Origin of the sequence: Alkaliflexus imshenetskii DSM 15055, from assembly GCF_000517065.1 — a bacterium.
Classification (GTDB): domain Bacteria; phylum Bacteroidota; class Bacteroidia; order Bacteroidales; family Marinilabiliaceae; genus Alkaliflexus; species Alkaliflexus imshenetskii.
Window position 1 is genome coordinate 394,067 of record NZ_KI912105.1, and the last position, 57,671, is coordinate 451,737.

The 57,671-nt window shown below is 44.2% G+C and carries 43 protein-coding genes (2 of these 43 running past the window's edge); 24 read left to right on the plus strand and 19 right to left on the minus strand.

Annotation, left to right across the window (positions count from 1 at the left end; translation table 11 throughout):
* Positions 1 to 22: the 3' end of a biotin/lipoyl-containing protein gene (locus ALKIM_RS20335; protein WP_026473159.1), read on the plus strand. Its footprint begins 353 nt before the window's first position; 22 of the gene's 375 nt are visible here — the last part of the coding sequence; its start codon lies off the left edge, out of view; it ends in the stop codon at positions 20 to 22.
* A gap of 18 nt (positions 23 to 40) precedes the next feature.
* Positions 41 to 1,588 (plus strand): oxaloacetate decarboxylase subunit alpha, encoded by a 1,548-nt coding sequence (locus ALKIM_RS0101795; protein ID WP_026473160.1) that lies wholly within the window; start codon positions 41 to 43, stop codon positions 1,586 to 1,588.
* Positions 1,589 to 1,826: 238 nt separating this feature from the next.
* Here the strand turns inward: ALKIM_RS0101795 and ALKIM_RS0101800 are convergent, their stop codons facing one another.
* Positions 1,827 to 2,435 (minus strand): trimeric intracellular cation channel family protein, encoded by a 609-nt coding sequence (locus tag ALKIM_RS0101800; protein ID WP_026473161.1) that lies wholly within the window; start codon positions 2,433 to 2,435, stop codon positions 1,827 to 1,829.
* A 220-nt stretch (positions 2,436 to 2,655) separates the two neighbouring features.
* On the opposite strand from ALKIM_RS0101800, the gene ALKIM_RS0101805 reads away from it, so the two are divergent.
* Positions 2,656 to 4,689: a right-handed parallel beta-helix repeat-containing protein gene (locus tag ALKIM_RS0101805; protein WP_026473162.1), complete on the plus strand. Its 2,034-nt coding sequence runs from the start codon at positions 2,656 to 2,658 to the stop codon at positions 4,687 to 4,689.
* A gap of 412 nt (positions 4,690 to 5,101) precedes the next feature.
* Positions 5,102 to 5,809, plus strand: coding sequence for a hypothetical protein (locus ALKIM_RS0101810; protein WP_026473163.1), 708 nt, complete (start codon positions 5,102 to 5,104; stop codon positions 5,807 to 5,809).
* A gap of 67 nt (positions 5,810 to 5,876) precedes the next feature.
* On the opposite strand, the gene ALKIM_RS0101815 is transcribed toward ALKIM_RS0101810, so the two are convergent.
* Together ALKIM_RS0101815 and dinB are read right to left on the minus strand one after the other, a co-directional pair.
* Positions 5,877 to 8,816 carry a DNA polymerase III subunit alpha gene (locus ALKIM_RS0101815; RefSeq protein WP_026473164.1) on the minus strand — a complete coding sequence of 980 codons (2,940 nt, stop codon included), beginning with the start codon at positions 8,814 to 8,816 and terminating at the stop codon, positions 5,877 to 5,879.
* Positions 8,817 to 8,999: 183 nt separating this feature from the next.
* On the minus strand, positions 9,000 to 10,175 hold the full coding sequence (dinB, locus tag ALKIM_RS0101820; RefSeq protein WP_026473165.1) for a DNA polymerase IV: 1,176 nt from the start codon (positions 10,173 to 10,175) through the stop codon (positions 9,000 to 9,002).
* 241 nt (positions 10,176 to 10,416) lie between these two features.
* On the opposite strand from dinB, the gene ALKIM_RS0101830 reads away from it, so the two are divergent.
* From ALKIM_RS0101830 to trhA, 6 genes are all read left to right on the plus strand, one after another.
* A complete protein-coding gene (locus tag ALKIM_RS0101830) occupies positions 10,417 to 12,477 on the plus strand; it encodes a tetratricopeptide repeat-containing sensor histidine kinase (RefSeq protein ID WP_026473166.1) in 2,061 nt (686 codons plus the stop codon).
* A 24-nt stretch (positions 12,478 to 12,501) separates the two neighbouring features.
* Positions 12,502 to 13,287 (plus strand): LytR/AlgR family response regulator transcription factor, encoded by a 786-nt coding sequence (locus ALKIM_RS0101835; protein ID WP_026473167.1) that lies wholly within the window; start codon positions 12,502 to 12,504, stop codon positions 13,285 to 13,287.
* A 197-nt stretch (positions 13,288 to 13,484) separates the two neighbouring features.
* The gene (locus tag ALKIM_RS19035; RefSeq protein ID WP_052345233.1) at positions 13,485 to 16,064 is read left to right on the plus strand and encodes a thiol protease/hemagglutinin PrtT; all 2,580 of its coding nucleotides are present in this window, start codon (positions 13,485 to 13,487) and stop codon (positions 16,062 to 16,064) included.
* A gap of 189 nt (positions 16,065 to 16,253) precedes the next feature.
* Positions 16,254 to 16,664: a hypothetical protein gene (locus ALKIM_RS0101845; protein WP_157363717.1), complete on the plus strand. Its 411-nt coding sequence runs from the start codon at positions 16,254 to 16,256 to the stop codon at positions 16,662 to 16,664.
* 237 nt (positions 16,665 to 16,901) lie between these two features.
* On the plus strand, positions 16,902 to 17,285 hold the full coding sequence (locus ALKIM_RS0101850) for a SulP family inorganic anion transporter (RefSeq protein ID WP_026473169.1): 384 nt from the start codon (positions 16,902 to 16,904) through the stop codon (positions 17,283 to 17,285).
* Positions 17,286 to 17,307: 22 nt separating this feature from the next.
* Positions 17,308 to 17,952: a PAQR family membrane homeostasis protein TrhA gene (gene trhA / locus ALKIM_RS0101855; protein WP_026473170.1), complete on the plus strand. Its 645-nt coding sequence runs from the start codon at positions 17,308 to 17,310 to the stop codon at positions 17,950 to 17,952.
* Here the strand turns inward: trhA and ALKIM_RS0101860 are convergent.
* The 4 genes from ALKIM_RS0101860 to ALKIM_RS0101875 all read right to left on the minus strand — a co-directional run bounded on the left by ALKIM_RS0101860 (position 17,949) and on the right by ALKIM_RS0101875 (position 22,385).
* Positions 17,949 to 19,208: an alginate export family protein gene (locus tag ALKIM_RS0101860; RefSeq protein WP_026473171.1), complete on the minus strand. Its 1,260-nt coding sequence runs from the start codon at positions 19,206 to 19,208 to the stop codon at positions 17,949 to 17,951. The genes trhA and ALKIM_RS0101860 overlap by 4 nt on opposite strands.
* Before the next feature lie 224 nt (positions 19,209 to 19,432).
* Complete coding sequence (locus ALKIM_RS0101865) at positions 19,433 to 20,410, minus strand: TlpA disulfide reductase family protein (protein WP_026473172.1); 978 nt, start codon at positions 20,408 to 20,410, stop codon at positions 19,433 to 19,435.
* Positions 20,411 to 20,561: 151 nt separating this feature from the next.
* Positions 20,562 to 21,863, minus strand: a complete 1,302-nt coding sequence (locus ALKIM_RS0101870; RefSeq protein WP_026473173.1) for an O-acetylhomoserine aminocarboxypropyltransferase/cysteine synthase family protein — start codon at positions 21,861 to 21,863, stop codon at positions 20,562 to 20,564.
* A gap of 69 nt (positions 21,864 to 21,932) precedes the next feature.
* Complete coding sequence (locus ALKIM_RS0101875; RefSeq protein ID WP_026473174.1) at positions 21,933 to 22,385, minus strand: OsmC family protein; 453 nt, start codon at positions 22,383 to 22,385, stop codon at positions 21,933 to 21,935.
* A gap of 653 nt (positions 22,386 to 23,038) precedes the next feature.
* On the opposite strand from ALKIM_RS0101875, the gene ALKIM_RS0101885 reads away from it, so the two are divergent.
* Complete coding sequence (locus ALKIM_RS0101885) at positions 23,039 to 24,085, plus strand: GNAT family N-acetyltransferase (RefSeq protein WP_084555768.1); 1,047 nt, start codon at positions 23,039 to 23,041, stop codon at positions 24,083 to 24,085.
* Between the two features lie 201 nt (positions 24,086 to 24,286).
* Here ALKIM_RS0101885 and ALKIM_RS0101890 read toward each other — a convergent pair whose 3' ends face one another.
* Positions 24,287 to 24,949, minus strand: a complete 663-nt coding sequence (locus tag ALKIM_RS0101890) for a response regulator transcription factor (RefSeq protein ID WP_026473176.1) — start codon at positions 24,947 to 24,949, stop codon at positions 24,287 to 24,289.
* A gap of 594 nt (positions 24,950 to 25,543) precedes the next feature.
* Between ALKIM_RS0101890 and ALKIM_RS0101895 the strand changes: the two genes are divergently transcribed.
* Complete coding sequence (locus tag ALKIM_RS0101895; protein WP_026473177.1) at positions 25,544 to 26,830, plus strand: aminotransferase class I/II-fold pyridoxal phosphate-dependent enzyme; 1,287 nt, start codon at positions 25,544 to 25,546, stop codon at positions 26,828 to 26,830.
* A gap of 83 nt (positions 26,831 to 26,913) precedes the next feature.
* Here ALKIM_RS0101895 and hflC read toward each other — a convergent pair whose 3' ends face one another.
* From hflC to ALKIM_RS0101910, 3 genes are all read right to left on the minus strand, one after another.
* Positions 26,914 to 27,855, minus strand: a complete 942-nt coding sequence (hflC, locus tag ALKIM_RS0101900; protein ID WP_026473178.1) for a protease modulator HflC — start codon at positions 27,853 to 27,855, stop codon at positions 26,914 to 26,916.
* 154 nt (positions 27,856 to 28,009) lie between these two features.
* A complete protein-coding gene (hflK, locus tag ALKIM_RS0101905) occupies positions 28,010 to 28,999 on the minus strand; it encodes an FtsH protease activity modulator HflK (RefSeq protein ID WP_026473179.1) in 990 nt (329 codons plus the stop codon).
* 103 nt (positions 29,000 to 29,102) lie between these two features.
* The gene (locus ALKIM_RS0101910; RefSeq protein ID WP_026473180.1) at positions 29,103 to 31,313 is read right to left on the minus strand and encodes a bifunctional alpha,alpha-trehalose-phosphate synthase (UDP-forming)/trehalose-phosphatase; all 2,211 of its coding nucleotides are present in this window, start codon (positions 31,311 to 31,313) and stop codon (positions 29,103 to 29,105) included.
* A 450-nt stretch (positions 31,314 to 31,763) separates the two neighbouring features.
* On the opposite strand from ALKIM_RS0101910, the gene ALKIM_RS0101920 reads away from it, so the two are divergent.
* Positions 31,764 to 33,584, plus strand: a complete 1,821-nt coding sequence (locus tag ALKIM_RS0101920; protein WP_044117683.1) for a glycoside hydrolase family 15 protein — start codon at positions 31,764 to 31,766, stop codon at positions 33,582 to 33,584.
* Between the two features lie 63 nt (positions 33,585 to 33,647).
* Here ALKIM_RS0101920 and ALKIM_RS0101925 read toward each other — a convergent pair whose 3' ends face one another.
* Entirely contained in the window at positions 33,648 to 34,625 is a 978-nt protein-coding gene (locus ALKIM_RS0101925; RefSeq protein WP_026473182.1) for a tetratricopeptide repeat protein, read from the minus strand.
* A 122-nt stretch (positions 34,626 to 34,747) separates the two neighbouring features.
* Positions 34,748 to 40,666 (minus strand): alpha-2-macroglobulin family protein, encoded by a 5,919-nt coding sequence (locus ALKIM_RS0101930; protein WP_162148782.1) that lies wholly within the window; start codon positions 40,664 to 40,666, stop codon positions 34,748 to 34,750.
* A gap of 255 nt (positions 40,667 to 40,921) precedes the next feature.
* On the opposite strand from ALKIM_RS0101930, the gene ALKIM_RS0101935 reads away from it, so the two are divergent.
* The 8 genes from ALKIM_RS0101935 to ALKIM_RS0101970 all read left to right on the plus strand — a co-directional run bounded on the left by ALKIM_RS0101935 (position 40,922) and on the right by ALKIM_RS0101970 (position 49,499).
* Entirely contained in the window at positions 40,922 to 42,964 is a 2,043-nt protein-coding gene (locus ALKIM_RS0101935; protein WP_026473184.1) for a TonB-dependent receptor plug domain-containing protein, read from the plus strand.
* Between the two features lie 29 nt (positions 42,965 to 42,993).
* Complete coding sequence (locus ALKIM_RS0101940) at positions 42,994 to 44,001, plus strand: ABC transporter substrate-binding protein (RefSeq protein WP_026473185.1); 1,008 nt, start codon at positions 42,994 to 42,996, stop codon at positions 43,999 to 44,001.
* 45 nt (positions 44,002 to 44,046) lie between these two features.
* The gene (locus tag ALKIM_RS0101945) at positions 44,047 to 45,036 is read left to right on the plus strand and encodes a FecCD family ABC transporter permease (RefSeq protein WP_026473186.1); all 990 of its coding nucleotides are present in this window, start codon (positions 44,047 to 44,049) and stop codon (positions 45,034 to 45,036) included.
* Complete coding sequence (locus tag ALKIM_RS17265; protein WP_218916650.1) at positions 45,033 to 45,803, plus strand: ABC transporter ATP-binding protein; 771 nt, start codon at positions 45,033 to 45,035, stop codon at positions 45,801 to 45,803. The genes ALKIM_RS0101945 and ALKIM_RS17265 overlap by 4 nt, the downstream gene beginning before the upstream one ends.
* Positions 45,710 to 46,537: a class I SAM-dependent methyltransferase gene (locus ALKIM_RS0101955; RefSeq protein WP_084555769.1), complete on the plus strand. Its 828-nt coding sequence runs from the start codon at positions 45,710 to 45,712 to the stop codon at positions 46,535 to 46,537. The genes ALKIM_RS17265 and ALKIM_RS0101955 overlap by 94 nt, the downstream gene beginning before the upstream one ends.
* Positions 46,538 to 46,978: 441 nt before the next feature.
* The gene (locus ALKIM_RS0101960; protein WP_026473188.1) at positions 46,979 to 48,061 is read left to right on the plus strand and encodes an HlyD family secretion protein; all 1,083 of its coding nucleotides are present in this window, start codon (positions 46,979 to 46,981) and stop codon (positions 48,059 to 48,061) included.
* A gap of 5 nt (positions 48,062 to 48,066) precedes the next feature.
* A complete protein-coding gene (locus ALKIM_RS0101965) occupies positions 48,067 to 48,804 on the plus strand; it encodes a polyphosphate polymerase domain-containing protein (RefSeq protein ID WP_026473189.1) in 738 nt (245 codons plus the stop codon).
* A gap of 23 nt (positions 48,805 to 48,827) precedes the next feature.
* Entirely contained in the window at positions 48,828 to 49,499 is a 672-nt protein-coding gene (locus tag ALKIM_RS0101970; protein WP_026473190.1) for a DUF4956 domain-containing protein, read from the plus strand.
* Here ALKIM_RS0101970 and folK read toward each other — a convergent pair.
* Genes folK through ALKIM_RS0101985 form a run of 3 tightly spaced genes read right to left on the minus strand, consistent with a single transcriptional unit; the run spans position 49,496 to position 50,979 of the window.
* Positions 49,496 to 49,882, minus strand: a complete 387-nt coding sequence (gene folK, locus ALKIM_RS0101975; RefSeq protein ID WP_044117684.1) for a 2-amino-4-hydroxy-6-hydroxymethyldihydropteridine diphosphokinase — start codon at positions 49,880 to 49,882, stop codon at positions 49,496 to 49,498. The two genes, ALKIM_RS0101970 and folK, sit on opposite strands and share 4 nt — an antisense overlap.
* 19 nt (positions 49,883 to 49,901) lie before the next feature.
* Positions 49,902 to 50,252: a FolB domain-containing protein gene (locus ALKIM_RS0101980; protein WP_026473192.1), complete on the minus strand. Its 351-nt coding sequence runs from the start codon at positions 50,250 to 50,252 to the stop codon at positions 49,902 to 49,904.
* Between the two features lies 1 nt (position 50,253).
* Positions 50,254 to 50,979: an SDR family oxidoreductase gene (locus ALKIM_RS0101985; RefSeq protein WP_026473193.1), complete on the minus strand. Its 726-nt coding sequence runs from the start codon at positions 50,977 to 50,979 to the stop codon at positions 50,254 to 50,256.
* Between the two features lie 427 nt (positions 50,980 to 51,406).
* On the opposite strand from ALKIM_RS0101985, the gene ALKIM_RS0101990 reads away from it, so the two are divergent.
* Both ALKIM_RS0101990 and ALKIM_RS0101995 read left to right on the plus strand, forming a co-directional pair.
* On the plus strand, positions 51,407 to 53,290 hold the full coding sequence (locus ALKIM_RS0101990; protein ID WP_026473194.1) for a hybrid sensor histidine kinase/response regulator transcription factor: 1,884 nt from the start codon (positions 51,407 to 51,409) through the stop codon (positions 53,288 to 53,290).
* Between the two features lie 372 nt (positions 53,291 to 53,662).
* On the plus strand, positions 53,663 to 54,391 hold the full coding sequence (locus ALKIM_RS0101995; protein WP_084555770.1) for a peroxiredoxin: 729 nt from the start codon (positions 53,663 to 53,665) through the stop codon (positions 54,389 to 54,391).
* A gap of 87 nt (positions 54,392 to 54,478) precedes the next feature.
* Here the strand turns inward: ALKIM_RS0101995 and ALKIM_RS0102000 are convergent, their stop codons facing one another.
* Complete coding sequence (locus tag ALKIM_RS0102000) at positions 54,479 to 54,943, minus strand: GAF domain-containing protein (protein WP_026473196.1); 465 nt, start codon at positions 54,941 to 54,943, stop codon at positions 54,479 to 54,481.
* Positions 54,944 to 55,215: 272 nt separating this feature from the next.
* Positions 55,216 to 55,734: an RNA polymerase sigma factor gene (locus tag ALKIM_RS0102005; RefSeq protein WP_026473197.1), complete on the minus strand. Its 519-nt coding sequence runs from the start codon at positions 55,732 to 55,734 to the stop codon at positions 55,216 to 55,218.
* A 326-nt stretch (positions 55,735 to 56,060) separates the two neighbouring features.
* On the opposite strand from ALKIM_RS0102005, the gene ALKIM_RS0102010 reads away from it, so the two are divergent.
* Positions 56,061 to 57,299 carry an aminotransferase class I/II-fold pyridoxal phosphate-dependent enzyme gene (locus ALKIM_RS0102010; RefSeq protein WP_026473198.1) on the plus strand — a complete coding sequence of 413 codons (1,239 nt, stop codon included), beginning with the start codon at positions 56,061 to 56,063 and terminating at the stop codon, positions 57,297 to 57,299.
* An 86-nt stretch (positions 57,300 to 57,385) separates the two neighbouring features.
* Here ALKIM_RS0102010 and ALKIM_RS0102015 read toward each other — a convergent pair whose 3' ends face one another.
* Positions 57,386 to 57,671 carry the 3' portion of a polyphosphate kinase 2 family protein gene (locus ALKIM_RS0102015; RefSeq protein WP_218916651.1) on the minus strand. It continues 605 nt past the right edge of the window, so only the last 286 of its 891 coding nucleotides appear in the window; its start codon lies off the right edge, out of view — the gene reads right to left on this strand; it ends in the stop codon at positions 57,386 to 57,388.

The following is a 57,671-nucleotide window of genomic DNA, read 5'->3' on the forward strand; positions in this document are numbered from 1 at the left end:
AACTCTTATTGTAATTGAATAGACTTACTTAAAAACTGATATGAATAGGGTTAAGATAACAGAAACTGTACTCAGAGACGCACACCAGTCGCTCATTGCGACCCGTATGCGCACTGAGGACATGCTGCCGATTATAGAGAAACTTGACGATATTGGATACCATTCATTAGAATCGTGGGGTGGTGCTACATTTGATGCCTGTATCAGGTTCCTGAACGAAGACCCATGGGATCGCTTACGCAAAATCAAAGACAAAGCGAAAAAGACACCCCTACAGATGCTTCTCAGAGGCCAGAACCTATTAGGATACAAGCATTATGCCGACGACGTGGTGGAATATTTCGTGCAGAAAGCCATTGCCAACGGTATGGATATCATCCGTATTTTTGATGCACTGAACGACCCCCGCAACATTGAAACAGCCATTAAAGCGTGTATCAAGGAAGGTGGTCATGCACAGGCGTGTATCAGCTATACTACCAGCCCGTTTCACAGTCTGGAGCAATTTGCGAAAGACTCAAAAACCCTTGAGGATATGGGTGCACACTCAATCTGTATCAAGGATATGGCCGGATTGCTAAAACCGTTTGATGCCTACGACCTTATCAAAGCCATCAAGGAAACAGTTAAAATACCCATTGTTCTGCACACACACTATACGAGTGGTGTAGGTTCAATGACCTATCTGAAAGCCATAGAAGCCGGAGTAGACGTGGTAGATACTGCCATCTCGCCCCTTGCCCTTGGTACTTCTCAGCCTGCCACAGAACCTTTGGTGGCATCGCTTCAAGGTACTGAAAGAGATTCAGGTCTCGACCTGGTGAAACTGAGCGAGATTGCAGACTATTTCTGGCCGTTCAGAGAGAAGTGGATTGAATCAGGATTGCTCGATACCAAAATGTTGGGTGTAGATGCCAACGCCTTGATTTATCAGGTACCTGGCGGTATGCTTTCGAACCTTGTGTCGCAGTTGAAGCAAGCCAATGCTCTCGACAAGTACGAAGAGGTGCTTAAAGAAGTGCCACGCGTGCGCGAAGACTTTGGTTTCCCTCCATTGGTAACACCTTCGAGCCAGATTGTTGGTACGCAAGCCGTATTCAATGTGCTTATGGGCGAGCGCTACAAAATGGTTCCAAAAGAATCAAAAGGTATTGTGAAAGGTGAATACGGCAGAACCCCTGCCCCTATTTCTGAAGAACTTACCAAAAAGATTCTTGGCGATGAGGAAGCAATCACCTGCCGTCCGGCCGATTTGATTGAGCCTGAGTTGGAAAAAACAAGGGAGAAAATCAAAGACCTGATGATTCAGGAAGAAGATGTGCTCACCTACGCCTTGCTACCCCAGGTAGCTGAAAAGTTCTTTCAGTTGCGTAAGGAAGGCAAACTGGACCAGCCTGTGGAAGAGCCCAAAGCAGCCAAACCTGCTGCCCCAGCCGCTGCAGCTGCCACCGAGGACGACGACGATGAAGTAGCTGCCGTTATCTCAGGTGCCATTGCTGCCATCGAAAGCGAGACTGGCGGACAGTATGCCATTCAGAGCATCAGACAGGTTAGTCCCTGGGTACTTGCCGGAAGAATCAATAGATAATTTTCTGACATAGAATTTCAAAAAGCCTTTCCAGAAATGGGGAGGCTTTTTTTATGGATGACATCAAGGCCAGTTTGTCGCAGTATCTAAAAAAACAGATATTCCGCTTGTAGAAATAAAAGGATAGGTAAAATCAAAATAGCACAACTGAAGAGAACCACAAAACCTTGTTTCATTCTCATCTAATTATCTAACATCTACCCATCTATCATCTAATCATCTAATCATCTAAAAAAAATCAATCCCGCTTTAAAATGGGCATGCTCCAATTGAAATGGATGGAGAGTAACCGGATGATAATAATTACACCGGCCGTGAGCAGCTGATTGAGCGCCGCATCAATGCCTACCCAACGAAGCAAAAGATAAACGAGAGCACCGGCAATACAGGCCGTTGCATAAATTTCACGGTGAAATATCAGCGGCACTTCATTGGTTAGCGTGTCTCGTATGACGCCCCCTACAACGGCCGATGTCATCCCCATCATCACAGCCACAGCGGGATATACGCCAAGGTTCAATGCCTTTTCCAGTCCAATGATGGTAAATACGCCAATACCAATGGTGTCAAACAGGAAAAGTGTACGGCGCAATTTCTCAAGCAAAGGGCGAAACACCATGGCAAGAACCACCCCGGCCAGAATGATGTATAGATAAATGGGTGTGCTGAGCCAGGTCACAGGCGTCACACCCAGTAACAAATCGCGTGTGGTGCCGCCACCAATTGCCGTTACCACACCTATGAACATGGCTCCAAACAAATCGAGACGCCGCTCGGCTGCCGTCAACACGCCACTCATGGCAAACACCATGGTTCCTATATAGTCAAGCCAGGTAATTAATTCCATCGCTCAAAAAAATTAAAACGCAAAGTAAACAAAAATATGAACCCGATCTGACGCAAATAGTCATTCGCAACCTAACATTAATGCATATATGCCATCAATCGCAAATTGATAAACCGTCACCCTATATCAAACAGATTACCACATACCAAACGTTTCGGTGGTGATTATTTTTAGATGGTTAATTTTGATAATACACAACAGCCATATAAAAAGCCTGAATATGAAGAAAATCTACCTGCTCATCATTCTAAGTCTCATCTCATTTGCGCAACTGCGAAGCCAATCATGGAATTTCAGCGATGGCAGCTACAATCACCTGGGAGCAGTTTCGAGTCCGCTAACAATTAATGGATTAACCATTTATGCATCCGACACCCACGGTGTCAATTTTGAAAACCATTCCATCGGCATCTACAGCCGGCGACTAAAACTCAATGGGGGCGGCCAGTTTGTCGATGCAGAAACACCAACAGCCCGTGTACTGGCATTTCAGGTAGATGGCAACACATCCATCAAAATTGCAACCATGAGCAATGGCTCGGCACGTACGCTTAATGTGGCTGCCGGGAATAACACCAACATTATCCATACCATTGATGCACCGGAAGGCACCATCAATACAGAAACATTTGAATACGTGGGTGGCGCAACGACCATCTTGGTTTACTCTGCCAGCGGTGGCATAAACCTCTATGAAATCTCAGCCGGCGATGGCGATGACAACGAACCTGTGACACCAATCATTGTTGATGCCTCAACATTAAACATCAGTTATCAGGAGCCGCCAGCCGGTTTACGTACCTTTTACATTGCCCCCGATGGCAACAACAACAATCCCGGTACCATGGCAGAGCCGTTTGCGTCGTTAACCAGGGCAGCAACCATAGCACAGCCGGGCGATGTGTTCATTATGCGTGGCGGTGTGTACCATCATGCCTCCAAAATAACCATCGGCACAGCAAGAAACGGCACAGCCGCAAATCCGGTTACGGTGATTGCCTACCCCGGAGAAGTGCCCACGCTGGATTTCTCTGCACAGCCGGAGCAGGCCGGAAATGATGGTCTCCGTATCGATGCCAGCTATTGGCACGTGATTGGACTACACCTGCGCATGGCCGGCGGTAATGGCTTCCGCATACATGGCAGCTACAACCGCTTGGAACAGTGCGTGGCCTATCGCAACCACCTCACCGGCATCCATCTTGAAACGCCTGCCGCACATAACCTGATAAAAAACTGCGACAGCTTCCACAACTTTAACTTCAGGGGTCGTGTGGGCAACATGTCCGACGGGTTTGCTGCCAAATACGACATTGGTCCGGGCAACCATTTTTACGGATGCCGTTCATGGGAAAACTCCGACGACGGCTTCGACTTTTGGCGAGCCACAGAAACCATACGCGTGGAAAAATGCTGGGTGTTTGGCAATGGTGATCGTGCGGTTTTTGAAGAGATTTTTAAAGATGATGCAGAAAAACTGGCCATCGTAATAGCCGAATTTGATGGCGGCGGCAACGGCTTTAAGATGGGAGGCGATTACCAGCCGGGGCCGCACCTGGTCACACGATGCCTGGCATTCGATAACAAAGGCAAAGGCTACGACCACAACAACAATACCGGGCCAATGACCTTTCTGCACAACACAGCGTACCGCAACGACCGCAACTTTGTGTTTCCCAACAACCCGGCCACAGGGCAACCGGTATTTCGCAACAACCTGAGCCATGACTCACGCGTTCTGGCGCAAACGCCATCCAACGCACTGGTGCAGCGCAACAGTTGGCAACATGGAACAGTAAACAATACAATGTTCGAAAGCCTGAACACCATGCTTGCCAAAAGCCCACGCGAAAGGGATGGCGCTCTGCCCAACATCCCGCTACTAAAACCTGTAGCTGGTACTTTTATTATTGATGGCGGGATGGATATCGGGGAGCCCTTCTTTGGGCTGGCACCGGATATGGGCGCCTACGAATACAATCCAAACCCGGGAACCACCATCAACCAGATAAAACAGATTGGAGTCAGCATCTATCCAAACCCCGTTACCTCAGGAATCATCCATATCAATCTGGAGGGCACCATCGGTACCACCATCATCAGGGTAATCAGCATGAACGGAGCAGTGGTTAAAGAGTCTGCCAATTATGGGCAGAACCAAATCACGATGCCTGTAAACATTAATCCGGGAGTATATATCATACAGATTATCAATGAAAACAGCAACGCGGTGGAAAGAATCGTGGTGCAATAACACTTACTATCCAACAGGTGGTTGAAACTGATGCGGATTGGCATCCAACTTCATGCGCATGAAATTAACTTTTCGTGTGCATGATTTTTTTTTTGATGTGCATGAAATTTTGACCACATGAAACAATTACTATGCCCCAAGCATCTTAATCATTTTTTAACACCAACCCATCAAAAACACAACACAAATTAACAGACACAAATATTCACCACAAGGTAGATAAAACATCAAAACACTACATATCTGCACATTAGAACCAACACGAAAAACACAATTACCTCCCGAATAACAATTTATCCCCCATTTTATGACGATTTGCGGCCAACCACCCAGAGCCTTTTAACTTAATTTTGAGTTATACAACATTTTTAAATCACGCTGTTATTATTTACTAACTTAAAATTATAATGTCATGAAAAAACTCTACATGTTATTAGCAGGGATTGCGTTTGCGGGTGTGATGAATGCGCAAACAAGTTGGAATATCAGTGAAATGTTTGGCACCATTGAAAATGAGACATTTTTTGCCACTACAGAAACCCATGACGGACTTACCATTTACTCAAACAACAATGTAGCTATAGACATGAACAGCAAGTCTATAACTTATAAAGAAGTAGAATATGCTTACACACATCGCCTAAAATTTGGTGGAGCTGGAAGTTTTTCAAGTGGAGTACCAACAGCTCGTGTAGTCACTTTTGAAGTAGACGGACCAGCAGACATAACGATTATGGCTCAATCCTCCTCCGGTGGTACAGATCGCATTCTTAATGTTGCAGCTGGAAGTAACACAAATATCTTAGGAACGGTTTCGGCACCTGGAGCCAACGTTGCTTTCACAACTATTTCATATACTGAGGAAAGTCCAACTACAATATACATTTGGTCACCAAGTAGTGGAGTAAACCTTTATCACATTATTGTAGAAGATCCTTCTGCAGTTTCTGTAGTTGCCCCAACATTCAACGCCAACGTAAGCAAAGTTGAGTACTACAACATCAGTGGTGTGAATATGGGTGGAGACTGGAACATGCTACCAGCAGGTATTTACATTGTAAAAACCACTTATGACAATGGTGCTGTTACCACAGAAAAAATTTCTAAATCGAGAAGATAGTCTATAGTCTAGGTTTCATAGGATTGAGATGGCAGAGAGCAACGGCTTTCTGCCATTTCTGTTTTCATCAGGTGCCGCGTGGGTCGGGTTTTAGGGGAAGTATGGCCATCTTTTCAACTTCAACGGATGGGAAACCGAACTCGCTCACCACACGCCCAAGTATCAGATAAACGCCATTGCCACGAAACGGGTACGCCTTAAGCACCTGTGGAAAATGCGTGGTATCAAAAAACTGCCCTTCGTTATCAAGAAAGGTGGCAAAATGCATCAGTTGCTTTTTCACGGTGCGCACGTACTTGATGGTCACCAGCTGCCCCACCATGCGCACCCGACGCCCCACATTGGGCAGCAGGTCGCGCGACAAGATTTCGCCCCGAAACTGCGTCTGTAACAGGTCGAAAAAGCTGCATCCCACGGGAAATCCAAGCAGTTCAATCTCGTCGTAGGCATCTTCGATGGGCTGCTGCACCAACTGTGGCAACCTGTAGCGGGCAGTGCGGGCTGCAAACAGTTTGGGCATGGGCTGCTTAACTTTGTCGCGCGTAAGAAACAGGTGCGCCTCCCACAGCAGCTCCGGCTTACGCTTACCGGTGAAACGCAACGCCCCCAACCGAATAAGCAACACCACCTGTTCACGCCCAATGGCGGTGCGCTCCATAAAATCTTCGAGACTACGGTAATCGCCATGCGCTGCACGCTCATCAAGGATGCGTTGAGCAAGTTGCTGTTCCAAGTCGCGCACATGCACCAGTCCCAGATAGATCTCCTTATCGCGGATGCTGGTGGCATAGCTGCTGCGGTTGATGCAAGGCACATGAATGGCAGCGCCCCACCGCCGGGCCTCGTGCACATAAACCCATGTGGCATAAAACCCGCCAAAGTTATTGATTACCGCCACCATAAACTCCAACGGATAATGCGCCTTCAGGTAGAGGCTCTGGAAACTCTCCACGGCATAGGATGCCGAGTGAGCCTTTGAAAAAGAGTAGCTGGCAAACGACTCTATCTGCCGCCACACCTCATTGGCCAACGCATCGGGATAACCTCGCTCACGACAGTTGGCAAAAAAACGCTCCACAATGCGCTCAAACTCGGTGCGGGAGCGGTACTTGCCACTCATGGCGCGGCGCAACACATCGGCATCGGCCAAATCCAGACCGGCAAAATGGTGGCACACTTTAATCACATCCTCCTGATACACCATCACGCCGTAAGTCTCCTTCAGCTGCTCCTCCATTACCGGATGCAAGTACTGAAAACTGTCGGGATGGTGAAAACGGTAGATATATTCGCGCATCATGCCCGAACTCGACACTCCGGGACGGATAATGGAACTGGCAGCCACCAGCGTGAGGTAATCATCACAACGCAACTTACGCAGCAAACCCCGCGTGGCCGGACTCTCGATATAGAAACAGCCATTGGTTTCGCCACGTCGCAAAAGGTCGCGCACACGCTCATCCTTCTTAAACAGTTCCACCTGGTGCACATCCACCTTCACGCCACGGTTGACCAGCACTATTTCGGCACACTCCTTTATGTGACCGATGCCCCGTTGCGAGAGGATGTCGAGCTTCTCAAAGCCGATGTCCTCGGCCGTGTACATGTCAAACTGAGTGGTGGGCAACCCTTTGGGCGGCAGTTCAAGCACCGTAAAATCGGTAATGGGCGCCTCCGACACCAGAATGCCACCGGCATGAATGGTGCGCAGGTTGGGGAAATCGGCGATGTGCGCAGCCACGCCAAAAATCTTCTCAGCAATGGTTTCGCCCGCAGGGTTGAATCCCGGCTGCGCCATGCGCTCAATATCCTCCACCGGTAAACCATACACCTTGCCCAGTTCGCGGATGGTAGAGCGCTCCTGAAAAGTAGAGATGGCACCTAGCAACGCCACCCGCTCCCGACCATAACGCTTAAAAATGTATTGCTGCACCTCTTCGCGCTCGCGCCACGAGTAGTCGATGTCAAAATCGGGTGGCGAGGTGCGTTTGGGGTTGAGGAACCGTTCAAAATAGAGGTTCAGTTCGATGGGGTCAACGTCGGTAATTTTAAGGCAGTAGGCCACCACGCTGTTGGCACCACTCCCCCGCCCCACATGATAGAAGCCGCGCGACAAGGAGTAGCGGATGATGTCCCAGGTGATGAGAAAATAGGCTGCAAAGCCAAGACTGTTTATAATGTCCAACTCTTTCTGCACCCGTTGACGGGCTTCGGCGTTGGCATTGCCGTAACGCAACACCATGCCGTCCAAAGCCAGTTGTTCCAGCAGCTTTTGGTCGTCGGCGCGGCTTCCGGTGTAGCTTTGTTTGTTCTTTACCGATTTAAAATTGAACTCAAAAGAACAACTCTTGAGTAAAGCCTCTGTGTTGGCCCAAATCATGGGGTAACTGTCGAAGGCCGTTTTGAGCCGCTCGGGTGCCACCGGCCAGTCGTACTCCGACGCCGTATCGGCAGCTGTAAGACGGCTCAAAAGCGTGTTGCCATCAACGGCCCGCATGTGGCGGTGCACATCAAAACCGGCACGACTGGCAAACACCACCGGTTGCCACACCACCAGCTTGTGCATCTGACCGGATAATGGCGATGTGAGAAGCCGGTTAAGCTGAAAATGACGAATGCCCACATAGGCGTTGTCGGCCAGCACTGGTGGCACAAACCCCTCGAAAGGGTAAACCACATACGCGTTGCTGAACAGTGGCGCCACAGCCGGCAGCGGCGTTTCCGACAAGCGATGGTGCGACAAGAAGCGGTTCAACTCGCCAAAGCCAACAAAATTGCGGGCAATGCCGGTATAGAGCAAGCGACCGCCCTCTCTGAACTCAATGCCAATCAACGGCGTAATACCAGCCACACCACAAGCCTTTACAAAATCAAACACCCCTGAGGTGCTGTTCACATCGGTAAGCACCAACACATCGAGCTTAAGCGCAGCAGCACGCTTAACCAGCTCCTCGGGCGACAAAACCCCGTAACGCAGGCTGTGATAGGTATGGCAGTTTAAAAACATTTTTTTGCAGATAATCAGACTAATAGATATTAGAAAGATAGATTAGATAAGGAAAGATTATAAGATAACATGTGGCGATTGCAGTCTCCCCAACTCATCAATTCATCAGTTCATCAACTCCCCAGTTCACCAACTCATCAACTCATCAGTTCACCAACTCATCAGTTCCCCATCTCCAAACATCTAATAAAACCCTGCCGCCCTGCCCACGGCCTCTTTCCCAAACCGTTTTCGAATGCGGTCCATGGCCAGATAAAGGTTTACCTGCTCGGGCGTATCCTCAAACAGATTGAGCTGCTGACTGCCCGACACCAGATGCGTGAACCGCACACCCAGCAGTCGCACCAGCACACGCCGCTTGTAGAGCCGCTGCAACAGCTCTTTGGCCTCGCGGATGAGCACATGGTCGAACGAGGTGTAGGGAATCCGTTTCTGTATGGTGTGCGTATCAAAATCGGCATAGCGGATTTTCACGGTGATGCAGGCCGTAAGTTTGTGGCGGCACCGCAGTTCAAAGGCCAGCCGCTCGGTGATGCGCACCACCCACTCATTAAGAAAGCGCATGTCGGTGGTATCGGTCTCAAAGGTTTGCTCCGAGCCGATGGATTTGCGCTCGTGATAGCGCTCCACGGGCGTGAGGTCTATGCCGTTGGCTTTTCGCCACAGGTCGATGCCGTTTTTGCCAAGCACGCGCTCCATCATCTCGGGCGGCACCAGGCTCAGCGTCTCAATCTTTTCGATACCCATGGAACGCAGCAAACGGAAGGTCTTAGGCCCCAGCATCGGAATTCGACTGATGGAGAGCGGGTTTAAAAACGGACGCACCCGGTTGGCCTCCACATACAATTCGCGCTGGGGGCCGCGTTTGGCCTCACCGGTGGCAATCTTCGACACTGTTTTATTCACCGAGAGGCCAAATGAGATGGGCAGACCCGTCTCGCGGACAATGGTCTGGCGCAATTCGTGGCTAAACTTGTAACAGCCAAAGTATCTATCCATCCCCGTAAGGTCCAGATAGTGCTCATCGATGGAAGCCTTCTCGTAAACCGGCACCTTTTCGGCTATGATGTCGGTCACCACACGCGAGTAACGGCTGTAAGCATCCATGTCGCCACGGATATAAACCGCCTGAGGACACAACTGCCGGGCCATCCGCATGGGCATGGCCGAATGCACGCCAAAGGTGCGCGCCTCGTAACTGCATCCGGCCACCACGCCCCTGTCGGACAAGCCCCCGATAATAACCGGCTTACCATTGAGCGAACTGTTTTGCAGCCGCTCCACCGACACGAAAAACGTGTCCAAATCCATGTGCACAATCTGCCGGTTATCAGGCTGAAAAGTAGTTTCAGAAATCATCTTTTGACTATATTTTAATCACACTCACGTTTTCAATATAATCATTCGACAAAAAACAGGCAAGTATGGAACGGCTACTTCTTACAGAAAATTGCACATTGAAACCTCTCTACACATTGCTAATCAGATTCATCAAAACATTTCCATAGTTTATAAACAATATTTGCATGTTTAACAATTTTCTTCTTTAATTGCACATAAGCATCAGATACCAACATCAGATACTGTAACCCATACACCCATGTATAATCGTAACCTGAAAATCACCTCTCTTCTTCTAATGCTGACTTTTGGATGCGGCATTTATGCCGTAGCCGAAAATACAGCGTCACACAATTTCGAAAAAGCATCACACTGGATTAGAATAAACTTAGATTCAGCGCTACACTATCTGGATGCCACTGTTCAGGAATCAAAACAAACCAACAATTACAATCTCAGGGCAAGAGCCTATTCATTGGAAGGAGTAGCTCACTTCTTTAAAGGCAACAACGATCTAAGCCGACAATCGGTGGCACGCGCAGAGCTTCTTCTGGATTCGGTTTCGGATCTGCACGAGCGGGCAACCCTAAAATGCAACATACTCATGCATAGCGGCGTTATCGCCAACAATTCAGGGCTGATAACCAAAGCCGACTCCTGCTATAATGCCATCATTCCCATCGCAATAGAGTATGCCTTGCACGATCAGCACCTGCTGGCCATCATGAATCTGGGACAGGTGAAAAAGCTACAGGGCAATCTTTATGAAGCATTTACCATGTTTACCGATGCATCGCACCTTTGCGACAGCCTGAAGAATAACGATTTGAAGCAAACTATGTTAAACTGGATGGCACAACTGCTGACCGAAGTTCAGGATTTTGATTTGGCCATCAGCTATTTGCAAAAAGCCAAAGCATATCACCCGGATGTGGCGTACCCGGGATACATTATTGAGTGGTACACCAACATGGGGTACGCACACTATTCGGCTTCGCGCCCCGACAGCGCACTGCATTACTACACACAGGCACTGGAGCTATCTGAAGCACACCAACTCCCTTATTACAAAGCGCTGGCAATTGCCAACATAGGAGAAATAGAATATGAGAACGGAAATTATGACAAAGCCCTGCCTCTACTGACCGAAGCGCTCGTTATGTTCAGAGAGACAGAAAACGCCATTGGAGAATTTTACACCCTCAGCATTATGAGCGGAGCTTTTTTTAGATCTGGGGAGATAAAAAAAGGACGTGACTACCTGGTACAATCGGAGCTACTTCTTGACAGCAATGAGCTAAGTGCTGAAGCTTTATTAAGACACTACAAAAGGGCTTACGACCTGCACAAACACCTCGGCGACGAAAAAAGCGCACTGCTGGCCTTCGAAAACTACGCCCGTCAAAAAGAGTTGATTGCCGACAAAGAGATACGCTGGAACATTGCAACGCTTGAAAGGCAGCTCCGCCTGCTGGAAAAAGAGAAGACCATTGACGACCAGAACTACCGCATCCAACTTTATAATTTAGAGATAAACCAGTACAAAATGCGTCTGGCACTCCTTATTATAGGCGCAACAGCTCTGCTGATGATATTGGGATTTATACTGTACATTCAAAAAAGCAGGCGTGAAAAAGAAAAAAATCAGCTGCTGGCCGAAATGGAGAAGATCATTGCCTCCTATAAACTAAAAAACATACAGTCGTGCATTTCGCCCCATTTCATTTTTAATGCGCTCAATAGTTTGCTGCATCTGATAAGCAAAAACAAAAACAAGGAAGCCCAAAAATGTATTGACCATATCTCCAAACTAATACGCTACACCATTGAAAATTCAGGAAAACATGCCATAACGTTGGAGGAAGAAGTTGCTTTTGTACGCAACTATCTGGAATTGGAATTACTGCTTGAACGAACCCAATTTTTCTATGACATTAAAGTAGATAAGACCATTGACATGCAGAGTCAAATTTTGCCCATGAGCATCCAGACACATGTTGAAAATGCACTTAAACATGGGCTGATGCCACAAAACAAAAGTGGCACCATCAACATCTGCCTTATTAAAAATGAAGAGAAAATCAACATACTTATTGAGGACAATGGAGAAGGTTTTATTCCGGACAACACCAACAGAAGAGCGCCGGGCACCGGGTCGGGACTAAAAATCCAGCAAGAGATGATTGAACTCTATAACCGATACAACAAAAGCAAAATTTCGTTGCACATAGCCAACAAAGCGGCACTCACAAACGGACAGGAACCTGGCACTTTGGTTCAATTATCTGTTCCATTGCAATTCAGCTATGAACTGAACTAAGCCAACAACATAATCTGACTCAATATGCGTCCTGTAATTAAAACCATCATTGTAGATGACCATCAACATGCCATAACCCACCTCCGTCAACTGCTGCAATACAATAATGAGATTTGCGTATTGGACGAAGCTTCCAATGCCACAGAAGCCTTCGATAAAATAAAGCAGCACGCACCTGATCTTATCTTTTTAGATGTGGAAATGCCCGGAAAGTCGGGGTTTGATTTGCTAACGGAGCTGCTTAACAACCAGGTAGATCTTCCGGCTATCATCTTCACCACAGGACACAACGATTACGCCATTGAAGCGTTGCGCTCAGGCGCTCTCGACTATCTGTTAAAACCGGTGTCGTCAAATGAACTGGATGCGGCCATGAGGCGTTTCAATTTAAGTCGGCAAGCCACAAACAACAACGCCTTGACGCAACAAATACATGAGATACTGCATAACATTAACACCAACAAACGCATCTTAATTCCTACCATCACAGGATATAAAAATGTTCATACATCCGACATTCTGTATGTTCGTAGAGATGGCAATGCCTCCGGACGAATCTATATTCATTACACCAAGGATACCAACGAACCTATTCCCGCCTGTTTTGCCTTGAAATATGTGGCAGACCTCCTGCCCGAAAACCGATTCTTCCAGATAGACCGAAACATCATCATCAATCTGGATTACCTTTTTGAAATTGAGACAAAATCGCGCGAGTGCATTCTCGTTAAAAACGGAGAGAAAACAACGCTGCCAATCTCAAGACAACGCTTGCGCGATTTCAAGATTCAATTTCTGAAAGAGCAATAACCCGCACCTTACCAGTCCCCACCACCCGGCCCTTAAATTTCCGATAAACAGCCTAATTTCACCATTCATCCTGCTGCCTTTACCACCCAGCATGCAGCGGCATATTTGTCCATTTTTACTGTTTCATGGTTACCGTAACTTAGCATTATTAACTGTGTCGTAGTTATGCTAAATACCAACATATTACTTCCAAAACCATGAAACACTCTACCCTCTCCCTGCTGTTCCTATTTCTCATAAACCTCTCGGGCTTTGCGGAACAAATAAGCGAAACCACTGCTAAAATAGTTGGTATAAACTTCATTACCACAACAAGCAATTCTGACATTCTGAAGAACTCCCGGGATCTTGAGCTTGTTTTTAAAGCAGTGTCAACCAGCGGACAATTAAAATCAACATCATCTGAAATCACTCTTTTTTATGTATTTAACACCAGCGCACCTGGATTTGTGATTGTTGCCGGCGACGACAATGTGACACCCATACTGGCCTACTCAGACGAAGGCACTTTTGACCCTGATAACATGCCCGACAATGTAAAAAAATGGCTGGAAGCGTATAAGAAACAAGTTCAACACATCATTACCCATGGAATTAAAGCCACAAAATCGATACAATCGGAATGGACAGCTTATCAAAATGGCCTGAGCGCCCGTTCTGCGAATTTGGAATATGTAGCACCGCTTGTTAAAACCCAATGGGGGCAGCATCCTTATTACAACGATTTGTGTCCTGATGTTGCTGTAGCAGGCTGCGTTGCCACTGCAATGGCTCAAATCATGAAATACTGGAACTTTCCGGCCACAGGATTCGGATTCCATTCTTACAATCACCACGTTTATGGCACACTCTCAGCATTTTTTGGAGACACAAACTACGACTGGACTGCGATGCCCGACATAGTAAACGCACCAAACAGCGCTGTTGCCACTTTAATGTATCATTGCGGCGTAAGTGTAAACATGAACTATGGACCTAAAAGCAGTGGTGCATTTGTAATCTCAGACTACAGTGCTTCAGAGAACTGCGCAGAGTATGCGTTTAAATCCTATTTTGGTTACAAAAATTCACTCAAAGGCATACAGCGAATAAACTATTCGCAGGAACACTGGAACACCTTACTAAAAAACGAACTTAATGAAGGCCGACCTGTATTGTACTCCGGTTTTGGTACAGGCTCAGGCCATGCCTTTGTGTGTGATGGATATGACAGCAACAATTTCTTTCACTTCAATTGGGGATGGGATGGCGCCTTTAATGGATACTTTTACGTCAACGCCCTGAATCCTGAAGGGGTGGGTACAGGAAAAGACGACTTCAGCAGTAAACAGATGGCAGTTATTGGCATTGAACCCTCCTCTCCATTAAGTTTAACAGAGAGTTACGATATACGATTGTACTCCAACATCAACATGGCTAGCCAAACAATCTGGTTCCGAAAGCCCTTTGATGTCACTGTGGCTGTTGGCAATTGGGGCTCGGCAGACTTTACAGGAGAAATTGGTGCAGCAGTATATGACGCTGACAAAAAATTCCTGACCTTCCTCGGTATAAAGGAACTCAATTTAACAGGAGGATACTACCAAACATTAACGTTTAGTCATGATAATTCGCCACGGTTGGTATCAGGCACCTACTATCTGGCTTTGTTTTACCGTGTTGAGAGTGGCAACTGGACGGCTGTTAAAAATGGCAACTACCGGAACCTTTTGCAATTCCAGATAGAGTATTCGGCAACCATTGAAACCTATTCGGCATTTACAATTTCTCAAGGAGAGCTGGTGCAAGGAGAAACAGCAACCATCAATGTGGATATCCTAAACACCGGAAATGTTATGTTGGATGAAAACTTTCGCATAAGCCTTTCTAAACTCAATGGTGATTTAGCACAAAATATCCAAGTTAGAAACACCCTTAACAATCTGCCTCCAAACCATCATTACATAGGAGGGGTAAATTTCACCGGCACCATTACCGTAGAGCCGGGGACTTATCTACTTGAACTGGCCTACCAAACAAGAGGGACAAATGAATGGTACTACGCCGGGAGTTCATACTACCCAAATCCGGTCTATGTCATCGTAAGAGCCCAGTCGGCGCAACCAGATGTGTATGAAGAAAACAACACTGCTGAAGAGGCCTACCACTTACCTTTGGCCTTTTCAGATAACCACGCCCAAATAAATACCAATGGTTCAAACATCCACACTGAGAGAGATGTGGACTATTATAAATTGCACCTGCCCCAAGGAAATGATTACATCGTCCGCGCGAGATTACACGATTCATATAACAGCGACAATGGCTATGGCTATGCCTATTCGTTAGATGCAATGTTTTCATACGCTTTGGATAGTAAAAACTGGTCCGGTACATACGACGATGTGATGAATACTGAAATAAATATTTCCAATGGCGGAACTCTCTACTTTAAAGTGGAACCATTTTACGCCACCAGAACCGGAACATATTTACTCGATATCGCAGTTGAACGACTAACCAAAGTTAGCATTGGTGACATTCCGAAGAACGCTGAGGTAAAAATATTTCCCAATCCGGCCTCGGAAAATCTCTATATCGATTTTTCAAACGCCGATGTGCTCATAAACAATGTTGAACTGCTGAACATACAGGGGCAGGTAATCGCATCAAAAACAGTTAGCAACAACAACACTTTAATCAACATGCCATTGCACGGCATTTCCAGTGGCACATATCTGATAAGAATCTCTTGTGAGCAAAATGTTATAATCCAAAAGATAATCATTAGAAAATGAGACCCCTTTTATGTTAAAACAGCAAGCAAGTTGCTCATAAATGATAACCATTCATCGGTTAGTTATCACCATTTATCGCACAATAACGACGGACTAAATCGCGAACGCAAAAAAAAAGCATTTACATTTAATTCTCGGTGCCTTACATTTGACTCAACAAACCTGATTTCAATCCAAAACGTAACCAAAGTGAAAAATTATCTTGACTTTCTCCCAGGCGTCATCACTGAAAAGCTTCTGCCTGCCACCTTCGATAAAATCAAAAGTGCCGACATCAGAAATCATCTGGTCGGTTTTTACAAGGTAGTAGACAAGTTCATCGTATTTGATGAGCAATTCTCAATTGAGTACGATGTTCAGATTATTAAATCGTCCTATGTCAGAAACAAGTTGATGCTCCTCAACTTCAGCGTATTTAATGGGTTAACAGTTGAAGCAGTGGCACTGGACTCCTATTTTTTAATGATAAAACAGCAGACAGATGACTTCACAATCGTAGGCAACGGTATTTTAATGGACAACAAAATTCACATGAAATACACTGTTACAAAAGGCATTGATTACACATTTGATGTAGAATCGACAATGCAGAGAATCTGATTCATTTTAACCAAAGTTGTGCAGATGTAAATAATAGCCTCATGAATTTTGACAATCACAAAACAATCTATTTAACAGAATTTAAAGCTCAATAACATCTCTCCTACTTTCTCCCATTTCAATTAAGGATAAAATTGTCTAATTTTGCACCCTCAAAAAACAATCTTCAAAACAGATGTTTTTCTTGAGGGTTTTCCCATTTTACAATCTATCACCTAACACAACCGGCATCAAACCATGAAGGAGATTCTAAGCTTTTTTGACTACCGACAACAAATAAACTACAGAACTGAAATTCTCTCTGGCTTAACCGTAGCCCTTGCGCTGGTACCCGAAGCCGTAGCTTTTTCACTCATTGCCGGTTTGTCACCCCTCACCGGTTTATATGCAGCCTTTACCATTGGCTTAATCACGTCCATTTTTGGTGGTCGTCCGGGAATGATTTCCGGTGCAACCGGAGCCATTGCCATGGTAATTGTATCGCTCGTCAAAACCATCCATCTGCGCCACCTGAGCCAGGACTGTCATAAGCTCCTCCAAAATGCCGACAAAATTATTGAAGTCAACATTATGGAAGACCCTACCTATAAAGTAGTGGTTAATAAAAAAGCGGTAAATTAGTGCTTCGCAATATTACACGCTAATGAAACCCTACCAAATAAAATATTACTCTCCGGTTGAAGAGATGCTCAACATCAGAAGTCATGCGCTAGGCATTCTGCTAAGTAGTATCGGGCTTCTGCTCTTGATTTATAGCGCCACGCGCAATGGCACATCGCTGCATCTGATAGCCTATGTGATTTATGGCATCAGTCAGATCGCCATATTCACAGCTTCCACGCTGTATCACAGCGCCAAACAACCAACCCGGCGCCATCGTCTCAACATTTTTGACCATGCTGCCATTTATATATCCATAGCAGGAACCTACACGCCCTTCACTCTTTTGGTGATGGAGGGCGTTTGGGGTTGGGCAGTTTTCATCATTGTTTGGAGCATAGCACTGGCCGGCATTATTCTCAAATTCTTTTTTACCGGGCGATTTAAACTCGCCTCCACCATTGGCTATGTGGCCATGGGATGGATTATTGTCATCGCCATAAAACCGCTGGTAGCAAACCTGGCAATGCAGGGGCTATTGTGGCTGGCGGCCGGTGGATTCCTCTACACCTCAGGTGCTGTGCTTTATCAAATCAAGCGCATACCATACAACCATGCCATCTTTCACTTCTTTGTGCTTGGCGCCTTTGTATGCCATTGGATAGCGATATATTTCTATACTATCTAATTAAATAGTCTTGGCGTAAGGTTCAGTTGCAGGTAAAAGAAGTGAGAGAACTTGTCATTTGCAACGCCTTGGATCTGTTTCAGGGTTTCGGTTGGAAGCATAAAGCACCATCCTCCTTCGAGCATTGCCCAAGGCTGAAACCTGTAGCGAGCCACCAGGTCGCTCTCAAAGCCAAGCCCTTTATCAGATAGTGTATTGGCATTGGTTTGTGCCAACTGAAAATGATGCGCCCGATAGAGCAAACTGGTTTTTTCTGAGATGCGGTAATTAAGGCCGGCGTACACATTCATCAATCCACCCTGACTGGTGTGAGGGCCAAACGCCCTGAAGTAATCCAGAAACCCGAAAAAGCCATGTCGTGTGCGGTAAAGCGGGTCAAACAAGTTGTCGGTGGTTTGCTCTGCCCCCACCTTGCTGTTTCCCGACAGATAACTGAAACCGGCCACCGGGGTCAAATCGCCCACTTTGAGAGCAATTTCGCCATCTGCCAATACAGCACTGACATCGGTGCCCGCCTGATTTTTGCCATACTGATAATAGAAGTTGCCTTTAAGACTCAGGTCACCTTTGGCATAATCGGCATAAACACCTGTGGTATTTCTAAAATTGAGTTTATTGGTATCCGGAGTGCGGGTAACTCCGGCCAATACGTGTAGCAACGACAAGCCGATGTTTTCAAACCTGCGGTTTAGCCACAAAAAATTGAAGGTCTTAAAACGGTTCACCGGATAGGGATTCTCTGCCAACTGCGCATCAAGCGAATTCCATGAAGTTGCCAAATGTACGTTCCAGTCGCCAGCGAGTGTTTTCAGCACCATGGCATCGTTGGTAGGGGGATTTTGCAGCCAGTCGATATCTGAAATTAAGCTCAGGTTGTCGTAAGCAAATTTCTGGCGCCCCACTGACAGCCAGCCGTTCTCACTCAGACGAATTTCGGCGTAAGCCTCAAACAAATCGAGCGAGGCATCGCTGCCATAAAACCCGGCATAGCTTGCAGTTTGGTCATCGCCCCAGATGCGCACGTCCTGAGGCGTGAACACCAGTTTCAGGTTCTCAGACTGGTAGGCAAACCGCAATCTGCTGCGTTGCGACATGTGAACATGCGAGTTGTCACCCTCAGCGGCCAGTTGCCAGAAACCGTTACGCACTTCAAAGCGGTTGCGCAGTTGGGCATCAATGGTAAATTGTGCCACAGATTGGTGCATAAAAGCCAATCCCATCAGCACCAAAACGGAAGAAATCAGATTTTTTTTCATAGGGAATAGTTAATAGATATGAGATATTTAGATGTTAGATAAATAGATGTTAGATGATTAGATGCGATGATATCATTTGAAGCTATCTACGCCTTTTAACTCACCATCGTTCCAAAAATATTACATCAATCCATCATTTTTCATCAAATGGAAAACCGTATAAAGCTTCAATCAGAATCTGGAAATCTCTTATCTTACCCACTCAACAGCTCTTATCCAATCAACTACTCCACTAAAGATGCCAATTCCTCAGCCAGCTCTTCTGCTTTCAAGTTTTGTCCGATAATTGTTCCATCGGGCGCAATCAGAAAATTTGATGGAATGTGGCGCACACCATAAACCTGAGCGGGACGGCTATCCCAAAACTTCAGATCCGATACATTCACCCACTCATGCAACCCCTCACTCTCAATGGCATTTATCCAGCTGGAGGCATCAAAATCGAGTGAAACAGCCACCACCTTAAATCCGGTGTGCTTGAAATTCTCATACACATCGCGCAGACGGGGAATCTCTCGGCGGCAAGGCCCACACCACGATGCCCAAAATTCCAAAAGCAGATAATCGCCCAGATAATCGGAGAAGCGCACTTCGATGCCGTCCAAATCGCTCACTGAAAAATCAAGGTATGCATTGCCGGGCTCCACCCGACGTTTGGAGGCAATGGTTTCGCGCAACTCTTTGACAAACGACAAATCCTCCATCGATGCATCTGCAAAGGACAAGCTTCGTTCAAGTTCGTCGGCCGATAAGCCTGTTGGATAATCTCTGTAAAGTATATAGAGCGGAACGGGCGACAACGGATTGGCCTGAATAAACGAGTCAATGTCAAAACCGGCCCTATGCTGCTGGTAATACTCAAAAAGCGCCTGGGGAGCCGAACCATTAACGACAATGTTTCGGGTGTCAGCCACATCAATCTCTACATTTATGGAGCTATTATCGAGCCACACATACCAGGTTTGAAAGCGGGTAGTATCAAGCGTTAAGCCGTACAAGTCGGCCCTGTTCAAACGGCCATCGAAACTAAACCGGCCATTATTAATCACGGCCGAATCCACAGTGAAAAACATTTTATTGCGGAAATGACGCAAATAGATGGTGCCTGACTCGGCATTTATACGGCCTTCCACCTTGTAACCTTCTGTTTGGCTGCACGAAATCAGCAAAGGAAGTAACAGAATCAATAACAATCTCATCATTTAAATATTAGTAATTATACAAAACAACATCAAATGTGCATCAAGTTAAATTAGCACAAATTTACCTGATTAGCAACCAATGGCAAAATGCACACCGTAACGTTTCACGATGTGCATTCGGAAAAAAAAGAATAACAATGTCAAAAACAAACTAGACTTGGGCAAGAGCCTGTTCAAGGTCGGCCTTGATGTCAGAAATATGTTCGATACCTGTTGAAAGGCGAAGCACACCGGGCGCCACACCAGCTTTCACCTGTTCGGCAGCACTAAGCTGTTCATGCGTTGTAGATGCAGGATGGATAATCAGCGTTTTGGCATCGCCCACATTGGCCAGGTGACTGATGAGTTTCAGGCTATCAATAACCTTATCGGCAGCCTCTTTACCGGCTTTCACTTTAAACGACAGCACACCGCCAAAACCGTTTTTCAGATATTTTTTAGCGAGGTTATGGTATGGACTCGATGGCAATCCGGGATAATAAACCTCCTCTACTTTGGGATGCTTCTCGAGCCATTTGGCCAGCTCCAGCGCATTGTCAACCGTGCGCTGCACGCGCAGTGAGAGCGTTTCAATGCCTTGAATCAACTGAAAGGCATTAAATGGACTTAGTGCCGCTCCATAGTCACGAAGACCCTCAACACGCGCACGAATAGCAAAGGCAATATTTCCAAATGGACCCGATTCGCCAAAAACCTCCCAGAACTTCAATCCGTGGTAACCTTCAGATGGCTCGGTGAAGAGCGGGAATTTTCCATTGCCCCAGTTAAAGTTTCCAGCATCTACAATTACACCGCCAATGCTGGTTCCGTGGCCACCAATCCATTTCGTGGCCGATTCCACCACCACATTGGCTCCATGCTCAATGGGTCGGAACAGGTAACCACCTGCACCAAAGGTATTATCAACTACCAAAGGAATGTTGTGTTTTTTAGCGATGGCCGCAATGGCTTCAAAATCGGGAATATTAAATCTCGGGTTACCAATGGTTTCAATATAGAGTGCCTTGGTGTTGTCATCAATCTGCTTTTCAAATTCGGCCGGGTTGTCGCCATCCACAAACTTCACCTGTATGCCCAGACGTTTGAACTGCACCTTAAACTGGTTGTAGGTACCGCCATACAAATAGGATGTAGATACAATATTATCACCAGCTTGTGCCAGGTTGGTGATGGCCAGAAACTGTGCCGCCTGACCCGATGAAACTGCTACGGCTGCCACCCCGCCTTCCAGTGCAGCGATGCGTTTCTCAAACACATCGGTGGTGGGGTTCATGATTCGGGTATATATGTTTCCAAACTCTTTGAGTCCAAACAATTTTGCTGCGTGTTCTGCATTGTTGAACACGTAAGATGTGGTTTGATAGATGGGCACAGCGCGCGAATTGGTAGTTGGGTCAACTTCCTGACCGGCATGCAACTGAAGGGTATCAAAATGTAGATTATTTGCTGACATAGTTATATGTGTTAAGTTTTAATTATTCTCTAAACATTTAATAAAAGATATGGTTGCAACAGCTGCTCATTAATTCAGAGACACTCTCTGACCAAGGCTTATGCTGACAGGCGTTGGGTTGGCAAGGTTATCATTCACAGGACAACGGTTTTCAACTACCTCAATCCATTTTTCTATTGTGGCCTGGTCGGCATCGCTATCCAAATCAAGCTTAACCTTAATGCCTTGAAAGCCGGCCCGCTCATCATTTGAAAGACCAAGGAATCTGGCCGGATTTATATCTCCGGAGACTTCAACAGAGAGCTTATGAATGGTGAAGCCCAACTCCTTAGCCACGATGTGTGCCACCACATTTAAACATCCGGCATATCCGGCAAGAATGTACTCCACCGGATTAGCCCCGGCGTCTGTGCCATTTAGTTGTGCCGGCTCATCCACCACAATACTGAATTGACGTGCCTCCACATCCAGACGTGTCTCATTTTTGTTTGTTCCGTTTACAGAAAAAGTAAGTTTAGACATGTTATCTCGTTTAAGGTTTTTTAATTATGAATTACTGCACCAAAACAATCACGTTTTGATACTTACAAAGATGTCAGCTTTGAAAACTTCCTGAAATCCCACAGATGTGGCATTTTATATACCATAAAAAGGGTATATACCACTTATGGAAACCAATAAAATTACATCAACGATAATTGGCTGTTTAACAACAAAAAAAAACTGCTTATCAAAGAAAAGCGTAAAGGACATTAGTTCTTCATAAATTTGAAGTACAATTTTACAACATGCTTAAAGCCTCTGAATTACAACAAATAAAATTCATCTTCCGGTTTACTTCACGGAGGCTCTTACCATTTAATTCAAGCAAACGTGCCATTAATAAGACCTATGTACAAACATTTTGTGCGTTTTGGAATCGACCATACACTTGATCCTTTCAAATTTACCCACCTCGCCTTCAACCCTTTGTAAGGAAATACATTACCGGCACAACATCGCTTTACTCACCAAAGAGTAAAAATTGCATAAAACCTCAGGTCATCAACATCCTAAGGTCAGTGAAACTGCAAAACAGCGCCATTATTCGGTATGTATAACAACAACTACACAATTCTGGAAACATTGGAATCAGATAGTGTTACCAAACACTGGTACAACTAACCCAAAAGAAAATGCAACATCAATATCGCAACCTAAACATAGAACTTGTTAGTCCGGAGAAGTATATGACAGGCCTCAGCAATTTCAAAATGAGTACATTTAACATGCCTGAATGGGTTCTGTCGATGGCCAATAACGGGAACAAGCCAATATTTATTCATTATCTGCAAGACGAGCAAGTAGTGGCTAAGTCGGCCGGTTTAATTGCGCATTGTCAACTATTAAAAAACCGGGTTTTATATTTCTTTTGCTACCCTTCGGTTCTAAATGAATATTCTGAAAATGAACACCTTCTTCTATCTCTAAAGCGTTTGGCCCAACAATTAAAAATTCCGCGGGTAATTATCAGTTCCTACGATCAAAGAACCTGCGAATGCATAGAGCCGGAAGGGTTCTTAAAAACCGAAAGAAATGAGTTTGTAATTGATCTTACAACACATAGCGAAGCCAGCTACAGCAGACGGTTTAAAAACAATCTAAAGAAAAGTCGCAAACACAATATCGCCATTGTTGAAAGTAAAAATGAGGACAATGACATTCGTCTGCTCAACTTTTTGAACTGCACCCTTAGCGAACGTACCGAGGCACGCCATCGCAAAAAATACAATCCACTGTTTATGCCATACATGGATTGCCAGTCGTTAAAGAACTTAGCCGACACTTCTCTTACTAAGTTCTATGAAGTTGTGGTTGATGGAGATATTCATGGCGTTGCCCTTCTTCTGGAGAACATCGACCATGTAATCGTTCTGATGTATGGCATCGACAAAGCCGGCTATGAAAGTGGGTGCGCAGCCTACATGTTCGACCATTTTATAAAAACCTTCAGCGAAAAAGGAATGAAATACATCAATTTGGGAGGCGTTCCGGATGGAGAAGATGGTGAAAACCTGACCATATTTAAAGAATCGATGGGAGCCAAAAAGATACAGGTTTACGGAGCCACCACCAACTTTCTTACCTTCCCCCATTTCTTAGCTAACCCAGCCATCACCATCGCCAGAAACCTATGCAAATTTAAACCTGTTAAACAACTCAAGGATAAGATATACAATTGAAGAAATCTGTTTTAATTTGAATATTTAGTCATTTTGTCTCAACATCAACCTCCAACACTTAGTAACTCTTGATTTTTAAACGTTGAGATAATTACATGGCAGGTTATGAAGTAGAATGTTTCTGCGAAATACTCTAACAATAGAGTATCAGATATGAGATAACGACAAAGCAATACTTTCAGCAATCACACTGGATTGTGTCTATATATAATACTCGATATTGTCGATCCATCCGGAGCGTATGGCATGCATTATCAATTCAGAACTGCTATTCACACTCAGTTTTCGGAATATGTTTTTACGGTGGGTCATTACAGTATGGTGACTGATGTGTTTGCGCGCAGCAATCTCTTTGGTGGTAAGCCCTTCGGCTATCATACGAACTATCTCTGTTTCGGTTTGTGTGAGCTGCACGGAATCCTCAATGCGTGGTTTTCGCGAGCCTTCATCCATAAGAAGTTCCAAAAACTCCTCCGAAAAATATTTTCGACGTTTCAACGTGGCCTCAATGGCCATCATCAATTCGTCGCGATCGCTGTTTTTGCTGATGATGTTTTTGATGCCCCTTTTCGTCATCTCATTAAAATCATGCTTAACAACCTGATTGGTAAGCACCAGAATAGACATGCCTTCATACTTTCTTAAAAACTCAGCAAACACCTCAATGCCATCGTATTCAAACGTAGCATAATCAGTAATCAGCAAATCAACAGGTTTACTACTTAAAATGGTGATTAGCTCATGATACTGGCAGGCCAATCCGGCAAAACAAAATTTATCATTTGCCTTGATGATGGACACCAAAGATTCTGTTACAAGAAATTGCGAATCGGCAATGGCAACATTAACGCGGGGGCTTAACATCGGTCAGTTTATTTCGCATAAAAATAGCAAAAAGCACCCAACTTACAACTTTGCCATTTGGCTGTTTGTTCTTAAATCTAGGCCAACATCGAAATAGTATCCCAATGTTTGGTAGAGAGGACAGGAACAATGCAAACTTTAACGCACCATAGATATAATTTTAATGCGCATTAAACAGAAGTCTATAGTGCATTAAATTGCAGAAACCTCCTGATCATTACTGTAGAAGCATTTGTTGTTAGGCTAAACTCATTGTAATCTTAAATACAATACAACTGCGTGATGATTCCATTCTGGCGAGCTACCCTGCCATGTATTACCGGCCTTAAGAGGTTAGAGTAACAAATAACGTATATTTCACCATGAACAACTCTTACGGTCTAACATATTTTAACCACAGATTCTTGTAAAATGTAAGAAAAAAGCCCTAATTTTATTTTTATCTGAAACCTCTGTGTTTGTTAAGCATTCTCTTGTTTTTTCAGCTGATTTACAGACGCAGTGTCGGTTTCAAAGCATTTACAGCGCAGTGAAGCGCTTTTACCTGATTAAAAAAAACACTACTTTTGTATCATTGCAACTATAAATACAACTATGAACCCTCAGGCACAAGAACTTAACAACCTATTGTTGGCCAACAACAAGAACGTATTCGAAATGCTGTCACAGCGCGGCAAATCAATCTTTTTCCCCAAAAAAGGCATATTAGGTCAGAGTGCGGAAGCAAAAAGCACAAAAATAAATGCAACCATTGGCGCTGCCATCGAAGATGATCGCAGTCCAATGCGTCTGAAATCAATCAGCGACCGCATCAATTTAGACCCGTCATTTGCTTTCCCTTATGCACCAAGCTTTGGACGTCCTGACATACGAAAGCGCTGGCAGTCTCTCATTTATGAAAAAAACCCGGCGCTTAACAATACACCCGTAAGTCTTCCGGTTGTAACCAACGCTCTAACGCATGGTATCAGCATGGCCGGATACATGTTTCTGGATCCGGGTCAGGAAGTGCTTGTACCCAACCTGTTTTGGGGCAACTACAACCTCACGTTTATCAATGCTTACGACGCCCGCATAACCACTTACAATCTGTTTAAAAATGATGGATTGGATGTAGATGCCATGTCAGAAAAGCTCATGGCAGATGGCGACAAAAAGGTGTTACTGCTCAATTTCCCCAACAACCCCACTGGCTACTCTCCTACCGTTGAGGAGATGAAGCAACTTATTGCCGCCATAAGCAAAGCAGCTAATGCCGGTAAAAAGGTTGTGGTAATTTGTGACGATGCCTACTTTGGACTTGTGTTTGAAGATAACATCGAAACCCAGTCGCCTTTTGCATGGCTTTCGACCCTCCACGAAAACGTGCTTGCCGTAAAAGTGGATGGACCAACAAAAGAAGATTACGTTTGGGGCTTACGTGTTGGCTTTATCACCTACGGGATTAAAGGAGGCAATGCAGAGCTATATGAGGCACTTGAAAACAAAACAGCCGGTGCGGTTCGTGGCAACATTTCAAATGCATCCAACCTGTCGCAATCGCTACTGCTTCATGCATTTGATTCTCCCACCTACAAGCAGGAGAAGCAGGAGAAATTCGACATCATGCAAACCCGTTACAGTGCAGTAAAAGAAGTTCTCAAGGATGGAAAATACCAGAAGTATTTTACTGCCCTCCCATACAATTCAGGTTATTTCATGTGTATTAAACTTCGTGATGGCCTTAACGCTGAAGCGGTTCGTCAGTTGCTCATTAGCAAGTATAGCATTGGAGTGATTAGCCTTGGCGATTTGTTGCGCATAGCATTTGCTGCTGTAGCTGCCACCGATGTAAAAACACTCTTCGACGGCATTTACGAAGCCTGCAAGGAACTGGCATAAGCAGGATTTTTCGATAAAAACAGATGCGGCCATCTCTTGTGATTCAGAGATGGCCGCATTTGCAATAACATGATCAGTTTCGATTATCTCATCCCTTTAAGATATTTGTAAAGTTCACTCTTGGTCGAAAGAATTATTTGCGTGCCTTCATCAAAGGTGCGTTCAAATGTCTCCATCGATTTTATAAATGCATACAACTCACGCGATGCCGCACTGCGGTCGTAGGCTGCGGCATAAATTGCAGCGGCCTGGGCATCGGCCTTACCCATTATCTCTTCGGCAGTTCGAAATGCAGCAGACTGAATAGACTGCAACTCACGCTCCTTTTCACCATTAATGATTGAGGCTTCGCCCATCCCTTCGGAGCGGAACTCCTCAGCAATACGCATACGCTCACTTTGCATACGGTTATAAACCTGCTCACGCACTTCGGGTACGTAATTGATACGCTTAATTTTAAAATCGAGCACCACCACACCCAAATCACGAGCCTGATTGTTGGCCGATTCGCGAATCATACGTTGAATGCGTTCGCGTCCCACTTCGATATGAATGAGCGAATCACCAATCATCTCACCAATAACGCCTGACGAAACAGGTGTGCGGTTGCTTGTACGTACAGCTTCCTCCAGATTGTGATTGGCAATAAAGTCCCTTGTTTCACCATCCAGAATATCGGCAAGGCGCGACATTGCACCACGCTCATTGGTAAGTCGGATGTAAAAAAGCAAAGGATCGGTGATTTGCCAACGCGCGTAGGTATCCACAAATATGTACTTCTTGTCCTTTGTAGGAATCTGATTTGGGTCACCATCCCACTCCATAAAGCGTTTCTCAAAAAAGTGGGTTTTCTGGATGAATGGAGTCTTGAATTTCAGTCCCGGTGTTGTAATGGCCTCTCCAACAGGTCGGCCAAACTGTGTCACTACCACCTGCTGTGTTTCATTCACAATAAAAGCACTCTCAAACACAAGAAATGCGAGGATGGCAACTGCAACCAGGGCGATTATATTTTTTTTATTCATTGGTATGTTATTAATAAATCATCAGTAAAAAAATTAATCAGCATTTGTCCGGATGAGACTTCCTGAAAAAGATAAATCTGATTTGCTGAGCTACGTAAGACTCACCGAAAGTTCATTGGTCAAAGCTATTTTGCTGCTTCGGAAGAGAAAAAAATCAGTTTCCTGAGGTTTTCTTTCCGGTCATTTGCATTTGCAAAAGTGGCAGCACATTATTTCCTTCCTGATCGGTAATAATTTTATTGCCAAGTTTGGGTAGTACCCGCTGCATGGTTTCCAGATAAATACGACGTCGGGTTACATCCTGCGCTTTAATATATTCCTGATAAAGCATGTTGAAACGAGCAGCTTCACCCTGAGCGGTATTGACACGAGCCGTGGCATAACCTTCAGCTTTTTGAATGGTCTCCTGTGCCTGTCCGCGTGCGCGTGGTATTACCCTGTTGTACTCTGATTTGGCCTGGTTTATAAGAGTTTCCTTCTCCTGCTGAGCCTGGTTCACTGCGTTGAAGGCAGCTTTTACCGGATCGGGGGGATTCACATCCTGAAGCACCACCTGATCTACACGAATGCCCAATGAATACTCATCGCACAGAGCCTGCATAAGGTCTTTTACCGTATTGGCAATTTCTACACGTCCCACGGTAAGCACCTCGTTCACGGTGCGGTCACCAACCACTTGCCGCATGGTCGACTCGGAAATATCGCGCAGCGTGGTTTCAGGATTACGAACCATAAAAAGGTACTTGTAAGGGTCGGAAACCCGATATTGTACCACCCATTCCACATCAGCCAGGTTCAAATCTCCGGTTAGCATAAGAGATTCATCTGCCGTACCGCGCTTTGTATATTCTGAACGCACGCCGGAAGCAACTGTACGGAAACCAAACTCCTGCTTCTGCTGACGTTCCACAGGCACTTTCTGAACGATTTCCATAAAGGGGATTTTAAAATTCAAGCCAGGTTGCACCAGCCGTGTAAACTTACCAAAACGGGTAATTACACCTATCTCTTCGGGGCCAACCTGAAAAAAGCCACTCCAAACCACAAGTAAAAGGAAAATACCCAAGAGTATCCTTTTAAAATTGTTCAGGATATTCTGAACAAAAGGTGGCACTTCTACATTACCATAATTTTGTGTTGTCATTCAATAGGTTTTATGATTGTGATTGATATAAAAATTACATGAGAAAGAATTGCAGAGACCAAATTTAAAGCAGAGGCTGATACCTTATGCACTACAAATCAATTTATGATTTTGCTAAAATACCAAGGAATTTCCGAACGGCCTCAACAGTTTCCAATTTATACGATGCGCTGGTGTGTTTAATTCCTACTTTCACTGTGATGGCCGATGCGGGCAATTCGCGAAACAGATACTCGTCTGTCCAATCGTCGCCCATGGCAAGGATAAAGTCGGCATCCAGATTCATCAGAAAGTTATTGGCCGCAGCACCTTTATTAATACCTCCGGTTTTCACCTCTACCACTTTATTGCCTTCCATAATCTCCAGGTTGTGATTGGCCACAAATTCCGTCAGCTCATCACGCAACTCCTTGGCTCTAAGCTCGCCCAATTCGGCTTCTGCTTTGCGGTAATGCCAAACCAGCGAGTAGTTCTTCTCTTCGAGGAAAGACCCGGCAGTTCGATCCACATAACTCTCAAGCACAGGACGAATAACCGGCATCCATGAATTGGATGCATTGGCAAGCATCTGCCACTCCTCGCCAAAGCGCTTTAACCAAACACCATGTTCACAAATCAGATTCACCTTTTTACCCTCAAACCAACGCCCGAGCGTCTCCTTGTCGCGACCACTGATTATGGTCACCACATTCTGTTGTATGGCCGTTAAGCTATCGATAAGGGTGTTTAGTGCTTTATCAGGCATAGCTTCCTGCGGGTCACCATGAAATCCGGTAAGTGTTCCGTCATAATCAAGAAAAATGGCTCTGGTTGCGGCGGTTTTATATTTATCGATGATAAAATCCTGCACCTCAGGAGTGATTTTTTTGGCAAGAAAATCGCGTTGGAGCTTGTTTACCCGCTGAAGCGATTTCACAAACTCGCGAGCCCATTTAAATACATCGTAACGCCGCAGCCGCTCTTGCATAATGCGTATGCGTTTCTGCTGCTGCTCCTGCGGCATTTCGAGCGCCAGAAGAATGGCTTTCTCTGTCTCCTCTTCGTCGTTGGGATTGATGATGATGGCTTCACCCATCTCCTTGGCTACACCGGCCATTTCACTTAATACCATAACGCCATTCTGGTTGATACGCGACGCCACATACTCCTTTGCAACCAGATTCATGCCATCTCTCACGGGGGTGATGAGTGCCACGTCGCACATGCTGTAAAGTTCCACCAGATTGTCAAATGGCATAGACCGGTAGAAATACCATACAGGCGTGTAGTTTATGTTGCCGTACAGTCCGTTGATGCCTCCCACCAACTCTTCCACTTCGCTTTTTAACCGCTGATAATGAATCACTTTATTACGCGATGGCACTGCAAGCATTACCAACGTTACTTTTCCGCGGTACTCGGGATGGTTCTCGAGAAAACGGCCAAATGCGCGCAGCCGGTTGGGAATGCCTTTAGAGTAATCCAAACGGTCAATAGATAACACAAGGCGGCGCTCTTCATCCATAAGATAGAACTTCTCCAACTCACGATGCACCTCAGAACGCTCCTTCAACGGTGTTTGATGAATTCTTAATGCCGCATCTTCAAACTTTTTATAATCGATGCCCATGGGAAAGGCATCAGCCAAAACAATGCGCTCATCAATATGGATCTCATTAAAAGTGATTTCATATCCGAACAAACGGCGTACGCTACTTAAAAAGTGACGCTCGTAATCGTATGTATGAAAACCAATTAAATCTGCACCAAGAAGACCCTTCAGCAAGTGATTTCGCCAGGGGAGGATGCGAAACACCTCATAAGATGGAAACGGAATATGCAAAAAATAGCCGATGGTGATATTGGGTCTCTTGCTCTTAATCATCTCAGGCACCAGCATCAGTTGATAATCGTGAACCCAAACAAAGTCGCCATCATCCACAACCTCAAGGGTTTTATCTGCAAATTTCTGGTTTACGGCCACATACGCGTCCCAAAACCCGGGTTGAAAATCTACGTACTGCGCAAAATAGTGAAAAAGAGGCCATATCGTATTGTTACAAAAACCTTCGTAAAAAGATTCAACCTCATCGGATGTTAAATGAACTGTTTCGCAACCTTCGTGTGAAAGCAATTTTTCAATCTTTAGCAGTTTGGATGGCTCTTGCTCATCGGAGGCAATTCCGGACCAGCCAATCCATTTTCCATTAAAATCTTTATAAACAGAGTTCATTCCGGTGGCCAATCCACCAACGCTGGGTTGTAATGACGGTTCATCATTTGTGTCTACCACACTAAACGGCAATCGGTTTGAAACAATGTGTAATTTCTTCATAAACAATTATTTATATTTATACAATCGGATGTATTACATAACTATCGGCAATTCACCGGTTCAGACTTTCTAAATCAGCCAAACATTTTAAAAAGTATGCAGTCAACTTTTGATAACTTCCTGTAACCTCCGGAAACACTCCCTATCTATATAACTTACACATACTTCATGTTAATTTATTGATAAAACAATGGTAAGAATGTCGGCCACATACACTTTGAATATCATCTTTATTACAAATCCGCATTTCATAAAAATCTTATGATATGTTGATTTTATAGGCCAAAATCTAAACAATAACCAACCTGATACTGTTAAATTAAACATCCTCCTTTGGTTCATCATGCCAAACTATATCTCAATTAACATTGATGTACATTGAAAAACGTTTTAAAAATTACGTTTTTTTTGCTACATTTCAAATCAAACACACGTAAAACAGCCTATATTATGACTAAAGAGTGCGAACGAAGTCTCAATTACGGAATTATTGGAAATTGTCGCAGTGGCGCGCTAATATCTAACAAAGGTGCTATGGAATGGTTGTGTCTGCCTCAGTTTGACTCGCCATCTGTCTTTGCCAAGCTACTGGATATCAACAAAGGAGGCAGTTTCGAAATTATACCGGAAACAGAACATACAATCACACAAAACTACGATGGCAACACCAACATCCTTGTGACCCGTTTTAAATGTGCTGATGGTTCTTTTGAGGTTCATGACTTTTTTCCGCGCTACAAGCTCGACAATGGTCAAGCTTATTCTCCTGCTGATGTTATCCGCTTTTTTAAACACATAAAAGGTGCACCGGTGGTTAGGTTTAACTACAATCCAAAGCTGGAGTATGCCCAATACGATACCAAAACCATCATACACAGCAGCTATGTTAAATCGATGACAACAAAAGGGGATTACAATTCTGTATATCTCTATTCGAGCATGAAGATATCGGATGTGGCATGCAGCCAGCCCATCGCAATCACAAAAGATGAGTTCATACTCATAAGCTACAACCAAAAGTTGCTTAAGCAGACTGTGGAACGCTCCTACCTGAAACTGATACGCACCAAAGCTTATTGGCTTACCTGGTCCGATCGTACCACACGATTCGGGAAATACAACGATGTGATTACCCGAAGCGCATTGGTGTTAAAGCTGCTAAGTTTCCAGAAATCAGGAGCAGTGCTTGCTGCCCTCACCACCTCCTTACCCGAGACCATAGGTGAGGTGCGCAATTGGGATTATCGCTTTTGCTGGATTCGCGATGCTTCGATGGTTATCAAAATCATGACTCACCTTGACCATTACAATCTGGCTCACCGCTATCTGAAATTTATTACCGACCTGTTGCCCGAGAAAGATGAACGCATGCAGATTATGTATGGCATCAATGGAGACAAACGTCTTACCGAAATTGAGTTGAGTCATCTGGATGGATACTGTGGCAGCAAGCCCGTGCGAGTGGGTAATGCAGCCTACAAACAAAAACAGAACGACATTTATGGCATCCTGATGGATGTGATTTACCAGCATTTCAAGCTGTTTTCGGTATCGCTGGATCACAGCGAAGAGCTATGGACCATTACGCGAAATATGATTCGAGCGGTGCAGCGTAATTGGCAACGGCCCGACAAAGGCATCTGGGAAATACGGGAGAACAACAAACACTTTACCTTTAGCAAGGTATTATGCTGGGTTGCAGTTGACAGAGCCATAAAAGTAGCTGATCTGCTTCAACAAACCGATCCAATACAGGATTGGATTAAACTTCGCGACAAAATTAAAAACGACATCATGAAAAATGCCTGGTCGGAAGCTAAACAATCCTTCACGCAGGCATATCACTACGAAGATTTGGACGCATCTGTGTTACTGATGGAGACGTATGGATTTTTATCGGGCGACGACCCTAAATATAAAAATACCGTGCTAGCCATTCAAAAAGAGCTGGAGCACAAAGGACTTATGTACCGTTATAAAAACCGCGATGACTTTGGACTTCCATCATCGGCATTCACAATCTGTTCGTTCTGGCTTATAAAGAGTTTATACATCATTGGCCACAAAGAAGAGGCCATCGAGAAATTTGACAAACTGCTTAGCTATTCAAACCATTTGGGATTGTTTAGTGAAGACCTTGATTTTGAAACCAAACGACTCCTGGGTAATTTCCCTCAGGCATACTCTCACCTGGCATTAATCGAAACTGCCATGGTATTGGGTGGCGGAAAACTGAGCAAGGAGGAGCAACTGTTGCAGATTATTCATTAAACCAACAAAAAAAAGTCTGCCGACAATAACCGGCAGACTTTTTTTGTATAAAACATAAAGCAACTATTGCACCATCAACCAATCGGCCATCATCTGATATCGATGGGAATTATCCAATAGCCACTGCATCACATCGGCCGGATAGCGACTGTATAATATGTGCATGGTGAGCGATTCGGCAAAGTCAAGTTCAGCTGCTTTTGCAAAAAAATCGGTATAAAATGTCCACATTGCATTGCGTGAATTTATCTCCACATCGCGCATGCTATTCATTAAGCCAATGGTTTGCGCTTTAAACCACTCCATTTTTGTCAGAGAATCGTTTTTATTGCTCTCCCATGCCACCGGCTCAAAGCTTGACCTGAAACCGGGACTCACCCGCGTTACCCTGCTGATGCTACCAGCTGATGCGGCCCATGTATCATACAATCGCTCAATTACTACAAGCAGATCCTGACTGTCATCGCCATCGTGGTTAAGCATGAGATAATACAAAATGGGCAGAAGTGCTTTAAGGTTCTCTCCGCGACGATACATATTCTCTCCCAAAAGAAAATGGCTTGGTGGAAAACCAGGTGCCGCCTGAATGGCCTTTAGAAGATAAGTCTCCCCCTTTTCAGAATCAAAAGGGATGGTTACCCTTCCGGCATGATACAACAGAAGATAATCACCCGGGAAAGCCTCAAGCCCCTGCTCCATCCAACGGTTGCGTTGGCGCACGTTGCCAAGTTGCTCATGAGCCAGAAATCCGGCCAAAAAAGCATCGACCGAGGGTCGTGTACGGTCTTTACGGGCATCCACAGCATGTTCAAGGGCGCGTTGCGCATCACCTTTTAGGATGTAAGCAAGTGCCAGACCGCCCAACACTTCACCATCTGCTAAGCCATGCAGAACCAATTCATTCAAATAATATAGAGCGGTTTCGGTATCGCCCGAGTGAAGCGCAGAAAGGCCTTTGTCTTTATTTTCAACGCCTACGCTCTGTGAATATAAAAACACAGGCATCAAAGCCACCAGAAAAAGAGTTGTTAATCTCATCATTTTAATTCAATTATTTATCTGCCTAAAAGTAGCCATTCCTATTCGGGATATGTAACCATCTAATAAAATTATCAATACAAACCCAACTAAAGAATCCACCAACCTAAATTTCAAAAGGTTGGCTACTTCTTAAGTTTACCAGTAACATTTATCGTGCCACCACTTCCGTATCCCGAAAAATCAGGCGCATAAAAACAACTGACGTTTACCGGGCCGGCCGATGCGCTTCCCTCATGGCTTACCACCACCTCCCAACTCAGAAGATAACGACCTTTGGGAAGATGATCAATGAACATATCGCTTCCGGCATCGGTCACGGAAAGATAGTATCCCAGACCAGATGCATACCGGTAACCCGATAGCAAATCGAGCGGCTCTAAATTTGCAGCACGAGGGGCTGACACGTGCACAAAATCCAAAGCCTGTGGCGTTTCTATTGCCAGACGGTACATTAGCCGGTCGCCTCTTGATAAAATCATATCATCGCCAACAACATGCCACTCCTCAATGCCATCCCGAACAATGCGTCTGTATATTTCAGTGTCCACATTTAAAAATCCGCCTGCCAACACATCAGCGCCCGTTTCGAAGCGACTCAGGTGCATCGAAACCCAGGACGGAGCATCACTCTTTTTATCGATTATGACATCACTGGTGCGAGACGGCAGCTCATTGCCACGCCATGTCTGACTAATAAAACCTGTTCCTGATAACCGCTTGTCATCCCTTAACCGTTGTCCCAACACACGAATGGCATCAGGTTTTGCCACACGGAAAAGATCTCTTGAAGATGAAGCAAGTGCGTAAACCGCCGAAACTGTAGCACGTGTGGTGACCCATGACTGGGTGCGTTTTTGCTGAATGAGCCAATTCTCGAGACCGGTGATGGCGCTATTTTGTGGAGACACCTCACGAAAAGCCTCCAGAGCAGCTACATGCGACTCAACCGGAGCCTGATGCCAGTATGATCCATGAGGCAGTCGAAAGCGCCGTACATCTCCCTCCTCCGAAATCAACAACTCTTCGAGCGTTGCAATAATGGAAGCAGCCTCGCTGGTACGGCCATTGCGCCAAAGCAGTGTTGCCATCAGCGATTGCAACATTACACTCTCCTTATAATCGGGCATACGAAGCTTGTCAAGCCAAAAACGTTCGGTGTCGGATAGTGATTTCCCATCCCCAAAAAATGACAAGGCATAAAGCGTATGAAGCACCTGAGAATTAGGTGTTGTTAAGCTGTCGCGGATAAACACTTCCTGCTGGCGGGCAAGTTCAGAACGCAACCATCCGCAAGCCTTCTCCACCATCGTGGAGGCCATCTCATCGGGGTTATAACCCGTTTTGTATAGAAATCCGAAACCTGCCACAATGTTTGCAGTAACCTGCTCCGAAGGAAACATACCACTGAACCAGGGCCAGGCGCCGTTATCAAGTTGCATATTTTGAAGCTGCATCAGTGCCAGTAAACCCTCCGATGATAGTTCGTTGCGGGTAACCAATCCGGCCAATTCTCTCTTGCGCTGTGATTCAGATTGAGCTTGTCTAAACCAAGGCGTAGCGGCCAGCACGGTAGATTTAAGTTGCGGATTATGCTCAAGCGCTGATAGCAATGCATCTTCATCGCCAGGCAGGGCAAGGCTCCAGGCTCTGAGTACACGCTCTATATCCGGATTTTGTCGGGTGATGTGCCCGGCAACCGAGAGCCCATAAAAGCGGTTAAATAACTGGTCTGCGCTGGCATGTGGTTGCTCTACCAACCATGGCAAAACAGAGAGTACTTCCCAGGCAGCATTCTGTGTATATGTAAAAGTAAAACGCTCCAAATTCTGAAGTCTGATACCATTGGCTATTGGTAATGCAATGCGATGGCGCCCCTTACGGATGAGTGTGACGGGTTTGGTTTCGGTAACAAGCATGCGTGATGGCAACACAGGTATCACGTGTCGTTCGCCATCGCTAAGCTCACCGGCTGAAGCTGCCACAACTACCTCAATCCCTCTGACACCATAAGGTACAACCACTTCCCAGCTCAACGAGATAGATTCAGAGGGTGAAACATGCCACCTGATTGGATGTGGCGCACCAATCTCATTCAGCTGTTTTCCGCTTACGGCATCGGTCACAATCAAATTTGCTGTGCCAGACAACCGTTTGTTACTGTTATTAAAAAGCGTAGCTGCAAAAAACAGTCTGTCCCCTTCGCGCACCACACGAGGCATATTAGGGACAATCATTAAATCACGCGATGTTATCACAAACTCGCTGGTAGTGGATGAAACACCATCTTTACGATGCGCAAGAGCCATAAAACGCCAGCGTGTAACACTCTCAGGCATTGTAAACGAGAATGACGTTTTACCATTGACATCGAACTTCAGGTGTGGTAAAAACAGAGCCGTCTCCTCCAAACGGGTTCTAACCTGCATCTCTCCTGCCCCGGCAGCATCATCCACATTTGGGGCTGAAGCTTCTTGTCTGGTGATGGGAACAGCCTCTTCATCAGCCATTGAAACTTCCTGATCAACCTCCATAAAGTTAATAGTCTCATTTGCACGGGCAGATTTGGCCATCATCATTGGATAATGCCGATGATACTGAAACAGTCCTGTCCAGAAAAACGCTGGATAAGCTTTCATAAAAACCGGCTCAACCCTGCGATGAGATATTCCTGCACCGTAAGCACCGCCAAAACCCTCCCAATACCAAGGTCTGTTTGCAAATCTGTCATAGAATGGATTCATTAAAAGACTATTGGCCATATATTGATCCAACGAAGCATCATACATCAAAGCCACAGCTTCAGCCTCATAGGGCTTACCCTCATCATCTAAAAATGTCATCTCCCATGTTTCACGACTTCCGGGAAGCAACTTGTCTCTAAAACTGCTTAAAGCCAGGCGCATCTTACGCGACGGATTGATGACACTCATTGCTTCGTTGTGACTGTAAATGCGGTTTCCATGCACCGTTAAAACCTGAATGCTTACGAGTCCATACATCGATTCGTCGACCGGAAATGAGAGACGATGCCATCTTCCATTTACCATAAGCTGGGTTTCAAGAATGGTTTCGTTGTCGCGAGTCACGTTCACAACAATTTGCCCATCATCAAAAAAAGAGCCTACGAAAAACTCAGCCGTCTCACCTGGCTGATACTCCCTAACCGGAACAATTACCGACACACCATCAACGGGTTTTAGAGGCATCCCCGATTGGTTAAAGACTCTGAAAATCTGCTCATTTTTCCGGATCGCACCACCAGCACCTACCACTTCTGTTTCAAGAAGATAATAACCGGCGCTCAGTTTTGTCTCCGGAACTAAAAATGTAGAGAGTTGTCCATTAACCTTTACACCACTCTCGAGTAAAATCTCTTTTTTATGATGGATATACCACTCTGATTCGTTCTCGGAACGAAATACCGGCTTCGTGCTATCATAAAGCAGTGTGTCGGGATGGCTCCAATAGCGCAAGGGTAGAAGCCTGTCGGGGGAATCGAGCTGAACAAGCCGGTAATGCAACTCACCTTCCACTGGTTGATTAGACATGTTAACCAGGCGGAATAGGGCCGGAATGGAATCATTTTTTTCGATAAACAAGTCCTCAATCTCAATTATCTGCCGATATGGGTCGCGCCCCAGCGTAATCACCTGCTGGGCAGAACGTGTTTCCCCACTCAAATCGGTGACATCAATAACTACTCGGAAATTCTGATTAAAAGTCTTGTCAAATTTCACATCACGTGTGGCCAGAAAAGAGATTTCCATCTCCCCCTGCTCATTGGTAATGCCCTGTCCAGAAGCAATGGCCGTCGGGGGCGAATAAAAACCACGGCGCCAGACATCTGCATATCGCTCCACACGCCACTCATAAGATGCCCCTGTTACAGGTAGTCCTGTGAAAGTGATGACCCGTGCATTGGTATGTACCGTGTCGTTTAAAACGGCCAAACCTTTGTAGGGTTCAGGTATTACCTCAAATCTTGGTCTTTTATACTCCTCAACCTGAAAATGGTGAGTTCCGAATGACGATTGCAGCATGTAACTTCCGGTAAGCAACCCATGGGGAATGTTAAAACGCCCCGACACAGAGCCAAACTCATTGGTACGAAGCGACAATTTATGCACTTCGCGACCGTTGACATCCCTTAACGATATCTCTACCATTTCATTTTGAAGCACATGCGCCACCTTTCCGTCACTTTGAAGCAAAACACCCTTAAAAAGAAGGCTTTGCCCCGGACGGTATACCATCCTGTCGGAAAAAAGAAAGAGGCGATTGACTGCAGGAGGCTCATAACCATCGTTGCCTCTGGACCACCAGCGGTTTTCAGAAAAATAGGTATCCTTGCCATGAGTAAGCATCAAGCGACGGTTGCCATGTGGTTGATCACCATCTGTAGCCAACAGGTGTCCCAGCGCATCCGTAATTCCGTGCCGCATGATTGTGGCGGATTTGCCATACCAGCCATACACGAAAGACTGCACATCAACGCCCTGGATGGGCGAACCCGTTGCCCTATCCAGCACTGTTAAAAGCGAGCCAGACGCCTGCCGCTTCTCAATAAAACTTAACCCCGACACCTGAAATGGCAAAATATGAAAAAGCTCTGCCTGAGTCAGGTCTCCCGAAAAGGGTTTGTTGGTTATAAACAGACAATAGTAGCCTACTCCCGGATTTTGAGCCCTTATTTCAGCTGTATGCGAACGGAAGTCGCCAAAATCAGGCAGTTGCGTCGTCCAGTGCGACAAAGGTTTTGTTTGGTTTATCTGTGTCGTCAGCCAATTTTCTTCTGGGTGGCGCGATGATTCAAAATCGGGAACGTCTAAGGCAAACAGATACGAGTGAAGCGTAGTTACATTTTTATAACTAACAGAGTAATAAAGGTGCGATGCAGGAGCCACTGCGGACTCACCTATCAATTGCAACATTGGCGCCAAAATCTCTTGCCTCAGGTTTTCAGACAAAAGGGCTCCCTCCGATTTGGGGTAGGCATCGGCAGCTGATTTTGTCAATGCCAGAGCCTCACGCAGGTAGTTTCTCGTGGAAGCGGCATTGTCTGGCTGCTCCGCCAAAGACTTAAGAAACAATGCCCGATAATACATCGCGAGCGAATATTCCGGAACCCTGCGTGCACGTTGAATAATCTGCTCCAGAGACGCTTCATACACCTCATCGCCATTATCGCCGGTAAAACGGTGTTTGAGCAGATTGAGCCGCGTTAAATCAGCATCGGTTAAAATAGAGACATTGCCGCGCTTTTGGATGCTCTTTAACCACTTCTGAAGCACAATGATAGCCCTTACAGCAGGCTCATCTGCGTAAGCGATATCAATCTCAAGTTTTAGAAAACGCTCAAGTGGCTTCAACAAATCAATATCTTCGAATGCGTAGCTGTTGGCATCGGGGAGTTCAAATAAACCTCCGCCAAGTAACTCCTCCACAGTTTTCACGGCCAGCAAATCGTATAACGAAGGACGAAGATGCGCTTTTCCAAGCGTACCATCCAACAACTTTTGATAATCAGTGGTTGATGCCTGCAACAAAACATCAGTATCATGAAGCGATTTTAAATAGTGATACATGGCTTTGCCAGAGACTTCGGCTGCGCTCATTTCTCTGATCTTAATACTGCCGGATTTAACCTGAGGTTGTTCGAGCAGCCTCCAGCGATTTTGATTGTAGTAGTGTTTGTATAAATCACCTAAAAACGCGTGGGTTAAATGACGTGCCACTGGCCATAGACCATCCACATCGGCTTCGAGTTGTTCAATCATGCTCACCAGTGCATCATCATCAAGTTCCTGGTTATATTTATACCTGTAAGCCAGCGAGCGAACAAAATCAGCTGTGAGCCGTTGCTCACGACTCACCTCATATATCCCGTTCACTACTACAAGGGCCGACCGTGGTAATGACCGACCCTCTAATGAGTCGACCTGTTGCCACATTGCCGAAACATCGGACTGTTTACGGTTCTTTTGGGGTTGTCCATGAATATGGATGCAAACCATCAATCCAACTAACATTAAGAATCTCATTAAAATCTGTATTAAGTGATTATGCGATATGAAGGTGAGACTACAAAGATTATCTGAATGCATCAACACATAACCGCAATTGTTATCAAAGTTAAGAAACAAAAAAGAGAGGATGCAAAAATATAGTTTGGTTGCTTGGATTAACAGCAGATTAACGCCATCAAATTTGATTGCGTTATAAAAAACAATAATTTTGATGTTTGATAACACGATTTTCAAAAATCGTATTACCATATTTTTACTCAAACTTTAATTATGCAATACCGAAAACTCCGAACGCTCAGCCTAGCCTCCTTATTGATTATTGGCAGCAACTCACTTGTGGCACAAACGGCCATACAAGACAGCATCAATCTGAACGAAGTGGTAATTACCGGCTCAAAAACCTCACGTTTGCCAGGCAACGTTACCCAAAAAATTGATGTAATCTCCTTAAACGATGCACAAATGATTGTGCTGGGACAAAACAACATTGCCGAGGTTATAGCCCAAAAACCTGGCGCATCGGTAAGTGCCCTATCGCGTAACGATGCCAACTGGGGAACATACGCCGGTATTGGGCCAAAATACAGCACCTTCATGTTAAACGGACTGCCACTCGACGCTTTTGTTGACCCCATGAACCTTGATATGATGGCTTTTGAGCGTATCGAAATCCAGCGAGGACCAGCTTCGGTGCTCTATCCCAACTATCTGAGTCAGGATTTTGCCGGAAATCAAAGCCCACTGGCCGGAACAATCAACCTCATTGGACGGCAAAAGGTGAACCGTCAACTAAGCACAGCATCCATGGCGTATGGCTCATACAATACTTTAAACGGACAACTGTATCATCAGGATGTGAAGGACAATTTAAACTATTTTGCAGGACTCTCTTATGAAACCTCCGATTATACAAATTATGGCACCGAGGGCTCATGGCTTAACATGAACAAAAACCCAGAATACACCAAGCGAAAACTCTTTGCAGGAGCAACTCAATACTATGGTGAAGAGGATGCACACAAATTATCAGTATTTATAAATCAAACTGCACATAAAGGCGATGCGGGGCGCACCTACCGCGGCTTTGACCATAACTACACCACTGTTAATGTGAACCAGACATCCACCCTTAACAGTTTTATGGTTTTAAATGCAGGCTTCGGACTTAGGGTGTATGACAGAAATTGGCAGGAAAGCAGTTTTATGATGGATTCCGACGTTGAAGTGCTCGATTCAAATAACGGGGCGTATCAACGCATTTTGCCTGCCGACATAAATCTGACCATTAATCATGGCAAAAATCACTCTTTTATTGTGGGTACAGATTTTCAAAGCGCGGCCTACCATACCCACTCTGACCCACTTCAGGGTTATAAGAGTTATGGTAATAAATCACGTTCTGCTCAGTATGGCCTGTATGCACAGGAAGAACTTCTTCTTAACAATCTGATTTTAAGAGGTGGATTGCGCTTTAACCACATCAGAAACACCATTGACATGATGGAAGGAGGCAAACCTGGTGAGCCCGAAACCGATTGGAGTCGCCTGCTTTTTAGTCTCGGCGCCAAGTACCATGTCGCCTCAAGAGTTGACCTCTACGCCAATATTGGCAACAGCTTTATGACACCGGGGCTTAAATCCATTGGTGGCACCATTCCTCTGAGCGACCGCAACCAGCCGGGACGAAACGGGCATCTGCCAAATCCAAATCTTAAACCTGAATCGGGGCTGGGAATGGATTTGGGTACTAACATGAATCTGTCAAATCTTAAAATTGGTGTGCGTGGATTTTACAATATCATTGACGACGCCATCATTGATGTGGCAGTGAGTGATGTACCTTCGCAATCTCAATCAATTAATGCCGGAAAAACCATTGCGCATGGATTAGAGGTTGAAATTAAACATGTTATCAACAACAACATATCATGGTTTTATAATAACACCTTTATGAAATCAAGAATTAAAAACAGTTCGGATCCTGAACAACACGATGCCAATGTGCCCTTTGCCCCGGAACAGGTAGCCAATATTGGATTTACAGTTAAAAGCAACAGCGGTCTTACCATACGCCCTGTGCTCAACTATACCGGAAAATACTATGACTCCAGTTCTCTTATCTGGCGAAACGACTTCACTCCGGGTACTTTGGTTAACCTTTATGCATCACAACAATTGGTGAAAAAGCCGAGCCATCAGATTGATCTATTCACCCAAATGTATAACATCACCAACAATCGCTATGAAATGCCCTGGCAATTCAGAAATACAGGCTTTTCGATGATGGCTGGCATCAGGGTTTCTTTTGAATAACTAACTTTGCATCTCAGCAAATTGATAAAATGCGAAAGAACTTACAATCCATTGTAACACATATCTGTTTCCTCTGTATTCTGATTTTTTCAGGATGCGGCGGAAACACCCCTGCTTCATCCTCTCAGGAACAAGCCATCACCGTTACTGACTTTCGCGGAAAATCCATACATCTGTCACAACCTGCTCAAAGAGTTGTTTGCCTCATCGAAAGTGCATTGTCAGGCATCTACATGCTGGGAGCCGAAGAATCGGTTGTTGCTGTTCCCGCAGAAGTTTATCACGGACAAGTGGCTGAAAGGTATGCATCACTCGATGTAAGAATTGCTAACAAAGAGCTGCCAGCGCCGGGAAACTGGGATTTTATTAGTCTGGAACAGATAGTTGCTCTTAAGCCCGACTTGGTAATCATCTGGGCATCACAAACCGATGCCATTGCAAACATCGAGCGACTCGGCATTCCTGTTTATGGCGTTATGCTACACAGTTTTGAGGATGTTTATAAAGAGATTCATGATTTTGGATTATTGCTAAACCAACAAGAGCGAGCCGAATATCTCATACTACACACGCAAAATTCATTAAAACAGCTAAAGGAGCAAAGCCAAAATCGGAAGCCCCAAAGAGTATATTTTATGTGGGCACAGGGTATTAATCACACATCTGGTAAAAACAGCACTGTTAACCAACTGCTGCAAGCTGCTGGAACTATGAATGTAGTTGACATGCCCCAGGAGCATTTAACGGTAAATGTGGAGCGTATCATTGAGTGGAACCCCGACATCATTGTGATGTGGTACAATGACAAACTTACAGAAAACGATGTAATTAACCATCCGCTTCTTCAGGGCATTAATGCCACCAAAAACAAACGTGTTCACATGTTGCCCACAGTGTTCGACTGCGATTTGTGGACGCTTAAGATGCAACATGCAGTTAAACTGGTTGCCAACTGGGCTCACGGAAGCGATAACACCACATTTGATGAAGCACAGGAATTAAAGCAGATGTACCGAACACTATATAATATTGAGTAAAACGGCTAACTTGAACCTCCGTTATTACCTGATAAGACTAAAAAAATGAACCGGAAGATATTCAAATGGATTGTTTACTTATTGCCGCTTCCGGTAATAATGCTTTCGTTATTCATTGGCCCGTCGGGTAACACGGGGCTTAGCGCTCTGGTAAAGCATCTTTTAATAGGTAACGAATCATTTAACCCGGAGCTGGCCTATAATATTCTTGTAAATGTAAGGATGCCTCGCATCCTTTTGGTATTCTTCACAGGCGGCGTACTCGCCATCTCAGGAGCGGCGCTTCAGGCCGTTTTCCGTAATCCATTGGTCGATCCTTACGTGCTCGGTCTCTCCTCGGGTGCAGCATTTGGAGCTGCATTGGGACTTTGGGTTGCCGTAATTCCGGTTCAGCTATCGGCATTCACTTTCGGACTGGCAGCAGTGGGTCTATGTTATTTCATGGCACGTAAAAACAAACAGGTTTCCATTGTTTCTTTGATTCTTGCAGGCATTATTACCAACGGCATTTTCACTGCTCTGCTTACCATCATTCAGGTGTTGAGCGACCCATTTAAACTGCAAAGTATTGTGCACTGGACCATGGGCAATTTCCACAATGCCGATTGGGTTAAAATACAAACAGCAGCCTTGCCTATGTTTGCCGGATTCCTTATATTGTTTATTCTTCGCTGGAAACTAAACGTCATTGCTTTAGGTGATGAAGAAGCTGCCTCAGTGGGATTGAACCCCAGAAAACTGAAAATCTGGATTTTGCTTGGAGCCACATTGGCAGGCTCGGCAGCCGTTGCCGTAGCAGGCATCATAGGACTTTACGGCCTCATTATTCCGCACATGGTGAGGATGATATTCGGTGTTGACAATCAGAAAACCCTGCTCATAAACTTTCTCATGGGTGGCACATTTTTAACCCTCATCGACAACATATCAAGAACAATGGCTGGCTTTGAAATTCCCATCGGGGTTTTTACTATGCTCATTGGTGCGCCCTTTTTTATATGGTTGCTTAAAAAATCAAATGCTGGTTGGGAATGAAAACCAATAACATCATAGAAATCACAAATCTGAGCTTCGGCTATCGGAACCAACAAATCCTCAAAGAGGTATCTGTGGCCTTTCCGGCTAACGAGTTCTCAGTGATTCTGGGACGCAATGGTTCGGGCAAATCAACACTGCTCAGACTAATTGCCGGACTGCTGCCCCACTGCAAAGGCGCCATACGCATCAACGGCATCGAACTAAATAATTTGAGTAGCGCCCACCGTGCCTACCTTGTTGGATTTCTGCAACAAAGCCACAAGCCGGTATTCCCTTTCACTGTTAAAGATGTGGTATTAACCGGAAGGGCAGCTTTTATTGGCTATCTGCCCACAAAAGAAGACCATATAGCTGTTGATGATGCCATGGAGCGCACAGCCATCACGCATCTTCAAAGCCGATTATATACCGAGCTTTCAGGAGGAGAACAACAGCTGGTGATGCTCACCAGACTCATTGCACAACAGCCCGACATACTTTTGCTTGACGAGCCCATAAGCCACCTGGATTACAACAATCAGATCCACATCATCAAACTGATAAAACAACTTGTGAATGACGGCTTTACAATCATATCGGTACTGCATGATCCGAACATGGCCTTTCTTTTTGGGGATAGATTCTTTTTTGTAGATGACCAAAAAGTATATGCCGACAACAGTTCCGAGCCATGGAAATCGCCTCTAATCCACAAGGTTTTTCACAACAGCATTGTGCCTGTGCCCCACGCCGGGAAAATGCTCTTTATACCTTCGCTGCAATGATTGAAAACCACATTCGAATACTTGCAGAAGCATACGATGCCGGTGCCGAAGAGGAGTACCAGCGGCTGGCAGAGTCGGGGCGCAAACTTCTGGAATTTGAACGTGTTTGTGATGCCGTGGAATCCAGAATTAAAGCCGATGACGTAATTGTTGATATTGGCAGTGGCCCGGGCAGATATGCCGAATACTTTCTTGACAAAGGCTATAGACTTGGATGCGTTGATCTTTCAGCCAGATCGCTCAAACTCTTCAGCGATCGAATCTCTGATCGCCATAATGAAAAACTCATCTTTAATAAAGTTTCCTGCGCCACGCAACTGCATTGGATTGATGACGACACTGCGGATGCTTTGCTTTTAATGGGGCCAATGTACCATTTAACAACCTCAGAAAAGAGACTGAAAGTACTCAGACAGTGCCAGAGAATTTTAAAGCCTGATGGGCATCTTTTTGTGATGTATATGTCGCCTCACCCGGTATTTTCCACCGAACCCTGGTTACAGAATAACATGTTGCAGCATCCCAACGGCATTGTTACATACACTAGTTTTAAAGAGCGTATTGTTCCGCAGTTCAGATGCACAGCGGTGCAGGCTTCGGAGGAAGCAGCGCCCTATTTTGAATCAACTCAGAGGGTGGAGATCTTTGACTCAGAAACCAACAATGCCAATGATTCGGCTCCCCAGTATTTAATGATATATAAAAACAGTAAGCGCTTTAATCAAACCAGTTAACAAACGGCTTCTTAATCCAGCTTTTCAATCCTCTCCAAAAAGGCTGTATGCTGGTATATTGATTCCCTGCAACAATCGCGCCTCTGTAAAACACAACACTACGAATCATCTTTATTAACAGACAACTATCCACATTTTTTGAAATCAAACCTAAGTGACTGTTTTAATTCATATTAATCTGCGTTTAGGATAATAAGAAGTAAGATATTTAGGCCGATTGATAAGATTAATCTAATTATCTTTCTCAACTACGCTATCTGTCAAAAATCTAAAAGTCTTAGCTCTAAATCATGTTTTATAAATAAAATCAAACAATTGCGAAGTATTCACTTAATGTAAACTTAACTTAAAACTAACGCCAAACACCTAAAAATTTGTTAAAGCGGCTATAAATGTTAAATTTGCATATTGTAACATATACAAACAGACAGATTCGCGCACATGAGAATAAATTCAAAATCACTAATTTCAATTCCGATAATACTTCTTATTCTCATCGTGTCTTTCACTTTCCTGAAAATCCCCTACAACGTTGAAAGCAACGGAATCATTGTGCCTGCCACCGAATGGCGACTCGAAAAAACTTCCGATGGCATCATTATAAATATTCTGAAAGACAACCTGAACAACACGGTACCAAAGTTCACAGTAACCGAATTTCAGCGCGGCGACCACGTCACATTTAAAATCTCTGACCACCTTGAGGTAAACACGCCGGTTAACAAAGGCGATACCATTGGCATAATTCATAGTCACCTTGAACTACTTAGGTTAATTCAACTTAAAGGAGAGCTGGAGGAGAAAAAACGACTAAGAGAGGTATATCTTACCGGCGACAAACCGGAAGTTATTGCCGCCGCATACGAAAATATGCGTATGGCCGAAACCGAACTCGAGACACAAACAAAACAATATGAAAGAGCCAAATTGCTTCACCAAATGCAAGTAATTGCCGATCAGGAACTGGAACTGGCGGCCAACGATTACAACGTAAAGCAACAACAACTCAATATCAGCAGAGCTCAATATCAATCGCTCCTTTCAGGCTCAAAAAAAGAGGAGATTCTGCTTATTGATGCCACCATAGTTTCATTACAAAACCAAATAGAGACCACCAACGAGCGCATTGAGGCATTTGTCATTACCGCGCCCATCTCAGGAGTTCTCAGCACCACGGGCCTCAACAATGTGGACGGTAACAACAGCCTGGCACGCATCATTTCTGCTGACAATATGATTCTGCACATGCCTGTTGAACTTAACCATCTGACCTATATACATCAGGGCATGCCGGTTTTTGTTGAAAACCTAATGTTTACGTTACCCGTAAAAGGATATGTCAATTTGATTGATAACAACGTAGAACAGATCAATCAACGACAGGTGGTATTTGTTTCATCACAGCTAACAGCCGAAAACCAAACCATACTGCCAAACATAAGGGTTAAAGCCCGCATCGACTGCGGAAACATTTCCCTGACAGAATATTTAAAACGTTTGACAAACACCATATACCACAACTAGCATAAATGTTAAGATACGAGCGTAAATATCTGGTTCCCAACGAACAAATGGAAGACCTCCGAAAAAGGTTATTACCATTTGTTGTGCCCGATAGTTATGCAACACCCGATGAAAACGGCATTTATCAATATACTGTCAGAAGCATCTATATGGACTCTCTGGACATGGAATGCTATACCCAAAAGGATAGCGGCATCAAACTGCGTCGCAAACTGCGCATCAGAGGGTATAACCATTTGAATGAGAACAGCAAAGTGGTTCTGGAAATAAAAAGAAAAATTGGCAACCGCATAAAAAAGCATCGCTCCACCTTGCTTTTCAGCGATTTGGACGAGATGATGCGCAATCCAACGCTCGAAAATTACATCACGGGTAAGAGAAGTATGGATCTGGATGATGCAAAGCGCTTTTTCTTCCATCTTAAGAAGAAACAATACAGGCCGAGCAACCTCGTTGTGTATGAGCGTGAGGCGTATCAAGGCAAAATAGATAGCGGCGTAAGAATAACCTTCGATAAAAACATCCGAAGCAGAATTTATCCGCGGCTAAATACTCTTTATGATGATTTCAACCTCAAGCACCTTTTCAACAACCACTTTGTACTGGAAATCAAATATTTTACAGATGAAATGCCCATTTGGGCCCGCTCACTGGTTTATGATTTTAAACTGCGGAATGACGCCATATCCAAATACACAATAGGTTACGATGTGAACAAGTTTAACAAAAAACTAACCTACTGATTAATAACATCAGCACAAGCATTATGAATGACATTCAAAGTATTTTTACTTTCAGCATAACAGTAACCGATGTTTTTGGAAACGTTTTGGTAGCCATGATATGTGGTTTTCTCATCGCCTTGCTATACAAACACACATATAAAGGTTTAAATTACTCATCGGCCTTTACCATATCCATCATCATGCTCACCATGATAACTGCCATAGTGATTATGGTCATCGGGAACAACCTGGCAAGGGCGTTTGGTATGGTTGGCGCCATGTCCATTATCCGTTTTCGCACAGCTGTAAAAGATGCGTCAGACATCATGTTTATTTTCTTCGCCCTGGCAATAGGTCTGGCTGCCGGTGTCAAACTCTATTCTATTGCATTTTTGGGAACCTTCATGGTTGGAGGGGCGTTTCTGCTGGTGAATCAATTCAGTTTCTCCCTCTCGGGGAAAAAGGAGTTTTTGATGCACATCACTACCAATGGCAACGGTATAGCCGACAATCCCTTTGGCGAATTATTTGGCAGTTATTGCCGTCGCCACAAGCTGGTAAACGTAAAAACCATTGGCGATGAATTTGATCAGATTATGGAATACTCTTACTACATCAATTTAAAGAGTGAAGACAAGGGAAGTGAACTTGTAGCCCAATTGCGCAAAATTGATGGTGTACACCAGGTAAACCTCTTTTTCGACGAAGATTAACCCTTTACACCATTAATCTCTTCAACGGCGTCTCTGATGAAAACTCTTGTGTGATAATCGTTGTCAACAACATCATCGTTCCAAATCACTACGTCCAAATCGATGTTTCGCGGGCCATACTTGGGCAGTGTGCGATCCCGTCCCATCGTGTCTTCAATTGATTTCAGATGCCGCGCAACCGCATCCATATCAAACGAAGTTGATATATAAACAACACCATTCAAAAAATCAGGCTGCTCAGTAATACCAATGGGCTTGGTAGTGCGGTACGACGATATGGCCAGAACCTCACAATACTCGCGCAGGAGCTTAATGGCCATCGAAAAATTAGCATGCGAATCAATGTTGGAACCCATGCTTATATATGCCCTGTTTGTATCCATCGAACTTGTGATTTACCAGCTATCTTGATTTACGGACAGAAAAGGATACACTCTCAGCAAACCGCAGAGCATGGGGTTTTTCAACCTCTACCCACACCGATTTCACGCGTTCGTTGTTCAGGACATGATTTGCCACCTCATTGGCAATCTTTTCAAGCAGATTAAAACTTTTTCCCTCTACCATTTCAATGATATCCTTACAAATGGTTCGATAATTAAGCGCCTCAACGGGTATGTCAGATAACTCTTCACCGCGAAGGTCATAATCGATTTCAATATTTAGTATCAAATCCTGCTTCTTTCCAATTTCATGTGGATTGAAACCAACCTGTGTTCTGAGCAGAAGCTTCTTTATTGATATCTGAGCCATATTATGAAATTAAGTGGGCACCCGAATCACAAAAAATAATCTGTCCGGTTACCGAACTGTTTGAAACAAGAAAATAGGCACTATCTGCCAAATTATCAAGAGAGACGGTTGATTTTAGCGGAGTATTCTCTGATACACGTTGCAAATGGCTATTGTCAGCACCCGGAGGCGGCAACACTGGACCTGGCGCTACGGCATTCACACGCACATCTGGCGCCCACTCAAGTGCAGCCATTTGGGTAAGATGCATCAGCGCTTTTTTTGCGATGGCGTATGCCGCATGTGACGAATTGTGATTGGTTACGCGTGTGTCCAGAATGTTGATTATACATCCAGATTTAAACCTGTTATAAAACGCCTGCATCAGAAAAAATGGCGCATCAAGGTTAATCACCATCTGGCGGCGGTATAGTTCGTATGGCGTCTCACTAAGCTGGGCAGCCTCAAACACAGATGCATTGTTTATGAGCACATCGATGGATGAAATACCTTCTGGCAATGTATCAAAGAGCTGTTGAGCAGCAGCAATGGGGTTGCTCAAATCTGCTTTCACAACGGGGAAAAGCGCTTGTGGATACTTTTCTGACAATCCTGAAGCCAACACCTTTGCAGCATCAAAATTGCTATTGCAATGCAATATAACATTATACCCCCTGAATGCAAACAACTCAGCCAGAGCCTTTCCAACTCTCACTGCAGCGCCGGTTATGAGAACTGTTTGTGACATATACAATCATTTATTATGCGATTTGACCAAACCCAAAAATTAACCATACGTTCGATCAAAAAATGTGTACTCATATAAACTGGTAAAGATTAAGAACGAAATTTTGAAGCAACTGTTTAGAATTGTATCAAAATAATTTTTGGAGTCCTATTTCTGTTGATGTATTATTTAAAAGTAATAAAATTACAATTCCCTTGATGGCCAATTAAAACATTCAATAGAAGTAATTGAAATCACATAATTTTAAAAGGGATTAATAATACTGAGAAAATCACAAATATAGAGACACAAAACAAACCTTAAAACACTCTGAGAAAGGCAATTTGCCTACCATGAATATGGGATATAAATATGCAATATTTTGTGAAACAGATATTGCCTTCGCCTCCATGTTGATATAACTTGCGGTAATTTAAATTCAAATTACATGGATTTTTTTACCTGTCAGTTGCTGGATGAGTTTAACTGGATGGATTGGAGCAGTTTTGCAGCTATTCCATTTATTGACGGTATGTCGGCCATTGACAATCGAGTGCATTTATTGCTGAATATCCCTCACTGGCAAAATGAATGGTTGTATGCAATTGTACCCATTGTGTCAATCGCCATCCTTTATTACATCAGACGGATTGAGATTTCACGTATCAATCTAAGAAGCAACATCAAGCAGGCCGAAACAGAAACTCGCAGGTTAAAAGAGCTGGATCAGATAAAATCACAGTTTTTTGAGAATATCTCACATGAGTTGCGTACTCCTTTAACATTGATAAAAGGACCGCTGGAACAAATTATACAGGAAAATAGAGATCCTGACAAAACAGCAACCCTTCAGCTAATACATTCAAACACCCAAAAAATTTTGCATCAGATTAACCAACTGCTGGATTTATCAAAACTTGAAAGTGGCGACTACAAAGTGTCCGTTTCAAAAGGTAACATCGTATATTTTCTGCAGGGATTGGTCATGTCATTTGCATCGCTGGCAGAGCATAAAGAACAGTCTCTCTCATTCAACATCAGTGGCATAGATAATTTACCTGCCCTTAACCGGAAATTTTATTATGACCGCGACATCATCGAAAAAATCATTAACAATCTGCTTTCCAACGCCATTAAATTCACCCAAAAAAACGGCAGAATAGCACTCTGCATATCTGAATTGCCATCATTGGGAAGCGAAGGTATGCTCGAGATTGTAGTGGAAGACAGCGGCATTGGCATTCCGGCCGATAAGCTGCCGTATATTTACAACAGATTTTACCGGGTAGGCCACCCGACCCATCAATATCAGGAAGGATCAGGAATTGGGCTTGCTTTTGTGAAAGAACTGGTGCGTGTACACCATGGTGAGATAACTGCATTTAGCGAAGAAGGCAAAGGCACTTCGTTTAAAATACACCTGCCTTTAGGCATAAAAAACTATTGCCGTGAACAGATAACTTGTAAACAATCACCACTTACACGTTCACGATTAGTGAATCAATCAAAAAGTCAGCACAACAACAACACAAACAACGATAAGAATCTGCTCGTCAATGAAATGCCAATCATTCTGGTAGTTGAAGATCATGAAGAAGTAAGTCAATACATTCACGATTGTCTTCGAAAACATTTTAACATTATCATAGCCGAATCAGCTTTGGATGCGCTTGAACTGGCAAAGAATAAAATACCTGATTTAATTATCAGTGATGTGATGATGCCCGGGAAAGATGGCTTCTCATTTTGCAAGGAGATAAAATCAAATGATGCAACCAGCCACATTCCGCTTATGTTACTCACGGCCAAAGCCACCAATGAAGATAAAATTCAGGGATTAAAGAATGGTGCAGACGATTATCTGACAAAACCATTTAATCCGGGTGAGTTGCTGTTACGAGCCAGCAACCTCATTGAAAGCCGTAGGCTATTGAAACAAAAATTCAACAAAAACACCATCATAAAACCGGGAGAAATATCCGTTACGCCGCGCGACAAGTTGTTTATTGAGAAATTGATAGCGGTGATTGAACTCAACATGTCCAACGAAAAATTCTCTGTTGCCGATCTGGCCAGAGAGGCCGGCATGAGCCAATCACAAATACACCGCAAGTTAAAAGCTGTAATTGGTCAAACAGCCATACAGTTTATCCGTTCCATACGCATGGGTCACGCCAAAAAACTTCTCGAACACAACAGCGGTAACATTACCGACATAGCCTACATGGTAGGATACAGCGATCCGGGCTATTTTTCAAAATCTTATCTGGCCTTTTTTGGTCACCTGCCATCAGAAGCAATAAAAAGAAATTCAGCCACAGCACAACAATGATTTGGAAAATTGCATTTACAAGTAGCAAAAAAACATTCAAGCATCTCATCCGAAACATCCTTCCACTTAAAATCGGTCAGCTATTTAAAATTTCAAATATGTTGGCTCAACCAAACTCCATCGCACAAAACAGCAAAACAGCTCAAAACAGATGCTATCCATTATAAACAATGATAGGATAATTTATTTCTGCACCACAATGAAACCTTTTGCGCGCAAAGAATCCTCCATACATTCATAATCCTTCGCATTGGTTTATTCTCCGGATCAAAAATTTCCTAATAAATGACAAATTTCTCCTCACGCCAGAGGATAGAACAGTCATAGATTTGCCCTGTAATTAAAAATAATTCACCCAAAAAAACATGAATCATGAAACGTTCTCTATTACTATTTGCAGGCTTATGCCTGATTATGTGCCTGAGTCTGGCTCAGAACAAAAAAAACGCAGAAACACCTCTGATTGGCTCAGAAGCTCCGGCTTTCACTGCCATCTCAACCCACGGCACACTCAACTTTCCTAATGATTTTGGCGACTTCTGGAAAATTCTCCTATCCCACCCTAAAGATTTTACGCCGGTTTGTTCATCCGAACTTCTGGAACTGGCTCATCAGCAAAAAGAATATAAAGAACTAGGAGCCAAACTTATTGTAGTCTCTACCGACAAGCTGGATTCTCACCTACATTGGAAAGCGGCACTTGAAGAGATCAGTTACAAAGGACTCGACCCTGTGAAAATCAATTTCCCGTTGGTTGATGATCATCAGTATGTAATCTCAAAAAGTTACGGTATGATTCATTCACAAGCCAGTCTTGAAGAGAATATCAGAGGTGTTTTCATCATCGACCCCGACAATAAAGTACGAGCCATCTACTTTTATCCCATGGAAGTGGGGCGAAATATGGAAGAATTAAAACGAACCCTTATTGCCCTGCAGACCAACTACCGGAATCAGATGGCATTAACACCCGCCAACTGGCAACCAGGCGAAGATGTAATGGTTCCTTTTCTTAAGGATGAGGAGCTGGCAGAGCTAGGTAACGTTGACTCAAAAGTCTATCAGAAAGCATGGTTTATGTCGTATACTACCGAATATTAAACCAATAAAACAGACGCAGAGATTAAAATCACTTTCCGATTTTGATCTCTGCGTTTATATTCATACAATTATTTAATCCCTATGTTGTTAGGCCCGATAAACCAACTGCACAATTTTTTCGAGATGAATGCGATCCACATCGTCAAACTGTGATAACTCCCTACTGTCAACATCTAAAACCGCCACCACGCTGCCGCTATGATTGCGCACCGGAACTACAATTTCGGACTGGCTTAGTGGAGAACAGGCGATATGCCCCGGGAAATCATGCACATTAGGCACCACCACACTCTTTCCTGTGTTAATGCCGGCCCAACAAACACCGGTGTCCTTCTTCAACTTAAGACATGCTACAGGTCCCTGATAAGGTCCAACCACCAAGTCATCCCCATCCAAAAAATAGAACCCTGTCCAGAAATAACCTTTCATTTTGTGGTGCAACAATGCGCTGATGGTGGCCATTCGTGAATACGGATTGTTGGTGGCGCCTATAAGCTGCTCAATCTGTGTGTAGATACGGGTGTATCTCTCTGCTTTGGTGTTATTACTCATATATAAATTAAGAATTAGACCTAGTGATAATAAACAAATGCGAATGCACTACGCAATTGAAGCATACAGCGCATTAGCGTGCGACGGGCTATATGCCGTAAGCCTGCAAAAACGAAGGTTCTAATGTATCAAAAGCCACAATAATAAACAACAGCCGGTTTCAGAAAACTAAAACCGGCTGCCCACTCATCTACTAAACCTAAACCCAAAACTATCTATTCTATCATTTAAGCACTCAATTGCTTGTTTTGTTCAAAAAAAATGTCACAAAATTAATTAACGTAATTGCCTTCGCTGTCGCGCAACATCTCCTGAAGTTTCTTTCTGGTAAAGAAAATGCGACTCTTCACAGTACCAATCGGTAAATCCAGATGTTCAGCAATCTCTTTATACTTATACCCATCGGTATGCATTTTAAAGGGAATCCGAAACTCGTCTTCAAGCTTATCTATGTAACGGTTCATTTCCACCACACTTTGCACCATTTCAGGTGTCTCCGATGCGTAATTTTGTCTGTATGCAACTTTAAAAGCGTCATCAGTCCCATCAAAAGTATTTCTTGTTTTCTGGTTCCGACGATAGTTGTTGATAAAAGTATTCTTCATAATGGTAAACACCCATGCCTTGAAGTTGGTGTTTGCCGTAAACTGATTGCGGTAAGTTAACGCCTTCAGTATGGTTTCCTGCAACAAATCCCTTGCATCTTCATCATTTGATGTTAGGCTTAATGCGAAATAAAGTAACTTATCCTGCAATCCAAGCAGGCGATTGTTAAATTGAATCGTTGTCATGGCTGATGGTTTTTGTTTGATTTTTGTATAACAAATATACGCAAACCATAAACACATGCAAATTATTTCGACACTTTTTTTTCATTTAATTAGACTGTTTCTAAATAAGAATTATTCCATTATATTAATATACAATTATTTACAAGAGATGTCAAGTGCTTTTCTAAATTAATTGTTAAGATTGAACAAAAATAACGTTAAACAAAAAGACTCTGAGTCTCAACACATTTTAAAGAGTTGATTATCCGCAATTAATGTCACTATATTGGAAAAAACTAATAATTTTGCAGTGCAGTAAGACAAATTTAATCTAAACCGAAACCATAATGCAACATATTTCTTCCAAACTTATACATGGCATTCCGGACAACTCAGACAATATTAACCACCGCAGCTTAAAAACGCCCATTTATGAAACCGCTTCCTTTGATTTTGAAACAACGGAAGAGATGGAAAGCGCATTTAAAGGCGAATCAGATGCCTTTACCTATTCCCGAATTACGAACCCCACCGTATCTGAACTGGAAAAGCGCCTGAAACTGTTCGGTGGTGCTGCGCATTGCTTATGTGTCAGCTCTGGTATGGCTGCCATTTCAAATGTGTTTGTCACGCTTTGTGCTTCGGGGGATAACATCATCACCTCTAAATATTTGTTTGGCAACACCTGGTCGTTTTTTGCAAAAACATTGAAATCGTTTGGCGTTGAAGCGAGGTTTGTGGATATGGAAGACACAAAAGCACTGCATCAGCACATAGATAAAAACACAAGGGCCATCTTTTTGGAGTTGCCTACAAACCCACAACTCATCCTTTTTGATGTAAAATCAATTGCCGCCATTGCGCAACAGCATAACATTCCTTTAGTTGTCGACAACACCGTTCTTACCCCGTATTTATTCAATTGCAGCAATTACGGTGTTGACATAGAGGTTTTCTCCAACACTAAATTTATATCAGGAGGTGCCACCTCGATTGGCGGAGCCATACTCGTTCACAATTCAGAAAAATGGTCGCACATACCGAAACTCACTCAAGATTACCAGAAATGGGGTTCACAAGCATTTTATAAGCGTCTGTATAAAGAAATCTTCCGAAACCTGGGAGCTTGTTTATCGCCCAACAGCGCCTATTTGCAGTTATTGGGACTAGAAACCATCACGCTGCGTATTGACAAGGTATGTGACAACACCTTAGCTGTCACCAACTTTCTGGCAAACCATCCAAATGTAAAACAAACAAACAGCCCGTTGCTACCTGATAGTACGTATCATGATAGAGCAAATGAACTTACTGGTGGAAAAACAGGATGCCTTATCAATTTTGAACTGGAGAATAAAACGACCTGTTACCGCTTTATGGACGCTCTTAAAATGATACGGCGTGGCACAAACTTCTGCGACAATAAATCGATGATAATCCATCCCGCATCAACCATATACTGGGATTTAACGGTTAGCGAAAAAGAAGAGATGCGCATCAGCGAAGGAATGATTCGCCTATCGGTTGGGCTGGAGAATGTTCAGGACATTATTGATGACATAAACCAAGCTCTGAAACATTGCTAAACTATGCAGAATTACCAGTATCATTGAACCTACTGGTAATTCTGCATACCAATTCAAGTATCACCTGGCAATTTGTTGTTTCGGCACTATTTCTCCTTTTCCAACCTTTTACGTGCATCTTCCAATCGATCCAGGTCTTCCTGGCTCATCTTAGGATAGTGCAATGGCAGCTCATTTAGTTTATTCATTATAATATTGCTCACCGCCATACGCATAAACCATTTTTTATCGGCAGGAATCACATACCACGGGGCATAATCGGTACTGGTGTTAGATAACAACTCTGAATAAGCATGCATATATTTATCCCAGTGCTGTCGCTCTTCCACATCCGATTTTGAGAACTTCCAGTTTCGGGAAGGATCCTCGATA

Bases quoted from the DNA above. Each gene is read 5' to 3' on its own strand.
- ALKIM_RS0101795 (WP_026473160.1), top strand. From the start codon at position 41: ATGAATAGGGTTAAGATAACAGAAACTGTACTCAGAGACGCACACCAG.
- ALKIM_RS0101800 (WP_026473161.1), bottom strand. From the start codon at position 2,435: ATGGAATTAATTACCTGGCTTGACTATATAGGAACCATGGTGTTTGCC.
- ALKIM_RS0101805 (WP_026473162.1), top strand. From the start codon at position 2,656: ATGAAGAAAATCTACCTGCTCATCATTCTAAGTCTCATCTCATTTGCG.
- ALKIM_RS0101810 (WP_026473163.1), top strand. From the start codon at position 5,102: ATGAAAAAACTCTACATGTTATTAGCAGGGATTGCGTTTGCGGGTGTG.
- ALKIM_RS0101815 (WP_026473164.1), bottom strand. From the start codon at position 8,816: ATGTTTTTAAACTGCCATACCTATCACAGCCTGCGTTACGGGGTTTTG.
- dinB (WP_026473165.1), bottom strand. From the start codon at position 10,175: ATGATTTCTGAAACTACTTTTCAGCCTGATAACCGGCAGATTGTGCAC.
- ALKIM_RS0101830 (WP_026473166.1), top strand. From the start codon at position 10,417: ATGTATAATCGTAACCTGAAAATCACCTCTCTTCTTCTAATGCTGACT.
- ALKIM_RS0101835 (WP_026473167.1), top strand. From the start codon at position 12,502: ATGCGTCCTGTAATTAAAACCATCATTGTAGATGACCATCAACATGCC.
- ALKIM_RS19035 (WP_052345233.1), top strand. From the start codon at position 13,485: ATGAAACACTCTACCCTCTCCCTGCTGTTCCTATTTCTCATAAACCTC.
- ALKIM_RS0101850 (WP_026473169.1), top strand. From the start codon at position 16,902: ATGAAGGAGATTCTAAGCTTTTTTGACTACCGACAACAAATAAACTAC.
- trhA (WP_026473170.1), top strand. From the start codon at position 17,308: ATGAAACCCTACCAAATAAAATATTACTCTCCGGTTGAAGAGATGCTC.
- ALKIM_RS0101860 (WP_026473171.1), bottom strand. From the start codon at position 19,208: ATGAAAAAAAATCTGATTTCTTCCGTTTTGGTGCTGATGGGATTGGCT.
- ALKIM_RS0101865 (WP_026473172.1), bottom strand. From the start codon at position 20,410: ATGATGAGATTGTTATTGATTCTGTTACTTCCTTTGCTGATTTCGTGC.
- ALKIM_RS0101870 (WP_026473173.1), bottom strand. From the start codon at position 21,863: ATGTCAGCAAATAATCTACATTTTGATACCCTTCAGTTGCATGCCGGT.
- ALKIM_RS0101875 (WP_026473174.1), bottom strand. From the start codon at position 22,385: ATGTCTAAACTTACTTTTTCTGTAAACGGAACAAACAAAAATGAGACA.
- ALKIM_RS0101885 (WP_084555768.1), top strand. From the start codon at position 23,039: ATGCAACATCAATATCGCAACCTAAACATAGAACTTGTTAGTCCGGAG.
- ALKIM_RS0101890 (WP_026473176.1), bottom strand. From the start codon at position 24,949: ATGTTAAGCCCCCGCGTTAATGTTGCCATTGCCGATTCGCAATTTCTT.
- ALKIM_RS0101895 (WP_026473177.1), top strand. From the start codon at position 25,544: ATGAACCCTCAGGCACAAGAACTTAACAACCTATTGTTGGCCAACAAC.
- hflC (WP_026473178.1), bottom strand. From the start codon at position 27,855: ATGAATAAAAAAAATATAATCGCCCTGGTTGCAGTTGCCATCCTCGCA.
- hflK (WP_026473179.1), bottom strand. From the start codon at position 28,999: ATGACAACACAAAATTATGGTAATGTAGAAGTGCCACCTTTTGTTCAG.
- ALKIM_RS0101910 (WP_026473180.1), bottom strand. From the start codon at position 31,313: ATGAAGAAATTACACATTGTTTCAAACCGATTGCCGTTTAGTGTGGTA.
- ALKIM_RS0101920 (WP_044117683.1), top strand. From the start codon at position 31,764: ATGACTAAAGAGTGCGAACGAAGTCTCAATTACGGAATTATTGGAAAT.
- ALKIM_RS0101925 (WP_026473182.1), bottom strand. From the start codon at position 34,625: ATGATGAGATTAACAACTCTTTTTCTGGTGGCTTTGATGCCTGTGTTT.
- ALKIM_RS0101930 (WP_162148782.1), bottom strand. From the start codon at position 40,666: ATGAGATTCTTAATGTTAGTTGGATTGATGGTTTGCATCCATATTCAT.
- ALKIM_RS0101935 (WP_026473184.1), top strand. From the start codon at position 40,922: ATGCAATACCGAAAACTCCGAACGCTCAGCCTAGCCTCCTTATTGATT.
- ALKIM_RS0101940 (WP_026473185.1), top strand. From the start codon at position 42,994: ATGCGAAAGAACTTACAATCCATTGTAACACATATCTGTTTCCTCTGT.
- ALKIM_RS0101945 (WP_026473186.1), top strand. From the start codon at position 44,047: ATGAACCGGAAGATATTCAAATGGATTGTTTACTTATTGCCGCTTCCG.
- ALKIM_RS17265 (WP_218916650.1), top strand. From the start codon at position 45,033: ATGAAAACCAATAACATCATAGAAATCACAAATCTGAGCTTCGGCTAT.
- ALKIM_RS0101955 (WP_084555769.1), top strand. From the start codon at position 45,710: ATGGAAATCGCCTCTAATCCACAAGGTTTTTCACAACAGCATTGTGCC.
- ALKIM_RS0101960 (WP_026473188.1), top strand. From the start codon at position 46,979: ATGAGAATAAATTCAAAATCACTAATTTCAATTCCGATAATACTTCTT.
- ALKIM_RS0101965 (WP_026473189.1), top strand. From the start codon at position 48,067: ATGTTAAGATACGAGCGTAAATATCTGGTTCCCAACGAACAAATGGAA.
- ALKIM_RS0101970 (WP_026473190.1), top strand. From the start codon at position 48,828: ATGAATGACATTCAAAGTATTTTTACTTTCAGCATAACAGTAACCGAT.
- folK (WP_044117684.1), bottom strand. From the start codon at position 49,882: ATGGATACAAACAGGGCATATATAAGCATGGGTTCCAACATTGATTCG.
- ALKIM_RS0101980 (WP_026473192.1), bottom strand. From the start codon at position 50,252: ATGGCTCAGATATCAATAAAGAAGCTTCTGCTCAGAACACAGGTTGGT.
- ALKIM_RS0101985 (WP_026473193.1), bottom strand. From the start codon at position 50,979: ATGTCACAAACAGTTCTCATAACCGGCGCTGCAGTGAGAGTTGGAAAG.
- ALKIM_RS0101990 (WP_026473194.1), top strand. From the start codon at position 51,407: ATGGATTTTTTTACCTGTCAGTTGCTGGATGAGTTTAACTGGATGGAT.
- ALKIM_RS0101995 (WP_084555770.1), top strand. From the start codon at position 53,663: ATGAAACGTTCTCTATTACTATTTGCAGGCTTATGCCTGATTATGTGC.
- ALKIM_RS0102000 (WP_026473196.1), bottom strand. From the start codon at position 54,943: ATGAGTAATAACACCAAAGCAGAGAGATACACCCGTATCTACACACAG.
- ALKIM_RS0102005 (WP_026473197.1), bottom strand. From the start codon at position 55,734: ATGACAACGATTCAATTTAACAATCGCCTGCTTGGATTGCAGGATAAG.
- ALKIM_RS0102010 (WP_026473198.1), top strand. From the start codon at position 56,061: ATGCAACATATTTCTTCCAAACTTATACATGGCATTCCGGACAACTCA.